Genomic DNA, 56,372 nt, shown 5'->3' with positions numbered 1-56,372 from the left:
CCGCCGGCGGTCCGAGAACATCGTCTTCATCAGCCACCTCGGCGACCTGGTCGAGAACGCGCGCAAGAGCGAGATCGACGACATCAGCGAGCGGTTCGAGGTGCTCGACCGGCGCCGGATCGGGTACAGCGTGCTCGCGGGCAACCACGACGTGCCGGACGCGCGGCTCGACGACCAGCGCGGGCCCACGCCGTACCTCGACAGGTTCGGGCCGCGGCGGTTCCGGACGTCGCCGACGTTCCGCGGTGCGAGCGCCGACGGTTACAACTCGTTCCACGTCTTCCGCGCCGGTGGCAGGGAGTGGCTGGTCCTGGCGCTCGACTGGCGCATGTCCGCCAGGGGTTTCGAGTGGGCGCGCTCGGTGCTGGCGAAGCACGCCACGTTGCCGGTCGTCCTCACCACGCACGAGCTCGTCCACGACGGTGGTGACGGGGTGGCGGCGATGTCCGACTACGGGCGCCGGTTGTGGAACGAGCTGATCAAGGACAACGACCAGATCTTCCTGACGCTGAACGGGCACTTCTGGCCGCCGGCGCGCACGACGTTGCAGAACTCCTTCGGCAACGACGTGCACGTGCACATCACGAACTACCAGGACCGCTACTACGGCGGTGGGGCGATGATCCGGCTCTACCACTTCGACCTGGACCGCGGCGTCGTCGACGTCCGCACCGTCTCGCCGTGGCTGCTCGGGAAGAAGTCGCTCAACCCGTTGGAGCGCAAGGAGACCGAGCTGACCGGACCGGCCGACCGGTTCAGCGTCCCGATCGACTTCGAGCAGCGGTTCGCCCGGTTCGACCCGCCGGTGCTGCCCGCTCCGCAGCCCGTCCGCGACGTGCTGGTGCGCGGCACGGTCGCGTACTGGCGGCTCGGCGAGGGGCTGAAGGACCTGTCGGGCAACGGGAACGACCTGCGGCAGGTCGGGTCGCTGACGGCCTCGGACGACCACAGCCGGCTCGCGCCGTCGCACCGTTCGCTGTACTTCGGCAAAGAGGGCCATCTGTCCACCGTGGACTCGGCGCCGGTGAACAAGGAGACCTTCGAACGCGGGTACACGATCGAGGTGTTCCTGAAGCTGCCCAACGGGTTCGACCACCCTTGGTGCGGTCTGTTCACGAAGCTCGCGCCCGGTTCGGCCGCCGGCAAGACCGGGGACGACCCGAGCGAGCCGATCGCGACCCTGAACGTCGCCGGAGGCGGTCAGCTGCAGTGGGCGGTGTTCCCGCGCAACCTGCCGGGCATCTCCACGAACTGGGGCCACGAGATGGCCTACGAGACGTGGTGGCACATCGCCGTGGTGAACGACGGCGTGCACACGACCCTGTACGTGGACGGGTCTCCGTTGCTGCGCAACCCGTCCACGCCCGCGCGGGGGATCTCGACCGCTGGTGACCCTTGGCTCGTCGGTGCCTACGCGTACAACAAGGTCGTCGAGAAGTCGTTGCACGGCTGGGTCGGGGACATGCGGATCGTGAACCGGGCGCTGGACCGCTCCGAGTTCATGCGGTCGAAGGCAGCCCGAACTTCGGGAACAGACTGAGGTCGAAGAAGGACGAGACGCGCGTGATCCGGTCTGTCACCTCCAGCACCTGGAGGTTGAATGCCCGGAACACGCCGTCCTCGGCCCTCAGGTACAGGCCGAAGGCGGGCTGGCCGTTCGCCTCCGTGGCGATCATCCTCGCTCCGTGCGGGACGGACGGGCACTGGTGGGTGAGATGCCACGCGACCATCTCCGGACCCCGGTAGAACTGCGGGAACGGCGGCATCTCCCAGACGACGTCCTGCGCGAACATGCCGATGATCGCCGGGATGTCCTTGGCCTCGAAGGCCTCGACCCACCGGTCGAGCAGCTGCTTGGCGTCCGCCGGTTCGGAGACCTCGTCCTCGGTGAGGTCCTTGAGCTGGGCGTGCGCCCGTTGCAGCGCGCTGTTGACGGCCGCGACCGTCATCTCCAGCTCGTCGGCGGTCTCCGCGGCGCTCAGCTTCAGCACGTCGCGCAGGATCAGCACCCCGCGTTGCCTCGGCGGGAGGTGTTGCAGGGCCGCGACGAACGCGAGGCGGGTGGACTCCCGTTCGGTGACGATCGCGGCCGGATCGGTCGGGAATGGTTCCAGCCACGGGATCTCGTGGTCCTGGACGAGCGGGTCGTTCTCCGTGCTGCCCTGCGTGCCGAGCCCGAACGGCAGCGGGCGTCTCGTGCGGCCGTCGAGCGCGGTCAGGCACGCGTTCGTGGCGATCCGGTACAGCCAGGTGCGCACCGAGGAGCGGCCCTCGAACCGGTCGTACGACTTCCACGCGCGCAGATACGTCTCCTGCACCAGGTCCTCGGCGTCGTGCAGCGAGCCGAGCATCCGGTAGCAGTGCGCGAGGAGCTCCCGTCTGAACGGGTCCGCGACGGTCGCGAAGTCCACTGTCATGCCTGCGCTCCGATCGACTTCTGGAGCCGGGTGATGAGCGTTTCCACGTGGTCCTTGAGGGCTTGGGGCTCGTGGATCTCGAAGTCGAGACCGAGGTACAGCAAGTAGAACACGATCCGGTCCAGAGCCTCGGCGCCCGTGCGCATCAGGCAGGTGGTGTCGTCGACCGGTTCCAGCGACACCGACGTCGGCGACGTGCGCTCCGCGACCGCCTGCATGGGTGCGTGGATCGTGAGCACGGCCTGGTAGGTGTAGACGTTGGACGCGATCTGCCGCGACACGAACTCGCCCAGGGACTCCGCCGGCGGCCGGCGAGGTGCGAACCTCGCCGCGAGCGCGGGCTCCTCGGTGATGCGGTCCACCCGGAACGTTCGCCAGTCCTCTTTGGACACGTCCCACGCGACCAGGTACCAGCGGCGGCCGGTGTGCACGAGACCCTGCGGCTCCGCGAGCCGCTTCTCGGGCTCGCCCCGCGTCGAGGCGTAGGTGAACCGCAGCTGCTGGTGGTCGCGGCAGGCGGCGGCGATGATCGTCAGCGTCTCCGGGTCGACGGTCGGCCCCGCGGCCGGCAGGGGAGTGGTGTGCATCTGCAGCGCCTGCACCCGCCTGCGCAACCTCGCCGGGAGCACCTGTTCGAGCTTGGTGAGAGCGCGGACCGACGTCTCCTCGATACCCGCGATCGAACCGTTCGCCGCCGTCCTGAGCCCGACCGCGACGGCGACCGCCTCGTCGTCGTCCAGCAGCAGCGGCGGAAGCTCCGCGCCCGCCCCGAGCTGGTAGCCGCCGGCCGCGCCCGGCAACGACGTGACGGGGTAACCGAGGCTGCGCAACTTGTCGACGTCGCGGCGGATCGTGCGCACGTCGACGCTGAGCCGCCCGGCCAGCTCCGGCCCCGTCCAGTCGCGCCGAACCTGCAACAGCGAGAGGAGCTTCAGCAGCCGTGCGGACGTCTCCAGCATATGACGGATTCTAGATTCCATTGCGGACAACGGCCTGCGGTGGTTAGGGTTTACGTCATGACTGCCGGGTCGGCCTCGTGCCGTGAGCGGAACGGTTGCCCGGCCCTGACTTGATCAGGGCCCCTCCAGCCCCCGCGCTTGTTCGCTCGTTGGACACGCGCACAGGGAGAGGAGGTGATGCGCAATGCTTCCCAACGTTGGTGATGTCTTTTCGGGGAAGGTCGTCTCGACCGTTCCCTTCGGTTCGTTCATCGAACACCCCGCCGGTGCACACGGGCTCCTGCACGGCCAGCAGGCCGAGGTCGGTGCCTCCGTGCAGGTGAAGGTGCTCGCGGTGGACGCTGAACAGCAGCGCTTCAGCCTGGAGCTGGCGTGACGTGAGTGCTCGGGCAGAGGCGCCCTGCCCGGGCTTTCGTCACGGCCTCCGGTAGTCCGCGCACTCGCTGGTCAAGCGGTCGTGCAGGGTCTTGCGGTGCCCCTCGTCCCGGGGCGCCGGCCCGAGCGCGTCCGCGGGACTGGTGATCCCGTGCAGCAACCGGTAGAGCACCACATCCGTTGCCGTGTAAAGCCAGTCGTCCGCCCTGCCGGGCGGCGCGGCCGGTCCGAGCATGTTCTCGAACCACGCCGGGAACAGCAGATCCCGTGCCACCGCGTCCTCGATGCGGGCGCGGATCTGCTGACGCGTGTGCTTGATGGCCTCGTTGCCGGCCGACTTGGCGACGGTGTCCTTGGTGTGCTCGTCGTCCGGGGCTTCCGGGCGTTCCCTGTCCGTGATGGCGCGCCACTGCTTGTAGTGCTTGCGCCACAACGCTTCCGCCGCCGGCGGGAGGTGGGTGAGCGCTTCGGCCGCGTCGAGGGACTCCGCGGCCTGCTTGTCGTACTCGGCGATCGCCTTGCGGGTGTCCCTGGCTTCCTGCGGGGTGAAAGTCCTGCGGGCGTACGCTTCCTGGCCCTTGAGGATCTTGGCCAGGTCCGGCTGGTCGATCTCCGGCCAGGTGTCGAAGTCGGCCTTCTGGGTTTCGCTCGCCCTGACCTTCCTGTTGAGCGCCACCAGCAGGCGTTCCAGGCGGTGGACGCTCTCCGCCAGTTCGGTCACGCGGTCGTTGGTCTTGGTGAGCTTCCTGGTGTTGTCCTTGAGCTGGTTGCTCTGGCTCAGCTGGGCCTGGGCCGCTTCCGACTGGGTGTCGTCCAGGCGGGTCTCCAGGGACTTGAGCTCTTTCTTCAGGCGGTCGGTCTTGTCTTCCAGGGCTTTGAGCGGGTCTATGTTCATCCGTGCGTCCTCCAGGCCCACCAGGCGATCCCGGCCGCTGTGACGAGTGTCGCCCAGCCGTTCAGGAGTGGGGTCAGGAGGGTGGCGGACAGGGCCGTGGTGATCGCTGCTGTTCTCGCCCTGGGCTCCCAGATCTTGTGGCCTGTCGGGTCTACCAGGACCGCCGCCGCTGTGGCAGTGGCCGTCAGGAGGGAGAGCAGGGACCAGGCGTCGAACCAGCCGACCGCGATGATCAGGGCTGCCGCCGTGGTGGCTGTGGCGATCGCTCGGTTCGGGGTGGTCAGCCTCGCTGCTTCCACGTCCCTTCTGGCCTGCATCACCGCTTCTACTTCTTCGTTCGTGGTGATCAGGAGGGAGTGGAAGTGCGGGCTGCCCGGGCTGGCCGAGTGGAGGGCTTTCACTGCTGTTCGCAGGGCGTGCTGGCGGTCGGCCAGGCGAGCGAACGGATCGGCTGCCATGCCCTGAAATCGTGATCAAGCGGGGTGGGTGGGGCTAGGGCTGGGAGGGGAGTTGGTCCGGTTGCCGACGAACTTCGCTCGCTCGGCCTAGTGGGTGTCGGTTGGTGGACGGCTGGGTTTGTGTGGGGGTGGCGCTTGCGTAGAGCTGGCGCTGTGTGGGGATGGCGCTTGTGTGGGGCTGGCGCTGTGAGGCTGGCGCTGTGTGGGGCTGAGCCTTGCTTGGGTTGACCTTTGCGTGGGGCGAGCTGTGCGTGGGCGAGCTGGTGCGTGGGGCGAGCTAAGACGGTGGTCACCTTGCGGGCGGCCAGGTTGCGTTGCGTGCTTTCCCTGGGGGCTCTGCCCCCAGACCCCCGGCAATCTGATCAGGGGGCCAGCGCTGTTCGCGGGTTGATGGCACGCCTGTTGCTTTGAGCGGCCGCCTGGCCCTTATGGAAAGACTGCTCGCCTTCGGCATCGCTTGAGGGCTCGCCTTCGGCATCGCTTGAATGCGGCTCGCCATTGGCGTCGCGTGCTCAGTGTGGATTGCCTTTGGCATCGGGCCGCTGTGCGGCTGCCGTCGTGTGCTTGGCTTTCCGCATGAGTGATCGGGTTCTTTATCCGGAGGCCGTTACGGCCGTGCTGGCCTCTGTCGAGGCCCGTGCCTACCTTCGGACTGAGGGGTTGCCTGCCTCGCACGAGTTGGTCGACGTGTTCCAGCCCGGCGACGTCGTCGTCGAGGAGCACCCGTCTGGGCGGACGTTCCTCGTGGTCGGCGGGTACGAGGATCTCGAGCGGTACTGCGTTGACGTGGGGTCTGGGGCCGTGGTCGTCGTCAGTGGTGTCGACGGGAGTGTGTGGCACCTCAACGCGAGCGCGATGGCCTTTGCTCGGTCGTTGGACGCGTTCACCGCTGCCTGTCCGTTCGGCTCGGCCGAGTGGGAGGCGGAGGAGTTCGAGCGGGTCGCTGAGGCGTTCCGGGAGCAGTTGCGGGAGATCGACCCGACCTCGTTGAGCGAGGATCCCGGGTACTGGCACTCGCTCCTCCACGACATCGCCATCGGCGACTACGTGGAGGAGGAGCTCGGGTGAGTCACGACTTCCGGCGGGCCTCCGGGGGCCAGACGACCTCGATCGGCACGCCGGAGGCCCTTGCCTGCTCCACGACGTCCGCTGTGCCGCCCTTGCCCTGGGCCGGGACGCCGTCCCAGACCGCCACGAGGAGTTCTACCGAGGCGAGCATGCGTTCGTTCGCCGCCACGTAGGCCAGGCGTCCGCTCGACATGTGCGGGAGGACGCTGACCACGGTGGCCGCTGCCCTCAGTTCGTCGTAGTCGGCCACCTGGTGTGGCTTCAGGCGGTCTCGGTAGTCCAGCGCCGGGAGGACTACTTCCACCTCTCCTCCGAGGGCGAGGACTGCCCTGGCGAAGACCTGGTCGGCTCCCGGGGCCAGGCAGGTCACGCCCACCAGGGTCGCGTCCAGCTTGGTCAAGGCCTCCGTGATGGCTGCCTGGACCGCGGGGACGCACTCCGGGACCAGGTTGCTGTGGCCGGTGATGCCTACTCGCATCAAGCTGTCCGGATCGCTCTGATCGCGTCCCTGGTGTCCTGCACGGCGGGGATGTGGCGGTGCCGTGCTGCTTCCTTGGCGAAGTCCTCCAGCTTGCGGAGAACGCGCCCCGAGGAGAGCTTCGCCGCTGTCGGCAGGACCTCGTTGATCAACCCGCACGCTGCCTCCGGGTCTCCCGCGACCATTTTGGTGCGCGCCAGTCCGATCACGTCGAAAGCGCGGTTGCGCACCTTCGACGGGTCCCGAAGCGCCAGGGCCCGCCGGATGTGTTGTTCGGCGAAGACGGCCTGGGCCGGGTCGTGCATGGCGAGGTCGCGGCAGCGGGCGCCGATGACGCCCTCCAGCTCGGCCTCGTCGAAGCTGTGCAGGTAGCGCGGTTCGTTGTCCGCGTCCCGTTGCGCGAAGCTGTCCTGGGCCATGCCCACGGCCTGGTGGAACTCGCGGGTCTTGCCCATCTGGGCGTACGCCCAGGCCTCGCGGGTCAGCAGCAGCGCCTTGAGCGTCGGGGTGCCCGTGCGGCGGGTGCCGTACTGGCCCAGCTGGACCAGCTCCAGGCCGTCCTCGGGGCGGCCCAGGTCGAACATCTGCCTCGCCATGGCGGCCAGGCACAGGGCCGCGAAGCCGTCGTTGTGGCCGGCCTTGGCCATGCGGATGGCCAGCACGTAGTAGCGCTGCGCCGCGTTGTGCAGGCCCGCGTCGAACGACATGCTCGCCGCCACCTTCGACAGCTCGGCGCCGATGAAGAACCCTCGTTCCGTCGTCGGGCCGGACGGTGCCCTGCCCAGGCGTTCGGCCAGCTCGTCCAGCTGACCCAGGACGGCCTTGCGGGCCAGGCCGTAGCCGCCCCGGCCGCCCCAGCCGCGCAGCCCGTCGGCCACGCGTTGCAACGCGAAGAGCTCCTCCTCGCTGATCGCCGAGTGCGACGACCACTTCGACAGGTTCTGCAGGGGGTGCAACCACCGCTGCAGCGGCTCGACCAGAGCTGACCCCACCGTCACCGCGGCGGCTCCGGTGAGCGCCGCTCGTCTGCTGATCGCCAAGTCGCTCCTCGCCGTCTCCTCGACCGAACGGGCAATGCTCGTCGCCTCCCAGGGGGCGGCGAGCACGTCTGGCGGGCCGGCCACGGGCAGGCCCACCTGAGCTGGGATGACGACTCGGTCGAACCACAGTCGTTCGCCCGGTACACCGAGCACTTGTGCGAAATGGCGCAGCCGGTCGAGGCGGTCGATCTGGTTCTCACCCGACTCGTAACGCGAGAGCTGCGCCTGGCTGATCCCGAGCCACGCCGCCATGCGGTCCTGCGTGACCCGGCTCAGGTGCTGGGGGTGGTGCCGGTACGCGGAGATCAGCGCACCCATGTCGCGGTCGGTGCACGCCGCCGCGATCGCAGGGTGGTCCCAGAAGTCGTTCGGCACTTCAGGCGGTCCGTGCACGTCCGCACGAGCGTTGCGGCGGCACCGGTGACACAACCGATCGGGGTTGTCTGCGGCGATGAACGCTCCACACGGGCAAGCGCGTCTGGATGTGGGTCTCGCTGCATCCATCGGCCTCGCCCCCGTCACTGAGCGTTCACCCAGTGTACGGAGGTGTGATCGTCAGTCCATCCATCTCATGCATAAGACGTAATGGATTCGCGTGTCGCAGTCCTGGTGCCCCCGCCCGGTGGATGAGCTTCATACGTCCGCTGCATGAGGCGCATGCAGCCGGCGAGTGGTGTTGGCGGGAACCGAGAAGGACCCTGCACAACGTCAGGCTGCGGGTCGATCCCCGTGGCGTGGCCAGTGCCTGACCCACCTACGGGGAGGACAACCGCCGATGAGCCTCACGACCGCGGAGACCGGCACCGCCGGGATCCCACAGAACAGGGGACACGCACGAGCGATCGGGGAGGCCGTCGCCGGCTACCGGTTGCTCGGCTGGCAGGTGACCGTCACCGAGCAGGGTGTGTTCCTGCCCCTGGGTCCCGCCACGACAGCCCTGGCGATGCCCGCGCGGATCGGGTCGCGAGTGCTGGCCGACCTGAAGTCCCGGATGCTCGCCGGGCCCGTCACGGTGATCCCCGGCCCCCGCGAGCACTGGATCTTCCTCGCCGAGCTGGTGGCGTTGCTGCCGACGCACCTCAAGGCGCCGCCGGAGGTCCAGTTCGTGCGATCGCCGCACCGGATCGCGCTGCCGCCGACGATGACCAGGTACGGATCGCTGCGGTGGGCGAACCCGCCGTCGCACTCGCGGCACTGGTTCCCGCCGTTCACCGCCGTGCTGGCCCTGGCCCGGACGGCCGCCGCGGAGGACCAGCGCCGATAATCGGTGCTCGTGGATCGACGAACGGTGTTGTTGTGTGGGCTCGCTGCCGCTGTGAGCGCCTGTGGCGAGCCCGCTCCTCGCAAGACGGGCGGTGTCGGGACCGCCCGGCCGGGGGACCGGGTCGTGGCCGTCGCCGCGGTGCCCTCGGGGTCCGGGGTGCTGGTGGACATGCCCGGCAACGCCCAGCTGCTGGTCGTGCAACCTCGATCGGGTGAATTCCGCGCGTTCAACCCCGCGTGTCCCCATGTCGGTTCCCTGGTGAACCCGCCCGCCGGCGGAGTGATCACGTGCCCGTTGCACGGGAGCTCGTTCGACCCGTCCACGGGTGCCGTCCGCAAAGGACCTGCGACTTCGGGACTGACCGAGGTCGCTCTCGTTCGTTCCGGCGACGATCTGGTGCTCGGCTGAGACCTGTGCATTTGCTGTGCATCGTGGTTCTCGCTGAACTCTGGCCGACCGATTCGCGTAATGCTGTGGTGTAACCCCGAACACCCCCACCACCACGGAGGATCGGTCGTGAACACCGAAAGCCCGGTCAGCAGGCGCGCGGCACTGTGCGGAATCGCTGTCGCACTCGCCGTGCCCAGCGGACTCGTGACAGCGTGCAGTTCCCCGAGTCCTTCCGGCTCTGCTCCGACCCAGGGCGGCTCGACCCCGACAGGATCCACCGGCTCGACCGGTTCCGCCGGTAACAGCGGGTCCGCGCTGGTCGCGCTCGCCGACGTTCCCGAGGGCGGCGGGGCGGTCGTCGACGCCCCCGGCGGCAAGAAGATCGTCGTGGCGCGCATCTCCGCCACCGAGGTCAAGGCGTTCGACGCGACGTGCCCGCACCAGGGCTCGGTGGTCGCGGAGCCGTCCGGCGGCACCATCACCTGTCCTTCGCACGGCAGCCAGTTCGGTGCTTCCGACGGTGCGGTGAAGAAGGGACCGGCGACGACCGGGCTGAAGGCGGTCGGCGTGAAGATCGACGGCGACCAAGTGGTCCTGACCTGACCCTTTCTGTTTTTGTCAGACCGCGTCGATAGTCTGGACGGCGTGGCAGACCCCTCGACGTACCGCCCCGCCGTGGGCACGATTCCCGAGGCTCCCGGCGTCTACAAGTTCCGCGACGCCGGTGGCCGGGTCGTGTACGTCGGCAAGGCGAAGAGCTTGCGCAGCAGGCTGAACTCGTACTTCGCGGATCTGGCCGGGCTGCACCCGCGCACCCGCCAGATGGTGACGACGGCGGCCTCCGTCGAGTGGACGGTCGTCACCACCGAGGTCGAGGCGCTGCAGCTCGAGTACAACTGGATCAAGGAGTTCGACCCGCGCTTCAACGTCCGGTACCGGGACGACAAGTCGTACCCGGTGCTGGCCGTCACGCTGCACGAGGACTACCCGCGCCTGCACGTGTACCGGGGCCCGCGCAAGAAGGGCGTGCGGTACTTCGGGCCGTTCGCCCACGCCTGGGCGATCCGCGAGACGCTGGACCTGCTGCTGCGCGTGTTCCCCGCGCGCACGTGCTCGGCCGGCGTTTTCAAGCGGCACAACCAGATCGGCCGCCCGTGCCTGCTCGGGTACATCGACAAGTGCTCGGCGCCGTGCGTGGGCAAGGTGTCCGCGGACGAGCACCGCGACATCGTGCTCGACTTCTGCGACTTCCTGGCGGGCAAGACGGACAACATGGTCCGCCGCCTGGAACGCGAGATGCTCGCGGCGTCGGAGGAGTTGGAGTTCGAGCGAGCGGCCCGTCTGCGCGACGACCTGGGCGCGTTGCGCCGGGCGATGGAGAAGCAGGCCGTCGTCCTGGGCGACGGCACGGACGCCGACGTGATGGCGTTCGCGCAGGACGAGCTGGAGGTCTCGGTCCAGGTCTTCCACGTGCGCGGCGGCCGCGTGCGCGGCCAGCGGGGCTGGGTGCTCGACAAGGTCGAGGCCGTCGACGACGGCGGGCTCGTCGACCAGTTCATCATGCAGTTCTACGGCGACAACACGGAGAACACCCCGCGCGAGGTGCTGGTCCCGGTGCTGCCGGACGACGCGGAGGCGCTGGAAGCCCTGCTGTCGGAGCAGCGCGGCTCGCGCGTGGTGCTGCGCGTCCCGCAACGAGGCGACAAGCGGGCGTTGATGGAAACGGTGGCGCGCAACGCCTCCGAGGCCTTCGCCCAGCACAAGCTCCGCCGCGCCGGCGACCTCACGGCTCGTTCCGCGGCCCTGCAGGAGATCCAGGACGCGCTGGCTCTCGACACCGCGCCGCTGCGCATCGAGTGCATCGACATCAGCCACGTGCAGGGCACCGACGTGGTGGCGTCCCTGGTGGTGTTCGAGGACGGTCTGGCCCGCAAGTCCGAGTACCGCCGCTTCGCCCTCCGCGAGGCGGCCACCGAGGGCGACGTGGCCTCGATAGCCGAGGTCGTCCGCCGCCGCTTCCAGGCCATGCTCCGCGAAACGGCCTCGGGCGGCCCGAACCCGGGCATCGACCCGGACACGGGCAAACCCCGCAAGTTCGCCTACCCGCCCAACCTCCTGGTGGTCGACGGCGCCGGCCCCCAGGCCGCGGCGGCCTCGGACGTCCTGGCCGAGCTGGGCATCACCGACGTCGCAGTGGTGGGCCTCGCCAAGCGCCTCGAAGAGGTCTGGGTGCCGGGCGAGGTGGACCCGGTGATCCTGCCGCGGTCGAGCGACGGGCTGTACCTGCTGCAACGAGTCCGCGACGAGGCGCACCGCTTCGCCATCGCCTACCACCGCCAGAAGCGCTCGAAGCGCATGACCACCTCCGAGCTGGACGAGGTCCCGGGCCTCGGCGAGACCCGCAAAGCCGCCCTGCTCAAGCACTTCGGCTCGGTCCGCAAACTGCGCCAGGCCACAGTGGACGAGATCAGCGACGTACCGGGCGTGGGCCGCCGCACAGCCGAGGCAGTGGTGGCGACCCTGGCATCAGGCGGAAAAGCCTGATGCCGCAGGACATCTCGGTGCGCCCGCTCCCCGCCGCCGCCGAGTCGGTGCTGTCCGGCCTGCACGCGCCCCCGCGGCTGGTGGCACACCTGCGGCTGGCGCACGACGTGGCGTGCGACCTGGTCGCGTGGCTGGAGCGGCACCACCCGGCGGTCGCCTGCGACCGCGAGGCGTTGCTCTTCGGCGCGGCCACGCACGACATCGGAAAGGTGGTGCACCCCAACGAGTTGTCCGGCCCGGGCTCGGCCCACGAGCCGGCGGGCCACGCGCTGCTGGTGGAGCGCGGCGTCGAAGAGCGCTTGGCCCGCTTCGCGCGGACGCACGCGTCGTGGACGGCCGCCGGCATCAGCCTGGAGGAGCTGCTCGTCAGCCTCGCGGACAAGGTGTGGAAGGCCAAGCGCGTGCCGGACCTGGAGCAGCTCGTGACCGAGCGGCTGGCCGAGGCGGCGGGGCAGGAGCCGTGGGAGGTGTTCATGGCGCTGGACGACGAGCTGGACCGCATCGCGTCGGGCGCCGACGCACGGCTGGCGTACCAGTCGAGCCATCCGGTCGCGGTGTGAGCGCGATGCCGCAGCTGACTTGCTTGCCGCAGCTGACTTGCTTGCCGCAGCTGACTTGCTTGCCGCAGCTGACTTGCTTGCCGCAGCTGACTTGCTTGCCGCAGCCGACTTGTCCGCCGCAGGGGGCGCACACGTCGGTGAACGGGGCTGTGCCGCTGGCCGGTCGTGCAGAGCTGGCTGACGTTGCCCCCGAGGGGAGGCACTTGGCTTGCTCGCCGCGTCACTACACGCCCGCGAACGCCACCGCCGCACTCGTCCGCGACGACCGCCTCTCGCTTTCCCGCCTGCCGCAGCCTTCACAGACAAGCGAAGTCCGCCGCCGCGCTTTGCCGTCTGCCGCGGCCCCCACACGCATGCGAAATCGGCAGCCGCGCTTCTCCCACCTGCCGCAGCCCCACTCGCCCGCGAGCCGCGCTGCGGTGCTCACCGCCCTCGTGCCCACTCGCTGCACGCCCGCGAACCCCACTGCCATGCGTCCCGCCGCCGCGGCCGCCCCGCCACGCGCCCACCGCATCGGCCCCACCCGCCCGCCGCATCCGTCCCATCCGCCGCACTGGTCACTCTCACCCAGCGACCACCCGCTCCCCAGGACGAGGATCGTGACCGCGGCCACGACGCGCCCGTCTCAATCGCCGAACCTGCCGCGCGTGAGGGCCGTTCCAGTGGAGACTCACCCTGGGCGCGCCCGGTCGTGGCGTGGCCCAGCATCGAGCTCGCCCAAACGAGAGCGCGGTAGAAGCGCGCTCATGAACAGGTAACGGAGTCGTAGTCGTGAACGCGGAGAAGTCCGGCATCGAAGTCGCCGTGGTGACCGGGCTGTCCGGTGCGGGCCGCAGCACCGCGGCCAAGTGCCTGGAGGACCTCGGCTGGTTCGTCGTGGACAACCTGCCCCCCGAACTCATCGCCACCATGGTCGAGCTCGGCGCCCAGGCGCGCGGGGCGATCACCAGGGTCGCCGTCGTCATGGACGTGCGCAGCCGTGCGTTCACCGAGGACCTGGCCTCCATCATCAAGGACCTGGACGCGCGTGGGTACAAGCCGCGCGTGCTGTTCCTCGAAGCCACCGACGACGTGCTGATCCGGCGCTTCGAGGCGGTGCGGCGCGGTCACCCCATGCAGGGCGACGGACGGCTCGCGGACGGCATCGAGGCCGAGCGGATCCTGCTGACGCCGCTCAAGCAGGAGGCCGACCTCGTGCTCGACACGTCGGCGCTGAGCATCCACCAGCTGCGGGCCAAGATCGAGGACTCGTTCGGGTCCGAGGCGGCCAGCCGGACGCGGGTCACGGTGCTGAGCTTCGGCTACAAGTACGGGCTGCCGATGGACGCCGACCTCGTCATGGACGTGCGGTTCCTGCCGAACCCGTTCTGGATCCCGGAGCTGCGCGAGCAGACGGGTCTCGATGGTGAGGTGCGCAACTACGTGCTGTCCCAGGAGGGCGCGGACGAGTTCCTTGATCGGTACCACGAGCTCCTGAGGCTCATCGGTGCCGGTTACCGGCGTGAGGGCAAGCGCTACCTGACGCTCGCGATCGGCTGCACCGGCGGCAAGCACCGCAGTGTCGCCCTGAGCGAAGAGCTGGCCGCGCGGCTGGCTAGCGAGGACGGCATGGCCGTGAAGGTCGTGCACAGGGATCTGGGACGTGAGTGACGAAGTTGAAAGCTGTTGCTTTGGGCGGCGGGCACGGGCTGCACGCGACGCTGACGGCGCTGCGGCGGGTCACCGACGACGTGACGGCCGTGGTGACCGTCGCGGACGACGGCGGGTCGTCGGGGCGGTTGCGGCGGGAGCTGTCCGACCTGTTGCCGCCGGGTGACCTGCGCAAGGCCATGGCGGCGCTGGCGGGACAGGACGACGCCAGCCAGCGCTGGACGTCGCTGTTCAAGCACCGGTTCGGCGGCACGGGGGCGCTCGCGGGGCACGCGGTAGGCAACCTGGTCATCGCCGGGCTGCTCGAGCAGCTCGGCGATCCCGTCGCGGTGCTCGACCTGACGAGCAGGCTGCTCGGCGTCAAGGGCCGGGTCCTGCCGATGTCGAACGACCCGCTCGACATCGAGGCGGACGTCGTCGGGCTCGACGAGGACGAGACGGACGTGCGGCGCATCCGGGGTCAGGTCGCCATCGCGACCACGCCGGGGCTCGTGCAGCGCATCCGGCTGACTGCCCCGAACGGGCGACCTGCCGGCTGCCCGGAAGCAGTACAGGCTGTACTTGACGCCGATGTCGTGGTACTCGGGCCGGGATCGTGGTTCACCAGCGTCTTGCCACATCTGCTGGTGCCCGAACTGCTCGACGCGCTGGTGCGCACGCGTGCCAAGAAGGTGCTCGTGCTCAATCTCGTCCCCCAACCGGGTGAAACTGCTGGTTTCTCTCCGGAGCGGCATTTGGACGTAGTCTGCGAACACGCACCCGAGCTGAAGGTGGACGCGGTGATCGCCGACGTCGACTCGGTCCCGACCCCGGACCGGCTGACGCGAGCCGCCTCGGCACTGGGCGCGCGTACGCATCTGGCGAAGATCGCCGCACCGGAGGCCGCGGAACGGCATGATCCGGAGGCGCTCGCCGGTTGCCTGAGGCAAGTGGTCGAGGAGACCGGAGTGGGAGGGACGAGCACGTGGCGATGACGTCGGCGGTCAAGGACGAGCTGAGCAGGCTCGCGGTATCCAAGACCTGTTGCCGCCGCGCGGAGGTGTCCTCCCTGCTCAGGTTCGCCGGCGGCCTGCACATCGTGTCCGGCCGGGTCGTCGTCGAGGCCGAGCTCGACCTGGGTTCCGCGGCCCGCAGGCTGCTCAAGGAGATCCAGGCGCTCTACGGCCACCACGCCGAGGTCTTCACGATCCAGTCGAACGGCCTGCGCAAGGGCACCCGCTACGTCGTCCGCGTGGTCAAGGACGGCGAGGGTCTCGCCCGGCAGACAGGTCTGCTCGACCCGCGCGGCCGCCCGGTCCGAGGCCTGCCCGCGCCGGTCGTGTCCGGTGGCGTGTGCGACGCCGAGGCCGCGTGGCGCGGCGCCTTCCTGGCGCACGGCTCGCTGACCGAACCGGGCCGCAGCTCGTCGCTCGAGATCACCTGCCCCGGTCCCGAGGCGGCGCTGGCACTGGTCGGCGCGGCGCGCAGGATGGGCATCTCGTCCAAGTCGCGCGAGGTCCGAGGGGCCGAGCGCGTGGTGATAAGGGACGGCGACGCCATCGGCGCCATGCTGACCAAGCTGGGCGCGCACGACAGCGTCATGGCGTGGGAAGAACGCCGCATGAGGCGTGAGGTCCGCGCCACCGCGAACAGGCTGGCGAACTTCGACGACGCGAACCTGCGCCGCTCGGCCCGCGCGGCCGTCGCGGCGGCCGCACGGGTGGCACGCGCGTTGGAGATCCTCGGCCCGGAGGCGCCGGACCACCTGGCCGCCGCCGGCGCGCTGCGTCTCGCGCACCGCCAGGCGTCGCTCGAGGAGCTGGGCCAGCTGTCCGATCCGCAGATGACCAAGGACGCGGTGGCAGGCCGTATAAGGCGTCTGCTGGCCATGGCGGACAAGCGGGCCAAGGACCTGGGGCTGCCGGACACCGAGTCCGCGGTCACCGCGGAGATGCTCGAAGCCGAGGTCTAGAACACCCGGGCTCGGCTGGCTCGGATCAGATCATCCCGAGCCGGCCGAGCAACGGCGAGTGGTGTGGCTCATCCTGAGCCGGCCGAGCAACGGCTAGTTCGTGCGCCTCATCCCGAGCCGGCTGGGCAACGGCGAGTTCGTGCGTCATCCCAGCCGGCCGGGCAACGGCGTGGCGAGCCGGCTCAGATCATCCCGAGTTGGCCGACCAACGGTGTGGCGAGCGTGCGCGAGTACAGGTTCGTCACGTGGTTGTTGCGGTACACCACCACGTTGCCCACGACGGCCGGGCAGACGTCGTCGCGGCAGTACCACGGCGTCAGGTCGACGATCTTGGTGCTGGGGTGGACGGCGGCGGCCTCCACGAGCGGGTCGGCCTCCCCGGCGAACGCCTCGGCGAGTGGGGTTCCACAGGCCGCCACGTCGCGGCGGTTGCGTTCGAGGCAGCGCGGGACCTGGCCGTTCGGCCGGGGGAGGTCCTTGATCACCGCGGTCGGGATGTTCGCCGCGGACAGGGCTCCCAGCATCTCCCGGTAGCCGCGCAGCATGTCCTCGCGGGAGTTCCAGGTCCACTTCAGGTCACTGGCGTAGGCCTCGCGGCTCATGCCCGAGAGCACGACGAGGTCGGGCTTGAGCGCCTTCACCCGGTCGAGCACCGCGATGTTCTGGTCGGAGCAGACGGTGAACGGCCAGCCCGCCTCGGAGGGCGGCACCGTGGTGAACGGACAGCCGTTGCGGGTCATGGCCTTGACCTTCCACTGGCCGCGGCCCGGTCCCTGCACGAAGTCGATCAGCGGGGTGCTGTACTGCGCCGCGTGCGAGTCGCCCAGCAGCACGACGGTCTTGCGCGCCGACTCCTCGCCCCAGGTGCAGGCCTCCGCGGGGAGCGTCAGCTGGTAGACGTGGCACTCGCCGTTTCCGCTGCCGCCGTAGGGACCGTCCTCGTTCGCCACGGCCGGGTCCGGGACCAGCGGCACGCCGGCCGGGGCCCGCAGCGGGGTGCGCGGGTCGATCGCCATCGCACCGGGGTGGTCGGCGTCGAGCGTCATGCTGCTCGCCAGCCGGTCCAGCTTGCGCTCGGCGGCGTACCAGGGGACCGAGGCCACGATCACGGAGACGACCACGAGCACGGCGCCGAACGCGTAGGTGCCGCGGCGGCGGCCGAACCTGTTGCGGCGGAACGGGTCCTCGACGAACTTCTTGGACAGCGCGGCCAGCGCGAAGCTCAGCACCGCGGCGAAGAGCATCTCCTTCTTGGACAGCCGCTCGTTGCTGCTCAGTTCGAGCATCACCACGATGACCGGCCAGTGCCACAGGTAGAGGCTGTAGGAGATGTCACCCACGTAGCGGATCGGCCGCAGGCTCAGCAGGCGGCCGAGCAGCGTCTCGGTACCGATCAGCATCGCCGCCGTGCCGAGCACCGGCACCGCCGCGACCCAGCCGGGGAACTGCAGGTCGGTCGTGTAGTAGACGGCGCTGAACGCCACGGCGGCGAAACCCAGCCAGCCGAGCAGTTCCCGTGCCGCGCGGCCGAGCGACACGCGGTGCAGCACCATCGCGGCCAGACCGCCGATGCCGAGCTCCCACATGCGGGTGGGCGTCACGAAGTAGGCGGCGCCGTGGTCGATCCGCGTGTAGACGACGGAGAACACGAACGAGGCGACGGTCACGAGGGCGACGGCGGCCACGGCGTAGGGCACCGTGCGGCCGTTGAACCTGCGGGCGAGCGCTGCGGTTCCGATGAGCAGCAGCGGGATGACGAGGTAGAACTGCTCCTCGACCGCCAGCGACCAGTAGTGCTGGACCGGCGACGCGCCGGCCGTGGCGTGCCCGTAGTCGTTGGAGAGGAACGCGAGCAGCCAGTTCTGCGCGTTCAACGCGGAGCCGACGACCTCGCGCATGATCTTGGGCCACTGCGACTCCGGGAGCAGCAGGACCGTCGCGGCGACGGTGGCGAGCAGGGTCGCGGTCGCGGCGGGCAGCAGGCGGCGGATGCGGCGCGCGTAGAAGTCGCGCAGGCTCACGGTGCCGGAGCGGCGCACCTCGTTGGTGAGCGTGCCGATGATCAGGAAGCCGGAGATGACGAAGAAGACGTCGACGCCGACGAAACCACCGGGCAGCCAGGACGGCCTGAGGTGGTAGAGCAGCACGATGCCGACGGCGAGCGCGCGCAGCCCCTGGATGTCGCCGCGCTGTGCGTGCTGGGGGCGGCCTGCGGGGTCGGGCGTCGTGGTCGGCCGCTCGGCGGACATGGTCGCCACCGCGATGACTCCTCGTAGCGAAGGTGAGCGGAACCTGTCCGCGTTCAAGTCGAGGATGCTAACTCGATCGGGTTGGCCCGACCTCCTCGGTGCACGGATTGTGATGGGTCTGACGTGGCCGTCAGATGCCCTGGCGGCCCGCCCACACGGCGAGCTGGGCACGGGAGCGCAGGCCCAGTTTCGAGCGCGCGTGGGTGACGTGCCGGGCGACCGTGTGCGGGGAGATGCCCAGGCGCTGGCCTATCTGCCGGTTGGTCAGGCCCTGCGCCACCAGGGTCGCCACGTGCAGTTCGCGGGCCGAGACCAGGCCGTCGGGGTCCTCGGCCAGTGGTTGTGCGGTCAGGGCGTAGGAGATGGCCTGTGCCAGCGACATGCGCTCGCCCGTCGACTCGGCGGCGCGGAGACGGGCGGACGGGATGCGGTCGCGGCAGACGGACCTCGCCTCGTCCAGCAGGGCCTGCCAGTACGGCTCGGCGCGGAAGTCGTAGCGGGTGCGGACCACGGAGGCCGCTACCAGCAACGAGAGCGCGCGTTCGTCGTCGGACCCCACGCCCACCAGGCCCAGGGCGAGGCCTTCCAGGTCGTAGAACTGGTCCATCGGGTGTTCGGCGCTGACTTCCAGGCTCTCGCGGAACAGGTCGACGGCCTCGGTGTGGTTGCCGCGCGCCAACGCGATCGCGCCCGCGCTGTGCAGGACCGGGTTCAGCATGTGCGGCAGGCCGATCAGCCTCGTCAGTGTCAGCGACTCACGGACCAATGGTGCCGCACGGTCTGCGAAGCCGTGTTGCAGCAACGTCCAGCCGTAGGAGTTCAGCAGGATGGCGCGTGCGAGTTTGTCGTCCGGGTCGCACAGCAGCGCGGCGGCCTCGTCGAACAGCTGCCAGGCCAGGCCGGGGTCGCCGGTGTGGGCCTCGGCGGAGGCGAGCACCTCCAGCGCGCGGGCCGTCGTGCCGGGGCGGCGGGCCTCGGCGCGTTCGATGGCCAGCGACTCCTCGGCGAACCGGCGGGTCACGTGCCAGCCGCCGCGGACCCGGTGGTGCATCGCCGCCAGCACCGCGAGAACGCTGCGGTACGGCTGGGGCATCGGGCGGGAGAGAGCCTGGTGCAGCAGTTCGGTGGGGGCGCCGCGCGGGCCTCGCGGGGTCGACGTCCAGGCCGTCGCGACGATCGCCAACGCGTGCCGCGACCAGTCGCCCGTCTCCGCTGTGCGCCGGACGGCGAGGTCGAGCAGGCCCACGTTGCGGTCCAGCCGCAGCACCACGGGCGGTGACGGGAAGAACGACGAGATCTCCGGCTCCACGACCGAGCACACCCACTCGACGACACGGTCGGCCACAAGAGAGAGGTCGCCGCACGCGATGGCGCGCTCGTGGCAGTAGAGGCGGATCGATTCGAGCTGACGGAACGTCGTGTGGCCGCCGATCCGGTCGACGACGAGCAACGACTTCTGCTCGAGCCCGGTCAGCAGCTCCAGGGCGTCGGGGACACCGCAGACCGCGCTCGCCACCCCGAGGTCGAACGGCACGCCCAGCACCGCGAGCCGCCGCGACGCCGCCTGCTCCTGTTCGGACAGCAGGTCGTAGCTCCAGCCGATCGCGGTCCGCAGCGTGCGGTGCCTGTCCTCGGCGGCGCGCGGCCCGCCGGTCAGCAACGCGAGACGGTCACCCAGCCGGGCGAGGACGTCGGCGGGGGAGAGCACGGTGATGCGCCGCGCGGCCAGTTCGATGGCCAGCGGCATGCCGTCCAGCGACCGGCACACCGCGACGACGTCGGCGACGTTCGCGGCGTCCACGTCGAACGAGCGGTCCACCGACACGGCACGGTCGCGGAACAGGGCCACCGAGTCGTGCCGCAGCGCCTCGGCCACGTCGGCGTCCGCGGGCGGCAGCTCCAGCTCGCCGACCGCGAAGACCTGTTCTCCCGCAAGGCGAAGAGGCTCCCGCGAGGTGACGAGGACGCGCAGCCTCGGGCAGCGGGCGAGCAGCTCCGACACCACGGCGGCGACGTCGCCCAGCAGGTGCTCGCAGTTGTCCAGCACGAGCAACGGCCGCCGGTGCTGCTCGACCTCGGCGACCACCGCGTCGCGTGCCGAGCCGTTCGGCAACGGGTGCGCGCCGACCGCGGTGTGGATCGCCCGCACGGCGTCCGACGCCGACGCCAGCGCCGCCCACCACGTCTGGTCGGCGCGTCTGTGCACGTGCTGGATCGCGAGCCTGGTCTTGCCGGCGCCGGCGGGGCCCACCAGCGAGACGAGGCGGTCCGTCTCGGTGCGGGTCAGCGCGGCGAGCTCCTCGCGACGGCCCACGAAGCTGTCCAGGGGAGCCGGGAGAGAGGAGACGAGACGGTCCGTCTCGCCACGGGTGGAGCTGCGTTCGCGGTACGCGCGCTGACGGCAGGCGTTGGAGCAGTAGCGTCGGCCCGCGGCCGCCTCGGGAAGAGGATCTCCACACGTCACGCAGGCGGCAGTGGCCGTCATGACCCCTGACCGTACCGGGCGCGTAACGGTCCGTAACACCCGCTGTTTCGGGGTATTGAGGGTGCCTCCGGACGCGGCCACGATCGTCGTCATGACAGCCAGGACCAGAGCCGAGGGGCCGCTCGTGCCGCCCCAGGACCGCCCCGTCGTGGACGAGTGGCTCGCGCGCATCGCGGCCGTCGTCGGACAGGGGGCGGAGGAGACCGGTCCCGAGGCCTGTCGCTCCGCCGCGGAGGCCGCGGAGGAGCTGAGCGCCTACCTCTGGATGCTCCGCGCCCTGCGCCGCCGAACGGCCTAATCAGGACACCTTTTTCTGGTTCGATCCAGAGATACTCACTATCCCTGTGACCAGGGACGCAGTTCGGCAGATAGGGTGGGCTTGTTCCTACCAAGCTGAACGCAAGGAGTCAGTCGTGACGGTTCGTGTAGGTGTCAACGGTTTCGGTCGGATCGGGCGCAACTTCTTCCGCGCCGTGAGGGCCGGCGGCCACGACATCGAGATCGTCGCGTTCAACGACCTCGGTGACGTCGCCACCATGGCCCACCTGCTGAAGTACGACAGCATCCTCGGTCGTCTGGACGCCGACGTGCAGGTCACCGACGAAGGCATCTCCGTCGACGGCAAGGTCATCAAGGCCCTCGCCGAGCGCAACCCGGGCGCTCTGCCCTGGAAGGACCTCGGCGTCGACGTCGTGGTCGAGTCCACCGGTTTCTTCACCGACGCCACCAAGGCCCGCGCGCACGTGGACGAGGGCGGCGCCAAGAAGGTCATCGTCTCCGCGCCGGCCAAGAACGAGGACCTCACGGTCGTCATCGGCGCGAACGAGGAGAAGTACGACGGTTCGCAGACGATCATCTCGAACGCGTCCTGCACCACCAACTGCCTCGCGCCGCTGGCCAAGGTCCTCAACGACAGCTTCGGCGTCGAGCAGGGCCTCATGACCACGATCCACGCGTACACGCAGGACCAGAACCTGCAGGACGCGCCGCACAGCGACCTCCGCCGTGCCCGCGCCGCAGCACTGAACATCGTCCCGACCTCGACGGGCGCCGCCAAGGCCATCGGCCTGGTGCTGCCGGAGCTCAAGGGCAAGCTCGACGGCTACGCGCTGCGCGTGCCGATCCCCACCGGCTCGGCCACCGACCTGACCGTCACGCTCAAGCGCGAGGTCACCGTCGAAGAGGTCAACGCCGCGTACAAGGCCGCCGCCGAGGGCCCCCTGGCCGGCATCCTCAAGTACTCGACGGACCCGATCGTGTCGGCCGACATCGTCACCGACCCGCACTCGTGCATCTACGACGCGCCGCTGACCAAGGTCATCGGCAACCAGGTCAAGGTCGTCGGCTGGTACGACAACGAGTGGGGCTACTCCAACCGCCTCGCGGACCTGGTCAAGCTCGTCGCGTCGAAGATCTGAGCAGGGGCGGACAGTCAGTGAAGACTCTCAGCGACCTGCTCGCCGAGGGTGTCGCAGGTCGGCGCGTGCTCGTGCGCGCCGACCTGAACGTCCCCCTCGACGGAGACAAGATCACCGACGACGGCCGCGTGCGCGCGTCGGTGCCGACGATCAAGGCCCTGGCCGACGCCGGTGCCCGCGTGATCGTCACCGCTCACCTCGGCCGCCCCAAGGGCGAGCCGGCCCCCGAGTTCTCCCTCGCGCCCGCCGCCGCCCGCCTCGGTGAGCTGCTCGGCACCGAGGTCCCGCTCGCCTCGGACCTCGTCGGCCCGTCCGCCACCTCCGTGGTCGGCGCGCTGACCGACGGTGGCGTCGTGATGCTGGAGAACGTCCGCTTCGACGCCCGTGAGACCTCGAAGGACGACGCGGAGCGCGCGGCACTGGCCGACGAGCTCGCCTCGTTCGCGGACGCGTTCGTGTCCGACGGCTTCGGTGTCGTGCACCGCAAGCAGGCCTCCGTCTACGACGTGGCGCAGAAGCTCCCCGCGTACGTCGGCGGTCTCGTCGAGGCCGAGCTGGCCGTGCTCAAGAAGCTGACCGACGACCTGGAGCGCCCGTACGTCGTCGCGCTCGGCGGGTCGAAGGTGTCCGACAAGCTCGGCGTCATCGCGAACCTGCTGTCCAAGGTCGACCGGCTGCTCATCGGCGGCGGCATGGCGTACACGTTCCTCAAGGCCCAGGGCCACGAGGTCGGCACGTCGCTGCTGCAGGAAGACCAGATCGACCAGGTCAAGGGCTTCCTCGCGGAGGCCGAGAAGCGCGGCGTCGAGCTCGTGCTTCCGGTCGACGTGCTGGTCACGGCCGAGTTCGGCAACACCGACCACGAGGTCGTCGCGACCTCCGAGATCCCCGCCGACAAGATGGGCCTGGACATCGGCCCGAAGTCGCGCGAGCTGTTCGCGTCGAAGCTCGCCGACGCCAAGACCGTGTTCTGGAACGGCCCGATGGGCGTCTTCGAGATCGAGACCTACGCCGGCGGCACCCGTGCCGTGGCCGAGGCGCTCGTGAAGTCCGAGGCGTTCACCGTCGTCGGCGGCGGCGACTCGGCGGCCGCGGTGCGTGCGCTCGGCCTGCCCGAAGACGGCTTCTCGCACATCTCCACCGGTGGGGGCGCCTCCCTGGAGTACCTCGAGGGCAAGGTCCTCCCCGGCATCAGCGTTTTGGAGTCCTGATGGCAGCCCGGCTCCCGCTCATCGCGGGCAACTGGAAGATGAACCTCAACCACCTCGAGGCCATCGGCCTCGTGCAGAAGATCGCCTTCTCCCTCCCGGAGAAGTACTTCGCCAAGGTCGAGGTCGCCGTTCTTCCCCCGTTCGTCGACATCCGCAGCATCCAGACGCTGGTCGACGGCGACAAGCTGCTGATCAAGTACGGCGCGCAGGACATCTCGCAGCACGAGTCCGGCGCCTACACCGGCGAGGTCTCCGGCAAGATGATCGCGAAGCTCGGCTGCCACTACGTGGTCGTCGGTCACTCCGAGCGCCGCGAGTACCACGGCGAGACGGACGCGATCGTCAACGCCAAGGTCAAGGCGGCGCTGGCGGTCGAGGTCACCCCGATCTTCTGCTTCGGCGAGAAGCTCGACGTCCGCGAGGCCAAGGGTCACCTCGAGCTGGTGCGCCAGCAGCTGGAGGACGGCCTGAAGGGCTTCACGGCCGAGCAGGTCGCCAAGATCGTGTTCGCGTACGAGCCCGTGTGGGCGATCGGCACCGGCAAGACCGCGTCGTCCGCGGACGCGCAGGAGGTCTGCTCGGCGGTCCGCTCGTTCGTGGCGGAGAAGTACGGCGAGGAGACCGCGGCCGTCGTCCGCGTGCTCTACGGCGGTTCGGTGAAGTCCTCGAACATCGGCGAGCTCATCGGTCAGAAGGACATCGACGGCGCTCTTGTCGGCGGTGCCAGCCTTCAGGCGGACGAATTCACCAAGCTGTGCGCATTGGCTGCCGGCGGGCCTCTACCCTAAGTTGATCTGGCTTAATCCCTAATCCCACCGGATGCACACGTTCGGCAGTCGAACAGGTACTCTATGGCGTCGGCTGCCTGACAGCGAGGAAGAAATGATCCTGTTCCTGCAGATCCTGTTGATCGTCTCCAGCGTGCTGCTGGTGCTGCTGGTGTTGTTGCACCGCGGCCGTGGTGGCGGCCTTTCTTCGCTGTTCGGCGGCGGTATGCAGTCGAGTCTGTCCGGTTCCTCCGTCGTCGAGAAGAACCTCGACCGCCTGACGCTGTTCGTCGGCGCGGTCTGGGTCATCGCGATCGTGGGCATCGGACTGCTGATCAAGCTGCCTCCGTCAGCCTGATCAACCGTTCAGCGGCAGAAGCCCTCCGGGGCTTGGGGTAACCACTTGGTGGGGGTGTAACGGTCGATGTCTGGTGGTAACGCGATTCGCGGTACCCGCGTCGGCGCAGGCCCGATGGGCGAATCGGAGCGCGGCGAGTCCGCGCCTCGTCGTCGGGTGTCGTACTGGTGCGCGAACGGTCACGAGTCCCGGCCTTCTTTCGCCGTCGAGGCGGACGTGCCGGAGAACTGGGACTGCCCGCGCTGCGGCCTGCCGGCAGGTCGTGACGAGCAGACGCCACCCGCGCCTCCGCGCAACGAGCCGTACAAGACGCACCTTGCGTACGTGAAGGAGCGGCGCTCCGACGCGGACGGCGAGGCGATCCTCGAAGAGGCTCTCGCCAAGCTGCGCCGTCAGCGCGAAGAGCCGTAAGCCTGGCTCACAGATCAACGCGAAAGGCCCCCTCTACTGCGGAGAGGGGGCCTTTCGCGTTTCCGGGGGTCCTGCCCTTTACCGCCTCAGGCCGGAGAACTGACGGCGCAGCATCGCGGCCCCGATCAGCAGGAAGAACAGCAGCACCACGAGCGTGCTGGTCGAGCCGCCGGACGAGCTCATCAGCGTCACGTCCACGTTGCCCACGAGCACGATGCCGCATTCCGCGCGCACCTTGTGGCGGCCGGGCTCGATGCTCGCGAACTTCACCGGCGACGAGAAGCCGCCGTTCTCGTCGGCCGTGGTCTGGCCGACGTCCTGGCCCAGCGACTTCAGCGTCACCTTCGCGCCCTGGGGGCAGCCGGTGCCGGTCGCGGTCAGGTCGTCGCCGGGCTGGATGTTCTCCTTGTCCAGCACGAGGACGCCGTCACCGGGGCCGGTGAACGCGTCGGTCGTGGAGGTGGAGGGCGTCGACGAGTCCGTGGTCGTGGTGGTCGTCGTCGTGGTGGTCACCGGGGGAGTCGTGGTCGTCGTGACGCCGGGCGGGCGCGTCACGGGCGGGTTGGTGACCGGCGGGTTCGTCACCGGCGGGTTGGTGACGGGCGGCTGCGTGGTCGGCGGCTGCGTGGTCGTGGTGGTCGGCGGGATGCGCACCGTGTAGGTGTTCGACGCCGAACTGGCCTGGCACGAGGTCGGCTGGACGGTCACGCGGTGGCCACCCGCGGCGGCGCCCGCCGGAACCGTTGCCGAACCGGAACCGGTGCCGTTGCTGCTGCCGGAGCCGCTGCCCACTACTGTCTTGCCGTCCCAGAGCACGCGGACCGTGGGGAACTCACACGTTCGGGGGAAGTAGATCCCCGTCCACGAGACCTTGAAGCCCGATCCCGGTGCGCCGACGTTCGGGCTCACCGTGAGCGCGGGCGGCTGTTGGGCCATGGCCGGTGTGGTGCTCAGCACCGTAACACCGGCCATGATGGCCACGAGTAAGCCTAAAGACCGCATTCCCTCTCCCCGGATCAGAACCTAAGGTGCGCTAGTGAGACGTCGCATGGCCAGTGCAGGTTTACTGCTGTTGTGCGGAATTATGCTGCTCCCTTGGACGGCCTCCGCACAGGACGGGTCCGTGATCCTCGAGGCCGATGTGGACGGTAGGCCGGTTGGAGTAGGGAACCTGGTGCTGGACCCGTCGCAGACCGCCAAGGTCTCGATCACGGTCCGCAACAACACGAACACCGTGCAGCGCGTGAAGACCGTGCGGATCAGCGGCACCGCGCTGGCGTTGACCTTCTTCGCTTACGACACAACGGTTCCGTTCGACGTGCCGGCGAAGTCCTCGGAGACCCGGTCGTTCCCGCTGGAGCCCACGGACCTCGGCTCGCAGGCGATCGGTCTCCTTCCGGTCACGGTCGAGGTCATCGACGTGCAACGCGAGTCGATCGCGTCCGTGGAGACGACCGGTGACGTCCGGGGGTCGCTCTGGTCGGTCTACGGGGCGTTCGGGCTGGGCGTGCTCGTGCTGACGGCGTTGTCGTGGGCGGGGGCGTTGATCGCGCTGGGGCGCAGGAGGCTTCCCGCGAACCGGTGGCAGCGCGCCATGCGGTTCCTGCCGGCCGGAATCGGGACCGGGCTGATCGCGGTGATCTCGCTGTCGGTGCTGCGGCTGGTGGCGCCGTCGCCGACGGCGGAGATCCCGTTCATCGTCGGTGCCGCGGCGGCCGCGTTTGTTCTTGGCTATGTGACACCGCATCCGGGCGAACGTCCACCGTCCTCAATGGATGCGGATACCGTGAGGATCCAGCGGTGACTCTGTCCAGTGTGGTCGCCGCCCTGCCGCAGTACGCCGTCGGCGAGCAGATCGGCGAGGGCGGCATGGGGGTCGTCTACGGCGGTGTGCACCGTCAGCTCGGGCGTCCCGTGGCGATCAAACGGCTGCCGCACGCGGTGGCCGAGGACCCGAGGATGAGCGAGCGCTTCGAGCACGAGGCGCGGCTGCTGGCGCGGCTCGACCACCCGCACATCGTGCCGGTCTACGACTACGTGCGGCAGCAGGGCGAGCACCTGCTGGTGATGGAACGCCTCGACGGCGGCACGGTCTGGTCGCGGTTCTCCGGCGACGGGCTCACGGCGCAGCAGTCGTGCGGGCTCGTGCTGGCGGCGTTGTCCGGGTTGCACGCGGCGCACGAGGCCGGGGTGCTGCACCTCGACGTGAAGCCCAAGAACCTTCTCTTCACCTCGAACGGCGTGGTGAAGGTGGCGGACTTCGGCATCTCGCAGGTCGTGTCGGAGGGCGCGACGCTCGTGACGCACGGCGGCGCGGTGCTCGGCACGCCCGCGTACATCGCGCCGGAGCAGGCGATGGGCAACGCGCTGTCGCCCGCGGCCGACGTCTACGCGACCGGCACGATGCTCTACGAGCTGCTCTGCGGCGACCTGCCGTTCGAACGCGGCGGCGGTCCGATCGCGATGATCCAGAAGCGCGTGTTCCAGGACCCGAGGCCGTTGCCGAAGGTGCCGGAACCCCTGGCGGGCGTGGTGATGCGCAGCATCGCCCGGGACCCGGACGCGCGGTACCGCAACGCCGAGACGTTCGCGATCGACCTGGCCGCCGCGGCGGGCCACCTGTTCGGACCGGACTGGCTCGTGCGCCTGGGCATGCCCGTGCACCTCGCGCCGCAGGTGTCGGCGTCGTCCACGCGTCCGTCGCTGCGGCCCGTGCCCGAACGCGACACGGTGACGCTGACCGGGCAACGGATCCGCGCCACGCTGGTCGACCCCGTTCCGGCCGCGCGGCTGAGCGGCAGCAGCACGCTGGTGCCGGCCGCGCAGGTGATCAAGCCCCCGTCGACGCCGTGGGCGTTGTGGCTGGTGGCGGCCCTCGCGTTGATCGCGATGGCCGTCGTGCCGTTCGTGGCGACCGGCACCCCGCCGTCCACGGTCGTCGAGCTGGACCTGGCGAACCCCGTGAAGGTCGACGGCACGCACCTCGTCGTGACGGCGGCCGGGATCCCGCTCGCGGACGTCCCGGAGCGCACGCCGGAGGGCTTCGTGCTGCCGGGCGTGGCGCGGTGGATCATCGGCGGTGTCGTGACGGCGCAGGTCGACGACCAGCCGCCGTTCCTGCTGAAGTCCAGCCAGACGCCGTGGCTGAGCCTCATGGGCACCGGGTCGGTGTTGTTGCTGCTCTTCACGTTCGCGTACCTGGAGTCGAACCTGCGGGCGTTGCGGCGGCGGCAGACCGGCATGGCGGCGATCATCGCGTCGGTGCCGCTCGGGTTCGGCCTCGGCCTGGCCGTGTGGCTGCTGGTGACGGTGCTGCAGGAGAACGAGCCGACGATGTCGATCGCGCTCACGTGCGGTGTGCTCGGCGCGGCCGCCGCCCTGAGCGCGTCGCTCGCCTCTAAGCGCGCCTGACCGCTCGTTCGAACAGGTCCGCGAGCTCGCTCGCGTACGCGGAGACGTCGGTGTCCGGCCGGGCCATGAGCTCGGCCGGCGCCGCCTCCATCGCGGCGAGCACCGACACCGCCATCACCCTCGGCGTGAACTCGCGCAGCTCACCGCACGCCTGACCCTCGCGGAACATGTCCTCCAGCTCGGTCAACGTTCGTGCGTTCTGCTCCTCAGCCCACGTCCGTGCGGCTTCAGCGTCCCGTGCGGCGGCCGCGATCTGGGAGATCGCGATGAGCTCGGTGGGGTGCTCGGCGCAGTAGTGGACGAACCCCTCGATGAGCTTCCTCAGCGCCGTGACGTGGTCACCGGCGTTCTCGGTGTACGCGGTCAGTGCTTGGTCCATCGAGTCGTGCACGGTCAGCATGACCTGCTTCATCAGCTCCTCGCGCTTGGCGAAGTGGTAGGTGATGAGCCCCGGGCTGATGCCCGCACGCTGCGCGATCTGCACGAACGACGACTTCGCGTACCCGATCTCGGTGATCGCCGCGATGGTCGCGGCCACGATCTGGCCGCGCCGGGCGTCCTCGATGAACCTGCGCTTCTGGCCGCCCGACCGATTTTCTGGTTGCATGACTAGTAGCCTAGTTGAGTAACTAGTCGAGGGGGAACGATGATCAGTCGAAAGGTGTTCCTGAAGTCCGTCGCGGGGGCCGCGGCACTGGCGAGCGTCGGGGGAGGAGTGGCGTCGGCGGCACCGGGGAAACGCGGCGGGGTCTGCTACGACACCGGCGTGCTGCACGCGGTGGGGGACTCGCTGAGCCGGGTGCGCTGGAGCCGCCGGCAGTTGGAGCGCGAGATCGGGGTGATCGCGAACGACCTGCGCTGCCCGTCGATCACGGCGTTCGGCACCGACCTCGGCCGTCTCGCCGAGACGACGGACGTCGCGGTGCGCCGCGGCCTGAAGGTCTTCGTGCAGCCGCGGCTCTACGACCACCCGCAAGAGCAGGTCCTGGAGCACATGGCCGAGGCCGCGCGCACGGCCGAACGCAAGCGGCACGGCGACGAGATCACGTTCGTCACCGGCTGCGAGCACTTCCTCTTCACGCCGGGGATCATCCCCGGCGACACGTTCCTGGACCGGCTCGCGACCATCCCGTCGATCACCGACTGGCCCGGGGTCGTCCGGCGCTTCCGCGAGTTCATGGCGAAGGCCGTCGAGGTGGCACGCCGGGAGTTCGGGGGCCGCATCACCTACGGCGCCGCCGCCGGGGCCGACGCGGAGTGGAACGACTGGTCGTTGTTCGACCTCGTCGGCCTCGACTACTACACGCACTTCGCGACCGACGCCGAGTACGCGACCGACCTGGCCCGGTACCGGCGCTGGGGCAGGCCGCTGATGGTCCTGGAGTACGGGTGCTGCACGTTCACGGGCGCCGCGGTGGCCGGCGGGATGGGCTGGGACATCGTCGACTACGAGGCGGTCCCGCCCGTGATCAAGCCCGGCTACGAGCGGAACGAACGCGAACAGGCCGACCACGTCGCCCGCATGCTGCGCGTGTTCGAGGCACAGGCCGATGTCGAGGGATCACACCTGTACTCGGTCATCTCACCGGACTCGCCGCACAACCCGACGTGCCGAGATCGTGACTACGACATGGCCTCGTACAGCCTGCTCCGCACGATCCGTGAGCGGTTCGACGACGACAACTCGCCGTACCGCTTGGAGCCCAAGAAGTCGTTCCACGCGTTCCAGCGCTTCAATCGCTGATGACGCGTTCCCTCGGGAACGACGCCGACACCAGGAAGCCGCCGTCCTCGGTCGGCCCCGCGGAGAACTCGCCACCGAGCAACGTGGCGCGCTCGCGCAGGCCGACCAGGCCGTGGCCTCCGCTGGGCAGCGACGACGACTCGCTGGACGGGGCGGTGTTGCGCACCTCGACCAGCACGTTGTCGTCGTACTGGGCGTCGATGAACACCGTCGCGCTCGCCCCCACGGCGTGCTTGCGGATGTTCGTCAGGGCCTCCTGCACCGTCCGGTAGACGGCGCCGGACACCGGTGCGGAGAGGTCCTCGACGGGGCCCTTGAGCTGGATGGTGACCTCGAAGCCCGCGTCGGCGGCCAGGTCGGGGAGCTCGTCGAGGCTCGGCTGGGTGTCGTCGGTGGTGCGCAGGACGGACACGAGCTGACGGAGTTCGTCGAGCGTGCGCGTCGACAGCGTGCGGATCGTGCCGGCGACCTGCTTGTGCTCGGCGTCGGCCACGGCCATGCGGAGTGCGCCCGCCTGCATCGCGATGAGACTGACTTGGTGCGACACGACGTCGTGCATCTCGCGGGCGAGCTTTGCCCGTTCGTCGGCACGGATGGCGTGCGCGTGCAGCACACGCTCTCTCTCGCGTGACTCGGCCAGCTCACGAATGCGGTCCGACAGCTCCTGTCGTGCGTGGACCAAGAGACCGATGGCGATGGGCAGGCCCGAGACCAGGAAGCCGTAGATCGCCGAGTGGAAGTGCCCCGACGCCGGGCGTTCGATCAGTTCCTCGAACGGCCAGGCCACGAACCGGCACAGCCACACCAGTGCGGCCGCGAGGCCCGTCTGCCAGCCGCCGATGTAGCGGCGGGCGACCGTGTAGAGGGCGATCATCGCGGCGAGCTGCGACCAGCCGACGAAGAAACCGGGGATGGTCAGCACGAGCGTGAGGAACGGGAACCGGCGGCGCAGCACGAGCGCGCCGACCGCGAGCCAGTTGAGCCACAGCTGGTAGTTCTCGATCGGCGGGAGGTCCGTGATCGGGTCGGCCTCGAGCCACAACCCGTACAGCCAGACGTCGAGCGTCGCGAAGAAGATCAGCGCGAGGTCGGCGAGCACCTGCCGGTAGTCGCCGCTGAGCGGCCAGCGCGCGCTGGCTGAAGCCTCCGCCGACCGTCTGGCCGGGAGCAGCGTCGTGGTCAGGATCCGACCTCCCCTGTGAGCCTTGCGATCCTCACCGTACTGCGCGTATGCAGCGGTTGGCATTGGCTGCCCCTTTACCCCGACCTGCCCCGTCATGGGGGTAAGACGCCCGCACACGCGAATCTGTACGGCTGTCGGCTCACATATGTGCTACCGCACACGCTCGTGCGAGCGCGTGCGGTAGTCACAGCACTACTAGGGGCAGGTCTTCCACGAGAACTGGTAGGTCGTGTCGATGGCACCGTCCGTGGAGTCCATCGAGACGAAGCTGGTCGTCGTCGCCGTGTTGGACGAGCCGGGGTACACGCGGAGCTCGGTGTTGATGTTGAAGTTCCGCTTCTCGCCGCACGGGGAGTAGACGATCGCGGCGACCTCGGTCTGGTCCGTGGCCTGCCAGTCGTCGCTGTGCGGCCCGTTGTACCGGTGTTGCGCCGAGTCGTTCTGCGACATGCCCTGGAAGTAGTAGTTGGCCTTCTGGATGGCGTACGCGCCTCTCTCCAGGTGCGCGAAGCCTCTGTAGTCGGCCTGGGCGATGCCGTAGGTGAAGCCCTGCGGGACGTTGACCCGCAGGTTGAGCTGGCAGTTCTTGCGGAAGTCGGTCGGCCGTGCGCCGACGCCCACCTGCGCCAGGTAGTCGCTGTAGGTGACGGTGAACGCCTTGTTGTCCTCGGACACCGCGACGGCCGCCGTGCCCGCCGGGCACCCGGAACCGTTGACCGTGACGATGTCGATCGTGATGTGGTCGGGCGGCGGCGTCTCGTTGGGCGCGCCGGGCGGGATGATGATGGTCGAGGCCAGCAGGGCAGCGGCAACCGCGTTGAGCATGGGGCACCTTTCCAAACGCGTCTCGCGGGGAGGGGTGGCGGCGGTTGGACTTCGGTGGCGGCGGCCTTTATCGGGAAATCAGCAGCGCTTCCACGAGAAGTGGTGCAGGGTGCGCACTTCTCCGCGCTGGTAGTCCATCGTCATGAAACTGTTTGTATTGGCGTCCGAGGTACCCTTGTCGACCCGCAGGGCGCTGTTGACGTTGAGATTCTTCTTCTCGCCGCACGGTGCCCAGACGATCTCGGAGAACTCGGTCCGGTGAGTGATCGACCAGTTGTCGTCGTACGGCCCGTTGAACGTGTGCTTCCACGTCGTGGTGGCCGATTGACCGGCGAAGTAGTAATTCACCGACTGGTACCCGACCGCGCCGGGACGGAGGTACCCGTACCCGCCGTAGGTCGCTTCCGCGATGCCGTACGAGAAGCCCTGCGGGACGTTGACCTGCAGGGTCAGTTGGCAGTTCTTCCGGAAGTCGGTCGCACCGGCACCCTTGCCCGCCTGGGCGAGGTAGTCGCTGTAGATCACCCAGAACGAGGTGTTGTCCGGTGAGACGATCACTTCGGCGGTGCCCTGCTTGCACCCGGATCCGTTCACCGTCACCACGTCGATCGTCACGCGCTCCGTAGGAATCGTCGCGGCGTGTGCGGGTGCTGACGACAATGTGAACAGCACGGCCAGAGCGGCTGCTGCCGTCGCTTTACGCATGAAGTTGGCCTTTCCTGGTGCCTCTTTCTCAGCGTGGTGCGGCGACGGTGCCGCGAAGGTTAGCGCAGAGGGTCAACCAATGGTGTGATCCAAATGGACCAGGTCACACTGATGGAGCAGTTCGTGAAGGATTCCCAAAAATAGTCGGCGACCTGGTGCTGAAGGGACGAATAGTTTCCGGCATACTTGCCCGCATGTCGCTGGCTGGGCTGGTGCTCGTCGTCGAGGACGAGGACCCCGTGCGTAGGTACACCGTGAGCCTGCTCGAGGAGCTGGGCTTCACCGTTCTGCAGGCCATCGACGGCATCGAGGCGATCGAGATCCTGCGCCGCCGGGCTTCCGAGATCAGCCTGATGCTGCTCGACCACTCCATGCCGGGCCTGTCCGGCGAGGAGGTGCTGGCGGAGCTGGAGCGCGAGGGCCTGGTCGTGCCGGTGGTGCTCACCAGCGGGCACGACCGCACGTCGCTCGAACGGCGGTTCGCCGGGCACGAGATCGCGGACTACCTGCAGAAGCCGTTCCGGCTGGAGACGCTCGACGAGACGGTCCGCGCCGTGCTCGCGAACCGCGCTCAGGCGTCCTGAGCAGGCGCACTGATCACTGACCTTCCCCACGACGTGCCCTGCGGGGCGCCGGGAAACGCGGCGAAGATCGTGGTCAGGGCGCCAGCACCTGGCGGATGCGTTCCAGCAGCACGGACTCCACGTACGGCTTGGTGATCAGCACCTCGTCGTCGAGGACCTCGTCGGTCGTGTAGCCGGACATGTAGATCACGGCCGGCGCGGCGCCCGTCGAGCGCAGCAGCCGGACCAGCTCCGGGCCGCCCATCTTCGGCATCACGACGTCGGTGAGCACGAGGTCGATGGTGCTGCGGTGCGCGGTGGCGAGCTGCAGCGCCTCCTGGCCGTCGCCCGCCTCGATCACCGCGTAGCCCGCGATCTCCAGTGACCGCCTGGTCATGACGCGCACCTGGGCGTCGTCCTCCACGAGCAGCACGGTGCCGGCACCCTGGTGCGTGGTCGGGCGGCGCGCACACGGTGCTTCGGGCCTGCCGTCGCGCTCGTGCGGCACGGGCAGGTAGACCTCCACGGTCGTGCCCTCGCCCGGCGCGCTGATCAGTTCGATCTGCCCGCCGGACTGCTGCACGATGCCGAACACCGTGGACAGGCCGAGGCCCGTGCCCTTGCCGACCGGTTTGGTCGTGAAGTACGGCTCGAACACCTGCGCCTGCACGTCCGGGGCCATGCCGCCGCCGGTGTCCTGGACGCGCATCACGACGTACTCGCCCGGCCGCACGCCGACGATCCGGCCGGAGTCACCGCTGCCGAGCGTCCTGCCCGCGATCTCGATCCGGAGCGTGCCGCCGTCGGGCATGGCGTCGCGGGAGTTGACCGCGAGGTTGAACAGGATCTGCTCGACCTGGCCCGCGTCCGCCCACACCTGCGCGACGCCGTCCGGCAGGTGCATCTCCAGCTCGATGTGGTCGCCGACGAGCGTGCGCAGCATCGAGTGGACCTTGGTGAGGTTGTGCCGGAGGTCCAGCGACTCCGGGTGCAGGACCTGCTGGCGGGTGAACGCGAGCAGCTGCCTCGTCAGGTTCGCGGCCCGTTCGCCGGCGTGCCGGATGTCCTCGATCGCCGTGCGCCGCGGATCGTCCTGGAGGGTGCGTCGCAGCAGCATCTCGCTGTTGCCGTTCACGACCGTGAGGATGTTGTTGAAGTCGTGCGCGATGCCACCGGTCAACCGGCCGATGGCCTCCATCTTCTGCGCGTGCCGCAGCTGCGCCTCTGTCTCGCCGACGCGCTCTTCGAGCCGTGCGCGCGCGTCCTTCAGCTCCTGCATCAGCCTGATGCTGCGCAACGCGCTGCTGAGCTGCTGCTGCACCGCCTCGTAGATCCAGCCGGGCTCCGGGCCCTCCTCGAAGATCACGTACCCGAGGTTGTCCTCGTCGGTGTGCAGCGGCGCGATCAGCGCGTTGAACGGCCTGGCCCGGCGGAACGGGTACGGCGTCAGGTTGATCGTGGGGAACGGGGTCTCCGGCGGGGGCTTGAGCTCGCCGTCCTCGTACCGGACGAGGGTGCGCGCCGTGCCTGGCGTGTCGTACGCCATGACGTGACAGCCCGGGATGGCGAGACGGGGGAGTTCCTCGGCCAGTGCGGTCGTCAGCTCCTCCACGTCCCGTGACGCGATGAGCCTTTGACCTGCTTCACGCACCGTCTGGTCTTGACGCTCGTGCGACAGGTACTTGAACCGTGCGTCCGAGGCGAACGCATCACCCAGGAGCAACTGCACGCGCAACCACAGGTCGTTGATGATCGTCGCGTCACTGATGCGAGCCGTCACGAACCTGTGCAGGTCGAACAGAGGTGGCCACCACCGCGCCGGTTCGCACCCGGCGCGCGCGCTCAAACGGATGTACTCGGCCAGCAGCTTCAGGAACTCCGCGCCCTCGACCTCACCGCGGCCCGCCGCCATCAGCTCGACGACCAGCTGCTCGGCCCAGCCGTCCGGCAGCTGCGCGGAGGGCTGCCCGAGCGAGTCGCGCAGGTGGTCCGCCACCGTGGACGCGCTCGCGGACTCGTTGACACCGATCCGGTCGTGCGCGGGCGCGTGGTCGCCGAGCCCGGACGGCAGGCAGCCGCACGACCTGCGCACGATCAGCTCGGTCGGCATGGTCTGCCGGTGCCGCGTCGGCTCGCCCCGCACCAGCGCCACGGCGAGCTCGGCGGCCCGGAACCCCATCTCGTGGAACGGCGCCCGGACGGTGGTGAAGACGGGGGCCGCCGCGTCGATGTCCACCTCGCGCTGCAACCTGGCCGCCGTGCTGTGGCCGAGCTCGTGCGTCCGGACGTTCGTGTGGTTGCCGTACCCGACGACGGCGACGTCCTCCGGCGTGCGGAAACCCAGCTCCTCCAGCGCGGAGACGACCCCGATGGCGTAGTCGTCGTTCGCGGCGGCGACGGCGTCCGGCGGTTCTTCGATCCGCGCGAGCATCTTGCGCACGGCCTCGGAGGCGCGGTTGGGTTCCCAGATGAACGAACCCGGCATCGTGACGAGCGCGGGATCGAACGGGATTCCGTGGTTGCGCAACGAATCCGCGTACCCCAGGAACCGCTCTCGGGCGCCCGCATGCGTTTGCGGCCCGCGGACGAACGCGATCCGCCGCTTGCCGTGCACCTCGATGAGGTGGTCGACGGCCTGCTTCATGCCGTCGCGGTTGTCCATCAGGATCGTTGGCCACTGGGCAAGGCCCGTCTCCACGCTCACGATGGGCATCGGCGCGTACCGCTTCACGTACTCCTGCATGCCATCGGAGCCGATGCGCTGCCCCACGCGCGTAGTCCACACCACGAGTGCATCGATGCGGTTCGGCGAGATGAGGTCGTAGACCGTGTTCGCACGACGCTTGAGCGGGTCTGGATGGTCCAGTTCGCTGCCGACGAAACACACGAGGTCGCATCCGAGCCGCTGAGCGCCGTCGCTGACACCACGCCACTGCTCGCCCGCGAGCTCGATGAGCGGGCCCGCGGTGATCATCCCGATGGTGGGACGTCGCTTCGCACTGCCGTTTGCCACAAAACCCCCGCTACTCAACGCGATTGGGGATGATACGCGTTGTCGGGGGGAATGCCTGCCGTGTTACCAGGGAGATTGGTGAACGCTGTACTCGAGGGCCTGGCGTCGAACCCCGCGCTGCCAGGTTTCCTGCTCGACCGCCTGGTCACCCGTGCCGAGCTCGCCCCGGTCCTCGCGGATCGAGGCGATCTGACTCCGCCGCACGTGCGCGCGTTGCTCGCCCACGGCGACTCGTCGGCCGTGCACACCCTGCTGGAGAAGGAGTTGGTCCGTCCGGCGGACGTGCCGATCGCGAACGAATCAGTGGCCCTGGTGCTGACCGGACGAGCAGACTCCGATCCCGCACTGGCCCGCGCACTCGCGTTCCACCCGGACCCCGCCGTGCGCGTGCGCCTCCCCGAACAGGCTTGGTCCCTGCCCACGGACGTGATCGCGCTGCTGGCCCGTGACCCGGCGGCGGAAGTGGTCGCCGAACTGGTCCTGTTCCACGAGCTGCCCCTGCCGCTGGCGACGACGGTGAGCCGCCACCCGGACCCCGGCGTGCGGCGCGCGCTGGCGTCCAGCCCGCACACGCCGGCCTCGGTGCTGACGTCGCTGGACCCGGCGGAACACGCCCGCGAACTGGCCGCCAACCCCGCGACACCGGCGGCCCTGGCGGCGAACCTGCTGCGCCACCACGCGTCCCGCTACTTCCTGGCCGGACGCACCGACCTGCCGTCCGGCGTCTACGAACAGCTCGCGTCGGAGCTCGAACCCGGCATCCTGTCGCAGCTGGCCGCGAACCCGGCCGTCCCCGCTCCGGTCCTGCGCCAGCTCTCCGGCACCCGCGCGTTGCGTCCCGTGGTCCTGCGCAACCCCGCGATCCCGCTGGACCTGCTGGCCGAACTGGCCCCGGCGGCGCGGATCGGCCCCGATCCGGTGCCCCGCATCGCTTCCGCGTCCGCCACCGAGCTCCGGGACCTGGCCGCGTCGCCGGTGGCGCAGGTGCGGATGATGGTGGCCCTGCGCGCCGGCCTGCCCGCGGACCTGTTCGCTCGCCTGGTGGCCGACGCAGATCAGGGAGTGGCCGCCGCGGCCGCCCCGCGGGCGAGCGTCGCGGAGCTGTGGGAGCTGGTGTCGCGGCACGGGGTTCCGGTGTCCGGCGCGGTGGCGCGGAATCCCTTGTGCCCGCCGGAGTTGTTGCACCACATGGCTTTGCGGGCCGGTCCGGTGGCCGGGGTTCACCGGGCGGTCGCCGGGCACGCCGCCGCCCGGGGCGAGACCTTGCTGCTGTGCCTGGGAGACGCCCGTGCCCGGCACCTCGCGGCGGCCCACCCGAACTTGCCGGTGGCGACGATCCTGGAGCTGCTGGGCAGCGAGTTCACGGCGGGGACCGCGGCGGCGAACCCGTCGTTGCCGGTGCACGTGATGGAGGAGCTGGTGGACGGGAGACGCCCGCTCGGTCCCACCACTTGATGAGGTTCGTCTGCTCCTTGCGGACCACGTACCCGTTGGCCGCGTGGAACTCCCGCGCGTCCACCCGGTCTTGCCCCGTCACCAGCCGCACACCGGCAGCGCCCTCGGCCCGCGCCCACTCCTCGCCGGCGGCCGACGCCCCGCCGCCGGTGCCGGGCCGACATGGCCAGGGTGATCAGGTTCTTCAACGGGCGGTGGTAGGTGTTCTAGTAGTCGCTGAGCTGGACGTAGCCGAGCACGTCGGTGCCGTCGACCGCCACGAGCTGCAGCACGTTCCGGATGTGCGACTCGACCCCCTCGGTTGACCCTTCCAGCCAACCACACTGGGCGGTCCGGGCGACTCGGCTGGACACAAACGGCAGTGCGCTGCAAGGCTCGGGCGGCGAGGTGATGACGGTGCGCCCGACCCGACGACGCTTCGACCTGTCCGCCGTGTTCGAGTTGCTGCTCGGCGTCCCGACGGTGCTGAGCAGCCTGCTGGTGGCCGCCCTCGCCGGCAAGGCCGTGACGCCCGGGACCGCGTGGCTGGTGCCGGTCCTGTGGCTGCCCTCCGGGGCCGTCGTGTTCGTGCCCGCGACCGACAAGCTGCTGGCGGCGCTGGTACATCGGCTGCGCCCGCCGACCGGCACGGAGCGCGCCGCGCTGGAGCCGTTGCTGGAGGAGGTGTGCGGGGCGGCGGGAGTGGATCCGCGGAGGTTCTGGCTGCGGATCCAGAACTCCAGGGAGATCAACGCGATGGCGGTCGGCGGGCACGTCGTCGGGGTGTCCACGGCGGCGTTGCAGCTGCCCTCCCGGCAGCTCGAAGCCGTGCTGGCGCACGAGATCGGGCACCACCTGGCCGGGCACACGAAGATCTCGTTGCTGCGCTGGTGGTACGAGCTGCCGGCGCGGGCCGTGGTCTGGCTGGTCGTCGTCACCGGGTTCGCCGTGTACGTGGCGGGCAGGAAGATCGGCACGACGGAGGCCAAGGTCGTCAGCGTCGTGCTGGTCGTGGCGCTGGCCGTCGCGGCCGTGGCGATCAGCCCGTGGTTGTTGCTGGTTCCGGTGATCGCGCCGCTGCTGGCCCTGTCGAGCAGACGCGCCGAGCTGCACGCGGACCGGGTCGCGGCCGAGCTCGGGTACGGGCCGCTGCTGCTGGAAGTGTTGCAGCGCTGGGTGAAGGAGGGGCACGACGAGCAACGGGCCCTGGCCGGCTTCCGGGCCCGGATGCTGGCCTCGCACCCGTCGTGCGCGCAACGGATCAGCAGACTGCGTGGCCAGAAGCAAAAAGGCCCCCAGACCGAAGCCTGGGGGCCGAAGAGCTAAGCCAGCGGTGGCTTGAACAAAGCGGGTACCGCCGAAGCGGCCGCCGAGTCCAGCAACCACAACGTCCGGCGGCGCCCGGTGGCACCGGCGGCGGGCAGCTGCACCTCACCGGCACCGCTCAGCGCCATCGCCACGGCGGCGGCCTTGGCCTCGCCGGTCGTCATCAGCCAGACCTCCTGCGCGGACCGCACCGACGCGAGCGTCAGCGACACGCGCGTCGGCGGCGGCTTCGGGCAGTTGCGCACGGCCACGACCGAACGCTCCTTCTCGTGCACCGCAGGGGAATCGGGGAACACCGAGGCCACGTGCCCCTCCTCGCCGACGCCCAGCATGCAGACGTCGAACGAGGGCACGTCGCCGTGGTCCTCCGGACGCGCGAGCGAGGCCAGCAGCGACGCGTACTCCGCCGCCGCCGCCTCCGGGTCGTCGCCGAACTTGCCGTCCGAGGGCTCCATCACGTGCACCCGAGACGGGTCCACCGGCACGTGGTCCAGCAGCGCGGCCCGTGCCTGGGTCTCGTTGCGGTCCGCGTGCCCGGAGGGCAGGAACCGCTCGTCGCCCCAGAACAGGTCCACCTTCGACCAGTCCACCGCGTCCCGCGCGGCGTTGCGGTTCAGGTGCTCCAGGACCGCGGTACCGGTGCGGCCGCCCGTCAGCACGACCGACGCATGGCCGCGTGCGGCCTGGGCGTCGACCACGCGGGTCACCAGGCGGGCCGCCGCGGCGGCGGCCAGCAGGTCGCCGTCGCGGTGGACCACCACTTGCGGATTGCTCACGAACCGGCCTTCGCCTTCGACTTCTTGGGAGCGGCCGCGCCGTTGGTGGCCTCCGGCGCGGGGGCGGGGGCCTCGTCCTTCGCGGACGGCGTGCGGCCCTTCACGACCTTCGCCAGCGACTTGAGCGCCGCCGCGTAGACCTCGTCCGGGTCGAGCCGGCGGAGCTCCTCGGCGAGGCAGTCGCGCACCGAACGACGCTGCAGCGCCACCCGCCGCGACGGCTGGCCGGGCTGGGTCAGCGTGCCGACCTTGCCGTCCGGGCGGATCAGGTCGACGTCGCCGGAGGGACGGCCGAGCCGCACCTCCACGATGCCTTCACCCGACGTCGCCTTGAAGCGCTTGGCCGGGACCTTCAGCCGGTCCGTCAGCCACGCGGCGAGCAGGTCCGTGGACGGCGAGTCGGCCTCACCGGTCACGTCCGCCTCCACGACCTTCTCGTACGGCGGAAGGTCCAAAGAGGACGCGAGCATGGCGCGCCACAACGTCAGCCGCGTCCACGCCAGGTCCGTGTCACCCGGCGCGTAGTGCGCACGCCGGGACTCCAGGGCCTTGATCGGGTTCTTCTCGGCCGCGGCGTCGGTGATGCGACGCTGCGCGAGCTGACCGATCGGGTCCTTGGACGGCGACACGGGAGCGTCGAACGGCCACCACGCCACGACCGGGGTGTCCGGCAGCAGCAGCGGCATGACGCACGAGGCGCCTTCCTTGGCCAGCTCCCCGTACAGACGGAGAACGACGACCTCGGAGGCACCCGCGTCGCCACCGACGCGGATCTGCGCGTCCAGGCGGGGAGCCGCCTGACGAGCGCCGCGGGCCACGACGATCACGCGACACGGGTGCTCGCGCGAAGCGTCGTTCGCCGCGTCGATCGCGGCGTCGGTGCGCTGGCCGTCCTCGGTCACGATGACGAGGGTCAGCACGCGACCCAGGGTCGTCGCACCGCCTTCGTCCCGCAGCCGGACCAGCCGCGAGTTGATCTGGGAGGTGGTGGTCGAGGGCAGGTCGATGATCACGGACGCCTCCAGTGCCTTCCGGTCCGAGCCGTCATCGCGTCCGCCGACGGCGGCCCCCACGTACCGGCCTTGTACTTCTCCAGAGCGGGCTCGTCCTTGCGCGCCCAGAACTCCAGCACCGGGTCGAGGATCTCCCAGGAGAGCTCGACCTCGTCGTTCTTCGGGAACAGCGACGGCTCGCCGAGCAGCACGTCGAGCAGCAACCGCTCGTAGGCCTCCGGCGACGACTCGGTGAACGAGTGGCCGTAACCGAAGTCCATCGTGACGTCGCGGACCTCCATCGTGTTGCCCGGCACCTTCGACCCGAAGCGGATCGTCACGCCCTCGTCCGGCTGGACCCGGACCACCAGGGCGTTCTGGCCGAGCTCCTCGGTCGCGGTGTCGTCGAACGGCAGGTGCGGCGCCCGCTTGAACACGACGGCCACCTCGGTGACACGACGGCCCAGGCGCTTGCCGGTGCGCAGGTAGAACGGCACCCCGGCCCAGCGACGGGTGTTGACCTCGCAGGTGATCGCGCCGAACGTCTCGGTCTTCGACTCGGGCGAGAAACCGCCCTCCTCGAGCAGGCCCGGGACCTTCTGGCCGCCCTGCCAGCCACCGGTGTACTGACCGCGCGCGGTGGTCTCCTCGAACGGCTCCGCCGGACGCGTCGCCGAGAGGATCTTCACCTTCTCCGCCCGCAGGTCCGACGGCTTGAAGGAGACGGGCTCCTCCATCGCGATCAGCGCGAGCAGCTGCAGCAGGTGGTTCTGGATGACGTCGCGCGTCGCGCCGATGCCGTCGTAGTACCCGGCGCGGCCACCGAGACCGATGTCCTCGGCCATGGTGATCTGCACGTGGTCGACGTAGTTCGAGTTCCAGATGGGTTCGTACAGCTGGTTCGCGAACCGCAGCGCCAGGATGTTCTGCACGGTCTCCTTGCCGAGGTAGTGGTCGATGCGGAACACCGACTCCTCGGGGAAGACCTCGTTGACCGTCTTGTTCAGCTCCTTGGCCGACTTCAGGTCGTGGCCGAACGGCTTCTCGATGACGACGCGGCGCCACTGGTCCGGCGACGTCTGGGCGAGACCCGCGCGCTTGAGCTGGTTGACCACCGTCGGGAACGCGCCCGGCGGGATCGACAGGTAGAACGCGTGGTTGCCGCCCGTGCCGCGCTCGGTGTCGAGCTGGGCCAGGCACGACGCCAGGTTGTCGAACGACTCGTCGTCGTCGAACGTGCCCTGCACGAACCGGATGCCCTCGGCGAGCTGCGCCCACACGGCCTCGTTGAACGGCGTGCGCGCGTGCTCCTTGACGGCGTCGTGGACGACCTTCATGAAGTCCTGGTCGGCCCAGTCACGGCGGGCGAACCCGACGAGACCGAAGCCCGGCGGCAGCAGACCCCGGTTCGCGAGGTCGTAGATCGCCGGCATGAGCTTCTTGCGCGACAGGTCACCGGTGACACCGAAGATGACCAGCGCGCTCGGGCCCGCGATGCGGGGCATGCGCTTGTCGCGCGCGTCCCGCAGCGGGTTGTTCCACTTGGCGGAAGTGGTCACGAGCCGTCCTCCTGGACTGCCTCGACGAGCTGGGCCAGTCCGGCGATGCGGTCCTCGAGGTGAAGACGCAGCACCGGGCGACCGTGTTCGGCCAGGACCTGACCGTCGCCGAGCGCCTGCGCGAGCTGCAGCTGCGCCAGCGTGTAGGGACGGCCGGGTACCTCCAGGTCGTCACCGGACTCGCCGGTGATCTGGATGAACACGCCGTTCTGGTGACCGCCCTTGTGGTACTGGCCGGTCGAGTGCAGGAAGCGCGGACCCCAGCCGAACGTGGTCTGCAGGTGCGTCCTCTTCGCGATCTCCGCACGGAGCAGCTCGAACGACGCGTCGTCGATCCTGTCCAAGTACGCCTGAACGGAGATGTAGCCGTGGTCGGGCGCCACTTCAACGATCGCGGTGAGCGCCTCGGCGACGGTGTGCACCTTGCGCTGTGCCCAGTTCGTGCCGTGGCCCTGCACCGGACCGTCCACGAAGGACGGAACCGTCGCGGCGACGGCCGGCGCGTCGAGCAGCGCGCGGGAGGCCTTCTTCGCGGCCTCGACGTCGGGCTGGTCGAACGGGTTGATGCCGAGCACCCGGCCGACGAGCGCGGTCGCGTACTCCCAGAGCAGGAACTGCGCGCCGAGCCTGCCCTCGACCGCGACGTTCGCCGACCCGGTGGCCGGTCCGATGGCGACGGTCGTGGCGTCCGATCGTGCGTCCACGAAGCCGGGAGCACCCGGACCCTCGACGACGACCGGCAGCAGGCCGGTGCCGTTCTTGCCGGTCGACTCGGCGATGAGCTGCTCGGCCCAGTCGCCGAAGCCCTTGATGCCCGAGCCGGTGTCGGCGAAGACGATCTTCTCGGCACCGTGCGCGTGCGCGGCGCCGAAGATCCCGGCGAGCACGACGGCGGGGTTGTCGACGGAGTCCTCGGACACGAGCTTCGCGACCTCGGCCGCGTCGTCGAGCAGTTCCTCGACGTTCGCGCCGGCGAGGTAGGACGGCACCAGGCCGAACGCCGTCAGCGCCGAGTACCGGCCGCCGACGTTCGGGTCGGCCAGGAACACCTTGCGGTAGCCCGCCTCCTCGGACGCCTTCTGCAGCGGCGAGCCGGGGTCGGTGACGACCACGATGCGCGACGCGGCGTCGATGCCCGCGTCGGTGAAGGCCTTCTCGAAGATGCGCCGGTGGCTGTCGGTCTCGACAGTGCCACCGGACTTGGACGACACCACGATCACCGTGCGTTCGAGGTCACCGGCGAGAGCGTCGGCGACCTGGGCGGGATCGGTGGTGTCCAGCACGACCAGCGGCACTCCCGCGGTCCGCGTGATCACCTCGGGGGCCAGCGACGAGCCACCCATTCCGGCGAGCACGACGCGGTCGACGCCCTCGGCGTGCAGTTCCTCGCGCAGTGCCACGAGATCGGGGAGCAGCGCTCGCGACGTCTCGTGCAACGTCGTCCACGAGAGGCGGATGCTCGCCTCGGACTCGGCTTCCGGCCCCCACAGGGTCGGGTCCTGCGCGGTCAGCTTGCTCGGCACCGAATCCGCGACCAGGTCAGCAGCGATAGTGCTGACCTGGTCGGCGTTCGGTGACCTCACGATTTCGACGGAGGTCACTTCGTGATCAGCCCTTCAGTTGAGCCAGTTGGTTCTTCACCGTCTCGAGCAACTCTTCCCAGGACTTCTCGAACTTCTCGACGCCCTCGGTCTCCAGCGCGACGAACACGTCCTGGAGGTCGATTCCCACGGCGGCGAGCCGGTCGAACACTTCCTGGCCCTCGGCAGCGCGACCGGTGACCGTGTCACCGGAGATCTTGCCCCCGTCGGCGACGGCCTGCAGCGTCTTCTCCGGCATCGTGTTGACGACGCCGGCGACGACGAGCTGGTCGACGTAGAGGGTGGGGGAGTAGCTCGGGTCCTTCACGCCGGTCGACGCCCACAGTGGACGCTGCGCGTTCGCGCCGTCCGCCTTGAGAGCCTCCCAGCGCTCGCCCTGGAACGTCTTCTCGAACGCTCCGTAGGCGATCCACGCGTTGGCGAGAGCGGCCTTGCCCTTGAGGGCGGTCGCCTCGTCCGTGCCGATCTTGTCCAGGCGCTTGTCGATCTCGGTGTCCACACGGGACACGAAGAAGGACGCGACCGAGTGGATCGACCGCAGGTCGTGGCCGTTCGCCTTGGCCTGCTCGAGGCCCGCGACGTAGGCGTCCATGACCTTCTCGTACCGCTCGACGGAGAAGATCAGCGTGACGTTGACGGAGATGCCCTCGGCGATCACCTTGGTGATGGCCGGGATGCCCGCCTCGGTCGCCGGGATCTTCACCAGCAGGTTCGGCCGGTCCACGGTCTTCCACAGGTCCTGCGCCTCGGCCACGGTCTTGTCCGTGTCGAACGCCAGGCGCGGGTCGACCTCGATGGAGACGCGGCCGTCCACACCGTTCGTCGAGTTGTAGATGTCGCGGAACTTGTCGCACGCGTTGCGCACGTCCGTCGTCGTGACCTCGCGGATGGTCGCCTCGACGTCGGCACCGCGCGACGACAGCTCGCGCACCTGCTCGTCGTAGGACTCGCCCTTCGACAGGGCGCCCGCGAAGATCGTCGGGTTCGTCGTCACGCCGACGACGTTCCAGTCGCGGATCAGCTCGTCCAGGTTTCCGCTGGTGAGCCGCTCACGCGACAGGTCGTCGAGCCAGATGGAGACGCCGGCGCCCGAAAGGGCGTCGAGGTTGGGCTTGCTCACTTGTTACCCCTCACGTTGTCAAGGGAACGGCGGGCGGCGGCGACGACGTTCTCCGTCGTGAAGCCGAACTCCTTGAACAGGACCTGGTAGTCGGCCGAGGCACCGAAGTGCTCGATCGACACGATCTCGCCGGCGTCGCCGACGTGGCGGTACCACGGCTGCGCGATCCCGGCCTCGACCGCGACGCGCGCCTTGACCGAGGACGGGATGACCGACTCGCGGTACTCCGCGTCCTGCTTCTCGAACCAGTCGAGCGACGGCATGGACACCACACGCACTGCAACGCCCTCGCCCTGCAGAACCTTTCCGGCCTCGGACGCCATCTGCAGCTCCGAGCCCGTGCCGATGATCACAACCTCGGGGTCGTCGTCACCGAAGAGCACGTAACCGCCGCGCTTGACGCCCTCGGCGGAGGTGCCCTCGAGGATCGGGAGGTTCTGGCGGGAGAGCGCGAGGCCCACCGGGCCGGTCTGCTCGATGACGGCCTTCCACGCGAACGCCGTCTCGTTGGCGTCGCCGGGGCGGACCACCGAGAAGTCCGGGATCGCGCGCAGGGCGGCGAGGTGCTCGATCGGCTGGTGCGTCGGGCCGTCCTCGCCCAGGCCGATGGAGTCGTGCGTCCACACGTACGTGACGGCGGCCTGCATGATCGCGGCCAGGCGCACGGCGGGACGCATGTAGTCGGAGAACACGAGGAACGTGCCGCCGAACGGACGGGTCGGGCCGTGCAGCGCGATGCCGTTGAGGATCATGCCCATGGCGTTCTCGCGGACACCGAAGTGCAGCACGCGGCCGTACGGGTCGGCGCTCCACATGCCCGTGGAGATCTCCGCGGGACCGAAGGACTTCGCGCCCTTGATGGTCGTCAGGTTCGACTCGGCCAGGTCGGCGGAACCGCCCCACAGCTCCGGCAGGTGCTTCGCCAGCGCGTTGATGACCTCACCGGAGGCCTTGCGGGTCGGGACCTCCTTGCCGCCTGCCTCGTAGACGGGGAGGTCGGCGTCCCAGCCCTCGGGCAGCTCGCGGGCGACGAGACGGTCCAGCAGCTTCTTGTTCTCGGCGTTGGCCGAGGCCCACGCGTCGAAGCTCTTCTGCCACTCGGCCTTGGCGTGCTCGCCGCGCTTGACGACCTCGCGGGCGTGGGCCAGCACCTCGTCGGCGACCTCGAACGTCTGCTCGGGGTCGAAGCCGAGGATCTCCTTGGTGGCCTTGACCTCGTCGACGCCGAGCGCGGCACCGTGCGCGGCGCCGGTGTTCTGCTTGTTCGGCGCCGGGAAGCCGATGATCGTGCGCAGCAGGATGAACGACGGCTTGTCGGTGACGGCCTTGGCCTTCTCGACGGCCTCGAGGATGCCCTTGACGTTCTCGCCGGACTCGACGACCTGGACGTGCCAGCCGTAGGCCTCGTAGCGCGCCGCGGTGTCCTCGGACAGCGCGATCGTCGTGTCGTCCTCGATGGAGATCTTGTTGTCGTCGTAGAAGACGACCAGGTTGCCCAGCTGCTGCGTGCCCGCGAGCGACGAGGCCTCGGAGGTGACGCCCTCCTCGATGTCACCGTCGGAGGCGATCACGTAGACGTGGTGGTCGAACGGGCTCTGGCCCGGCGCGGCGGACGGGTCGAAGAGACCGCGCTCGCGGCGGGCGGCCATGGCCATGCCGACGGCGGAGGCGAGACCGGAGCCCAGCGGGCCGGTGGTGATCTCGACGCCCCTGGTGTGGCCGTGCTCCGGGTGACCCGGAGTCTTCGAGCCCCACTTGCGCAGCGTCTGGAGGTCCTCGATCTCCAGCCCGTACCCCGACAGGAACAGCTGGATGTAGAGCGTCAGGCTGGAGTGACCCGCGGAGAGCACGAACCGGTCGCGGCCGATCCAGTCCGCGTCGGCGGGGTCGTGCCGCATGACGCGCTGGAACAGCGTGTACGCGAGCGGGGCGAGGCTCATCGCCGTACCGGGATGGCCGTTGCCGACGTTCTGCACGGCGTCCGCCGCGAGCACGCGCGCGGTGTCCACGGCGCGCTTGTCGAGCTCGGTCCAGTCGTCAGGCAGATCGGCCTTGGTGAGCCGGGTGATGTCGTCGGTGACGGTCACGGACTTACAGCTCCAAACTTTGTCGCTAGGGCGGGCACGACGACTCTTCGGAATCGATCCCGAAGAGCCTGACCCGCATCTCTCCCACGTCCTGCGGCCAGCCTAGTCCCGGAGGAATCAGATGTTGCTCTGAAAGGTCCCAGGCACGTGTGTGGCGGGGCACACCAGCACCCGAACGGGCTGTGAATTCTTCCCGCAGTTACCATCAGTCGCTGGTTTTCCCACCACTTGCAACACGAGGAGCGTTCACGCGATGAGTGCCGTCCTCGAGGCTCCCAACCGGACGCCTCGCCAGGTAGTTGGCGCCTATGTGGCACTCACCAAGCCACGGGTCATCGAGCTCCTGCTGATCACGACGATCCCCGCGATGCTCCTCGCCCAGCACGGCCTGCCGCCCTTGTGGCTGATCGCGTGCACCCTCACCGGCGGTACCCTCGCCGCGGGGTCGGCAAACGCCCTCAACTGCTTCGTGGACGCCGACATCGACTCGGTCATGAAGCGGACGGCGGCCCGCCCGCTCGCTCACAACGCCATTCCGCCGCGCAACGCCCTGATCTTCGGCATCGTGCTCGGAATCGTCTCGTTCGCATTCCTGTGGATCTTCGTCAACCTGATGTCGGCCGCGTTCGCGGTGGCGACGATCCTCTTCTACATCTTCGTCTACACGCTGGTGCTCAAGCGCCGCACCTCCCAGAACATCATCTGGGGCGGCATGGCGGGCTGCATGCCGGTGATCATCGGCTGGAGCGCGGTGACGGGCACCGTCGAGTGGCCCGCCCTGGTCATGTTCGGCGTCATCTTCTTCTGGACGCCGCCGCACACCTGGGCCCTCGCGATGAAGTTCAAGGAGGACTACGCCCGAGCAGGCGTGCCGATGCTGCCCGTGGTGGCCACAGCTGCGCAGGTGACGCGGCAGATCGTGATCTACAGCTGGATCACCGTGGTCTGCACCCTCGCGCTCGCCCCCGTCACCTCCTGGATCTACGTGGCGGTGGCGGCCGCTTCGGGCCTGTGGTTCGCGGTCTTCGCGCACAAGCTGCACAACGTCGTCCGGCGCGGCGGATCCACGAACACGATGAAGTTCTTCCACATGTCGAACCTCTACCTGATGCTCGTGTTCTGCGGTCTCGCCGTGGACGCCGTGGTCGGGTTGCCGGTGCTTGGCTGGCCGTTCTAGCTGCACCTCCAGTCGTACGGCTGTGGCGCCCGTTGAGTTCACCGTCACCGGTGGTGAAGGTTCACCACTGGACTTCGTCGCGACCCTGACACCCGCCACCTCACTCGTCGTGGTGACCGATCCGGGCGGGTGGGCGCAGGTCAGCTCCGGTCTGGCCGTCGGGTGTGCGGGGTCCACCGCCGTCACGACGGCCGTCCGGGTGCTGCGGTTCGCGGTTCTCGACCTCCGGCACTTCTCCTCCGCCTCCGCGCTGCCGTCGCTCTCGGACGTGCCGGGCGACGTGGTGGCGCTGCACGACACGCGTTCGTGGGACTCGGCACCGGTGGTCGCGTGGTTGCGCGGCCTCGGACGGCCGGTCGTGCTCTTCACCGCCGTGCACACCTGGGTGTCCGGTGTGGACACCGCGTCGGTGGTGATGGGCTGGAGCGCGCCGCACGTGGTGCTCGCCGTGCCGGCCGGTCCCGGCGAGACGCGGGTGGAGGACGTCCTCTGGCAGTTCCGGGAGCTCGAACGGCGCGGGCAGATGACCTACACGGCACTGCCGGTGCCCCCTGTCGCCGCCGACCGCCCCGTCTCGGTCGTGGTCGCGCTCCCCGGCGCGACGCAGGGCATCGCCGGAGCGCTGCGGCCGGGCGCCGACTACGAGGTGTGGGTCCGGGTCGGGGACGGCCCGGGGCTGACCGAGGACCTGAGGCTGAGGGCCGTGCTCACCATGTCGGGCCGGCAGGTGGTCGCGGAGAACTTCGTGCTGCCCGCCGAAGGGCCCAGCCCGTGGGTGAACTTCGAGGTCACCACGCCGTACGCCGCCGTGCCGTGGAGCGGTGAGCTGGTGATCTACGCCGGGGTGGTGCCGGTGCACGTCCAGCACGTCGTGCTGCCCGTCGGCGCGGGGGAGTCCCGCTCGGTGCCGCGGCTGAAGCTGTCGCGCACGTTCGCGGACCTGCCGTCCGGGCGGGCGGTGTCGGTGCTGGAGTTCGGCGACCGCGCGCTGGTGGCGTCCGGGGACGTGCCGTCGTGGACGAGCCTCGCCGGGGTGTCGTCCTCGCTGCCGTCCGTGGCGGGGCTGGATCCCTGGTACGGCAAGGACTTCCCGGCCTACTGCGGCGATCTCGCGTACCTCGCCCGGCAGGGAGCGCGCGCGTACGAGCAGGTGTTCGGTGAGGCGGGCGGACGGCACGCCGTGAAGGACCCCGGTGCTTCCGGTCCGGCCGCCGCCATCAGGCACGCGGCGCGGGTCACCGGACGGCCCGCCGGGGTCGTGGTGGCGTCCGCGGTCGACCTGTCGAGTTCCGTGCGCTGGCCGATGATCTACGACCTGCCGTTCACCGACGGTCCTCACCGGCTGTGCGCGTCGGTCGGCCAGTTCGGTCCGTTCGGTGGCGGTGGTCCCGTCCCGCCGCACTGCCCGGTGTCGGACCACAGCGGGAACGTGTTGTGCCCCTTCGGTTTCTGGGGCCTGTCGAGCGTGCTGGAGCACCCCGTCGGCCCGTTGGTGCAGCGGATCCTGCCCCGTCAGTGGCCGTTCGAGGTGTCGATGGCGGTCGACGTCGGGATGGACCGTTCGCTGACCGAGCGGCACGTCACGGAGCTGATGTCGCAGATCCCGCCGGCGTCCGTCACGTCCGCGTACGTCGGACCGGCCGATCTGGGACGGGCTCTGGCGGGCGAGACCATGGACGCCGTGCACCTGCACTACCGCGAGGGGTTCCTCGACCCTTCGGAGATCGCACGGTGGAACAGCGAGGGTGTGTGGCCACAGCCGCATTGGCCCGTGCGCAAGCCGCTGGTCGTGGGCACGTCACCGATGGCCGACCTGGTGCGGTCGTTCGTCGAGCACGGCGCGTCGGCCGTCGTCTGTCCCGAGGAGGCCGTGCCGCAGGACATGGCCGGCTGGGTCACGGGCATGCTGCTCGCACGGCTCGCGGCAGGCGTCGGCGCCGGGGAGGCGTTGCGGCAGGTGCGGTGGGAGATGCTCAGCCGCGGCAACGTGTTCGGGCTCGCGTACGTGGTGCACGGAAGTGCGGATCTGCGCGCACGCTGAACCGTGAGCACTCACTGATCGTTTACCTGGGCATGCTGAACTCGGAGGCCCAGCTGCGGCAGGCGATCGAAGAACTGGTTCGCCGCTTCGGTGATCGCGTGGAGGACGCGCAGATCGCCGACGCCGCTGTCGAGGCCTACCTCGACCTGCGCCACTCTTCGACCGTGCACTCCCATCTCGTCGTGCTCACCGTGCGCCGTGCTTCTCGCGAACTCGCGTTCACCGCCGTCGGCGTGACGATGCCCCTGCAGCAGACCGTGGGCCTCACGCCCGCTCGCTGACCTCCAGGTAGACGGTCTCTGCGCGGCTCACGGCCGTGCGCGCCAGAGCCGACAGCTCCACGAGGTGCGCGAACGCCTCGTGGAACCCCATGTCCACGAGAGGCGCCCACGAGAGCGCGACATCGTGCATGCGCGCAGGATCGGCTTTGACGAGCTGCGCCACGAGGGCTTCGGGGAGCTCGACAACGTTGTCTTCGGGCAGAGGTGCCCACACCTCGTTGAACACCTCATGCCACACGACGACGGCTTCGCGCGGGTCGTAGTCGCGGGCCGCGACCGACTCCCCGCCGCTTTTGATGAAGAACGTGCTCAGGACGCCACCTTGGTGAGCAGGTCCTCGACGCACGGGTCGTCGAGGGACTCAACGATGCACTGCCACAGCCGGAGGTTCGTCTCGGCCCACTTGGTGTAGGTCGCTGCGGCCTCCGAGTCGTAAAAGTAGTAGCCCTCGTCGGCTTTGCCCACCTGCTCGCCCACGATCTTGTACGCGAGCTCGCGCAGGGTGATGCCGTTCTCCTGCAGGTACTTGTGCGCCAGCACGACCGGCGTGACCGGCAGCGCCTTGAACAGCGTGTCCGCGTCGGACAGCGCCTGCGCCTCCAGCGAGATGTCCCGCGAGCGGGTGCGCATCTCGGCCTCGATGACGATCCGTTCGATCCACTCGATGTCGCCCAGCGAGACGCCGGCGACGAAGAGGATCTTGCGCCGCAGCGCCGCGCCGTCCGTGGGCAGCGAGTTGCGGCGGACCATGTAGTTCAGGTCGTGCACCAGTGCCGCGACCTCGACCACGTCGCGTGCGGCGCCGTTGCGTTCGGCGAAGTGCACGGACTTGTCGCGGACGAAGCTCACGTGGTGCCACCCGTGGAACTGCAGCTTGGCGGCCAGGTCCTCGCACAGCCGCCTGACCCGCTGTTCCACGTCCGCGATGACAGATCTCGGAATCCTTGTGCGCGTGCGCATCATCAGCCCTCCCGACCAGGTGGGCTGATGGTAGGCGCGCGGCGACCGCTCAGGGGCGGTTCACGACAGGTGGTTCGTCAGATCCTCCAGCCGGTCCTCGACGGGCACGTGACGATGGCTGATCCCGGTGTCCGGGTCGTAGCTGAGGCTCCACGGGTTCACGGCACGCGACTTGACCAGGAACGTCATGGTTCCGTCTGCTGCTCGTGGGATGCGGTGGAACTCGTGCGCGAGCATCGTGCCCGTGGCGCCCTCGGTGCACTGAGTGCGGTTCGTGAGCTCCGTGCCGACGATGGTGCGGCCGCCGACGCCGAGCCGGGCGTCGAAACGTTCGTGCAGGTAGGCGCCGCTCAGGATGGTCGTGCAGAAGTGGTAGCGGTGGTTGTGCACCGAGTCGGCGTAGCCCGCGCGCCAGTCGGCCAGCGGTTTGTACTCGTGCAGCCAGAACGTGAACGGCTCGTCCACGACGTCGCGCAGGCACCAGGCGAAGTGCGTCGTCGTCTCGCGGGAGTGCGCGATCACCCAGGTCGCCTCCTGGGGTGTCAGGCCGTCGATGTGCGCGCGCAGCTCCTTGCGCAGTTCGGGCCGGGCCGCCCACTCGGTGAACCACGTGCCGACGTCGGTCCAGTGGTCGACGACAGGGAAATCGGCGCGCTTCATCCGGGCGGCGAGCTCCTCGAGCACGGACAACCCGGTGAACTCGGCTAGCAAGATCGATCAGCTCCTCAACTGAGCAGACGTGGAGAATTCGCGACGGAATGCGTGGAACTTGCCTTCGAGCTCCGTGAAACCGTCTTTGGTGAGTGCGTCGCCGGTGATCTTCTCGAACAACGCCAGGAAGTCGTTCCGAGTCGTCGCCGGTGTGATGGCGAAGTGGTAACCGGCCTTGGAATTGCTGATGCGCAGGAACTCCGCGCGTTCCATCGCGTAAAGGAACGAGCTCTCGGTGAACCTGAGGGTGCGCGGATAGGGTCTGAGCACTCCCGCGGTGTTGCTGTAGAGCGTGAGCCACGCGGAGTCGTCGAACAGCTCGAGCCGGTCGAGCGGCGGATCCGACACGATCGTCACGTCGATTCTCGTGCACCGGCTGCGAGCCGCGTAGAGCCCGACGAGCCCGATGCCGATCTGCTCCTTGAGCCGTTCCCGGATCTCGTCGTAGTCGCCGTCCGCGCCCTCGTTGCGCAACAGGTACCGCGCCCGGCCGCTGATCGCGTTGTCGTCGTGCGGGTCGGCCAGCACGGCCCTGAGTTCGCACTCCGACTGGCTGAGCAGCACCCTTCCCGCCGCGTACCGGCCGGCGAACCCGCGGAAGCAGTACAGCCGCGTCCGTTCCAGGTCCTGCATCATGAGCTGGTTGAACACCGGGTCGGGCTTGGCGGTCGGCTCGAACACGTGACTGGGGAAGAACTCCCGGTCGAGCGCCCGGTACTCCTGGGTGAGCTCCCTGAGAGCTTTGCGGCTCTCCTCGATGACCGGAGCGAGCAGTGCCTTCTGTGCCGCTTTCGACGTGATCAACGTTTGCGTGAAGCTGACCACCGCCGAAATGAGCGTGCCCGTACCCACTGCCGTCAGCAGGTTTCTCGCTGTACCGGAATCCATTTGACTGGAAATGGCCAGCGACGCACCCGACGTCACGACGAGTATGAGGAGGAGCAACCCGGTCCGAGTCCAGAACAACTCCTGGATCAGGTTGCTGCGGATGCCTCCGGCCTCCGCGGACACGTGTCCCACCTCCTGGATCACCGGATTGGCCGCTACCCGAACGGACGAATGCGCTCGGTGTCCGATCAAGTGCGAGGAGTTACTGTACGCGTCGGTCAAAAGATAAGGAAGCTGCTATTCGTGCGACATTCATGACCGGAATAACCGCGCTCAAGGCCCGTTGTCGGCCCGTACTCGTGCACTTCGGTGACGCCCCGTCGCCGCCGCCCCCGAACGTGTCGGGTGAGGGTGACCACCCCACCCACATGCACCCACGCCGGGTGTCCTAGGCCGAGCGGCGGCGTGGCCTGCTACACGACGCTCACACCCGTCCGAATACGCTCACCCACCATGCGTAACGTCCTGCTCATCGCTTCTGTGGCGCTCGCGGCGGCCACCGGCCTCGCCGGCTGTGCCGGTTCGGCCCAGCCCTCGGCCGGCGGCACGACCCCCGCCGCCGCGCCCACGAACCCCTGCAAGGCCGACGACTTCAAGGTCACCGGCGACTTCGGCGCGGCGCCCAAGGTCGAGATCCCGAGCTGCAAGCCCACCGACGAGCTCATCATCAAGGACCTGGTGCCCGGCACCGGCGCCGAGGTGAAGACGGGCACGACGGCCACGGTCAACTACCAGCTCACGACGTTCTCCGACAAGAAGGTGCTCGACAGCTCCTTCGAGCGCGGAGCCCCGTTCGACGTCGAGAACGTCGGCCAGGCGCCGGTCATCGACGGCTGGAACGAGGGCATCGTCGGCCTCAAGGAGAAGGGCCGCCGTCTGCTGATCGTGCCGCCGACCAAGGGCTACGGCCAGGGCGGTCAGGGCATCAAGCCCAACGAGACGCTGGTCTTCGTCATCGACGGCGTGAAGGTCACCCCCGCCGCCTGACCCGAAGCACGACGACGGCCCCCGACCGGTGCTGGTCGGGGGCCGTCGCGTTCAGTCCGTCAGGGCAGGAGCAGCAGCTTGCCGGTCGTGCGGCGCGACTGCAGGTCCGTGTGCGCCTGCGCGGCCTCCTCCAGCTTGTACCGTCCGCCGATGCGCACGTTCAGCTCCCCGGACGCGATCGCCGAGAACAGCTCGCCGGCCCGCCACTCGAGCTCCGCGCGGTCGAGCAGGTAGTGCCCGGTCGACGGCCGCGTCAGGTACAGCGACCCGCCCGCGTTGAGCCGCTGCGGGTCCACCGGCGGCACCGGGCCGGACGAGGCGCCGAACAGCACCAGCATCCCGCGCGGCTTCAGCGAGGCCAGCGACTGGTCGAACGTGTCGGCGCCCACGCCGTCGTACACGACGTCGACCTTCTCGATCTGCGACGCGAAGTCCCCGTACCGCAGCACCTGGTCGGCCCCGGCCTCGCGGGCCAGCGCCTCCTTCTCGTCGGTCGACACCGTCGCGACGACGGTGGCCCCCTTCGACTTCGCCCACTGCGTCAGCAGGAGCCCGACACCACCGGCGGCCGCGTGCACCAGCACCCGGTCGCCCTCCTTCACGACGTACGTCGAGTGGACCAGGTAGTGCGCGGTGATGCCCTGCAGCATCGCGGCGGCGGCCAGTTCGACGTCGAGCCCCTCGGGGACCCGCACCGCCGACGCCGCGGGCACCACGACCTCGGAGGCGTAGCTGCCCAGCACGCCCATCCACGCGACCTTGTCGCCCACGGCGAAGTCCGCGGAGTTGCTCACGACGACCTCACCCGCGGCCTCGAGCCCCAGGGTGGTCGGCAGCGGGATCGGGTACTGGCCGCTGCGCTGGTAGGTGTCGATGTAGTTGACGCCCGCGGCGCCCACCTTCACCAGCAGCTCGCCGTCACCGGGCACGGGCGACGGCACGTCCGAGTGCTCCAGCACCTCGGGGCCACCGGCCGAACGCACCACCACTGCCTTGGCCATCTGTCCTCCTTGATCGACTCAACCGCTCAACCCAGGTCGCGCCCCCGATGTTCCCGGTTCCAGGACTTGGGAGCCATTCGGTGTCGCTACCGTCGGTGTTCCCACGGTGACAGGCGGCACCCGACACTGGTATGACCGACCCATGCGAAAGACATCCCTGCTGCTGATCGCATTGCTGCTACTGGTGGGAGCGCTTCCATCCGACGCCGCCTCGGCCAAGAAGGGCGTGAACGCGGCCGACGACCCCGGTCCGGCCGGCGCCGCCATGACCGCCCTCGACGCCCGCTGGTACTACACCTGGGCCTCGGACCGCCGGGGCATCCAGAGCAACGCCGAGTTCGTGCCCATGATCTGGGGCGCGGCGAGCGTCACCGACGCCGAGCTGAACAACGCCAAGGCCAACGGCAGGCAGCTGCTGGGGTTCAACGAACCCGACATGGCGGGTCAGGCCAACATGACCGTCGAACGCGCGCTGGACCTGTGGCCACGCCTGCAGAGCACCGGACTGAGGCTCGGCGCTCCCGGCGTCGCGTTCGGCGGGGACGTCGCGGGCGGCTGGCTCGACCGCTTCATGGCCGGCGCGAAGGCGCGCAACCTCCGCGTCGACTTCATCCCGATCCACTGGTACGGCCAGGACTTCTCCGCGGCGGCCACCGGACACCTGGAGTCGTACCTGCGCAACGTCCACAACCGTTACAAGAAGCCGATCTGGCTCACCGAGTACGCGCTGATCGACTGGCGCTCCGGCCGCGCGGTCTACCCGAGCCAGCAGCAGCAGACCGCGTTCATCACGGCGTCGACGAGGATGCTCGACGGACTGTCCTTTGTGGAGCGGTACTCGTGGTTCACCCTGTCCACGAAGACCAGCCCCACCGGACTCTCCACGGGCACGGCGCTGACGGCGGCGGGCAACGCCTACAAAGTCGCCTAGGTGTAGTGATCATGGACGTTGTTGACGGTGTGTCCGGCATGTCGCCTTGATCATGAGGAAGACCTCCGTGTGTGGTGGAGGTGTCTAGGTCTTCACCGCACACGGAGG

Annotated in this window: 54 protein-coding genes (1 of these 54 running past the window's edge); 28 read left to right on the top strand and 26 right to left on the bottom strand. The window is 69.4% G+C overall.

Annotated elements, in window-relative coordinates; all coding sequences use genetic code 11:
• Window positions 1-1,540, top strand: partial view of a LamG-like jellyroll fold domain-containing protein gene (locus tag ACWF7A_RS18135; protein ID WP_452251594.1) — the 3' portion only. 224 nt of this gene lie to the left of the window's left edge; 1,540 of the gene's 1,764 nt are visible here — the last part of the coding sequence; its start codon lies beyond the left edge, outside the window; the stop codon is at window positions 1,538-1,540.
• Here the strand turns inward: ACWF7A_RS18135 and ACWF7A_RS18130 are convergent.
• Both ACWF7A_RS18130 and ACWF7A_RS18125 read right to left on the bottom strand, forming a co-directional pair.
• Window positions 1,500-2,417 (bottom strand): sigma-70 family RNA polymerase sigma factor, encoded by a 918-nt coding sequence (locus ACWF7A_RS18130; protein ID WP_452251593.1) that lies wholly within the window; start codon window positions 2,415-2,417, stop codon window positions 1,500-1,502. The genes ACWF7A_RS18135 and ACWF7A_RS18130 overlap by 41 nt on opposite strands.
• Window positions 2,414-3,376: a helix-turn-helix transcriptional regulator gene (locus tag ACWF7A_RS18125; RefSeq protein ID WP_452251592.1), complete on the bottom strand. Its 963-nt coding sequence runs from the start codon at window positions 3,374-3,376 to the stop codon at window positions 2,414-2,416. The genes ACWF7A_RS18130 and ACWF7A_RS18125 overlap by 4 nt, the downstream gene beginning before the upstream one ends.
• Before the next feature lie 184 nt (window positions 3,377-3,560).
• Here ACWF7A_RS18125 and ACWF7A_RS18120 point away from each other — a divergent pair, with 184 nt between their 5' ends.
• A complete protein-coding gene (locus tag ACWF7A_RS18120) occupies window positions 3,561-3,752 on the top strand; it encodes a S1 RNA-binding domain-containing protein (protein ID WP_189155947.1) in 192 nt (63 codons plus the stop codon).
• A gap of 39 nt (window positions 3,753-3,791) precedes the next feature.
• Here ACWF7A_RS18120 and ACWF7A_RS18115 read toward each other — a convergent pair whose 3' ends face one another.
• Window positions 3,792-4,646, bottom strand: a complete 855-nt coding sequence (locus ACWF7A_RS18115) for a hypothetical protein (RefSeq protein ID WP_452251591.1) — start codon at window positions 4,644-4,646, stop codon at window positions 3,792-3,794.
• A complete protein-coding gene (locus ACWF7A_RS18110; protein ID WP_452251590.1) occupies window positions 4,643-5,104 on the bottom strand; it encodes a hypothetical protein in 462 nt (153 codons plus the stop codon). The genes ACWF7A_RS18115 and ACWF7A_RS18110 overlap by 4 nt, the downstream gene beginning before the upstream one ends.
• Window positions 5,105-5,680: 576 nt before the next feature.
• Here ACWF7A_RS18110 and ACWF7A_RS18105 point away from each other — a divergent pair.
• Window positions 5,681-6,172 (top strand): SUKH-4 family immunity protein, encoded by a 492-nt coding sequence (locus ACWF7A_RS18105; RefSeq protein WP_452251589.1) that lies wholly within the window; start codon window positions 5,681-5,683, stop codon window positions 6,170-6,172.
• A 1-nt stretch (window position 6,173) separates the two neighbouring features.
• Here the strand turns inward: ACWF7A_RS18105 and ACWF7A_RS18100 are convergent, their stop codons facing one another.
• Window positions 6,174-6,650 carry a hypothetical protein gene (locus ACWF7A_RS18100; RefSeq protein WP_452251588.1) on the bottom strand — a complete coding sequence of 159 codons (477 nt, stop codon included), beginning with the start codon at window positions 6,648-6,650 and terminating at the stop codon, window positions 6,174-6,176.
• Window positions 6,650-8,065 (bottom strand): helix-turn-helix domain-containing protein, encoded by a 1,416-nt coding sequence (locus ACWF7A_RS18095; RefSeq protein ID WP_452251587.1) that lies wholly within the window; start codon window positions 8,063-8,065, stop codon window positions 6,650-6,652. The genes ACWF7A_RS18100 and ACWF7A_RS18095 overlap by 1 nt, the downstream gene beginning before the upstream one ends.
• A 400-nt stretch (window positions 8,066-8,465) precedes the next feature.
• Here ACWF7A_RS18095 and ACWF7A_RS18090 point away from each other — a divergent pair, with 400 nt between their 5' ends.
• The 8 genes from ACWF7A_RS18090 (at window position 8,466) to whiA (ending at window position 16,049) form a co-directional block, all read left to right on the top strand.
• Window positions 8,466-8,954, top strand: coding sequence for a hypothetical protein (locus ACWF7A_RS18090; RefSeq protein WP_189155952.1), 489 nt, complete (start codon window positions 8,466-8,468; stop codon window positions 8,952-8,954).
• Between the two features lie 51 nt (window positions 8,955-9,005).
• Window positions 9,006-9,362: a Rieske (2Fe-2S) protein gene (locus ACWF7A_RS18085; RefSeq protein WP_452251586.1), complete on the top strand. Its 357-nt coding sequence runs from the start codon at window positions 9,006-9,008 to the stop codon at window positions 9,360-9,362.
• Between the two features lie 108 nt (window positions 9,363-9,470).
• Complete coding sequence (locus ACWF7A_RS18080; protein WP_452251585.1) at window positions 9,471-9,947, top strand: Rieske (2Fe-2S) protein; 477 nt, start codon at window positions 9,471-9,473, stop codon at window positions 9,945-9,947.
• 42 nt (window positions 9,948-9,989) lie between these two features.
• On the top strand, window positions 9,990-11,888 hold the full coding sequence (uvrC, locus tag ACWF7A_RS18075) for an excinuclease ABC subunit UvrC (RefSeq protein WP_452251584.1): 1,899 nt from the start codon (window positions 9,990-9,992) through the stop codon (window positions 11,886-11,888).
• Window positions 11,888-12,448, top strand: a complete 561-nt coding sequence (locus ACWF7A_RS18070; RefSeq protein ID WP_452251583.1) for an HD domain-containing protein — start codon at window positions 11,888-11,890, stop codon at window positions 12,446-12,448. The genes uvrC and ACWF7A_RS18070 overlap by 1 nt, the downstream gene beginning before the upstream one ends.
• A gap of 792 nt (window positions 12,449-13,240) precedes the next feature.
• A complete protein-coding gene (gene rapZ / locus ACWF7A_RS18065; RefSeq protein ID WP_452251867.1) occupies window positions 13,241-14,098 on the top strand; it encodes an RNase adapter RapZ in 858 nt (285 codons plus the stop codon).
• 5 nt (window positions 14,099-14,103) lie between these two features.
• Window positions 14,104-15,072, top strand: a complete 969-nt coding sequence (locus tag ACWF7A_RS18060) for a gluconeogenesis factor YvcK family protein (RefSeq protein ID WP_452251866.1) — start codon at window positions 14,104-14,106, stop codon at window positions 15,070-15,072.
• Window positions 15,063-16,049: a DNA-binding protein WhiA gene (whiA, locus tag ACWF7A_RS18055; protein WP_452251582.1), complete on the top strand. Its 987-nt coding sequence runs from the start codon at window positions 15,063-15,065 to the stop codon at window positions 16,047-16,049. The genes ACWF7A_RS18060 and whiA overlap by 10 nt, the downstream gene beginning before the upstream one ends.
• 182 nt (window positions 16,050-16,231) lie before the next feature.
• Here whiA and ACWF7A_RS18050 read toward each other — a convergent pair whose 3' ends face one another.
• Together ACWF7A_RS18050 and ACWF7A_RS18045 are read right to left on the bottom strand one after the other, a co-directional pair.
• Entirely contained in the window at window positions 16,232-18,298 is a 2,067-nt protein-coding gene (locus ACWF7A_RS18050; protein ID WP_452251865.1) for an acyltransferase family protein, read from the bottom strand.
• Window positions 18,299-18,428: 130 nt separating this feature from the next.
• A complete protein-coding gene (locus ACWF7A_RS18045) occupies window positions 18,429-20,783 on the bottom strand; it encodes an ATP-binding protein (RefSeq protein ID WP_452251581.1) in 2,355 nt (784 codons plus the stop codon).
• 91 nt (window positions 20,784-20,874) lie between these two features.
• Between ACWF7A_RS18045 and ACWF7A_RS18040 the strand changes: the two genes are divergently transcribed.
• The 6 genes from ACWF7A_RS18040 to ACWF7A_RS18015 all read left to right on the top strand — a co-directional run bounded on the left by ACWF7A_RS18040 (window position 20,875) and on the right by ACWF7A_RS18015 (window position 24,948).
• Window positions 20,875-21,081, top strand: a complete 207-nt coding sequence (locus ACWF7A_RS18040) for a hypothetical protein (protein WP_452251580.1) — start codon at window positions 20,875-20,877, stop codon at window positions 21,079-21,081.
• Between the two features lie 115 nt (window positions 21,082-21,196).
• A complete protein-coding gene (gene gap / locus ACWF7A_RS18035; protein ID WP_452251579.1) occupies window positions 21,197-22,201 on the top strand; it encodes a type I glyceraldehyde-3-phosphate dehydrogenase in 1,005 nt (334 codons plus the stop codon).
• Between the two features lie 17 nt (window positions 22,202-22,218).
• A complete protein-coding gene (locus ACWF7A_RS18030) occupies window positions 22,219-23,412 on the top strand; it encodes a phosphoglycerate kinase (protein ID WP_452251578.1) in 1,194 nt (397 codons plus the stop codon).
• Window positions 23,412-24,200, top strand: a complete 789-nt coding sequence (tpiA, locus tag ACWF7A_RS18025) for a triose-phosphate isomerase (RefSeq protein WP_452251577.1) — start codon at window positions 23,412-23,414, stop codon at window positions 24,198-24,200. Before ACWF7A_RS18030 ends, tpiA begins: the two co-directional genes overlap by 1 nt.
• A gap of 94 nt (window positions 24,201-24,294) precedes the next feature.
• Complete coding sequence (gene secG / locus ACWF7A_RS18020) at window positions 24,295-24,537, top strand: preprotein translocase subunit SecG (protein WP_086667353.1); 243 nt, start codon at window positions 24,295-24,297, stop codon at window positions 24,535-24,537.
• A gap of 66 nt (window positions 24,538-24,603) precedes the next feature.
• Window positions 24,604-24,948 (top strand): RNA polymerase-binding protein RbpA, encoded by a 345-nt coding sequence (locus ACWF7A_RS18015; RefSeq protein ID WP_319971106.1) that lies wholly within the window; start codon window positions 24,604-24,606, stop codon window positions 24,946-24,948.
• Between the two features lie 78 nt (window positions 24,949-25,026).
• Here the strand turns inward: ACWF7A_RS18015 and ACWF7A_RS18010 are convergent, their stop codons facing one another.
• Window positions 25,027-25,884, bottom strand: a complete 858-nt coding sequence (locus ACWF7A_RS18010; protein ID WP_452251576.1) for a hypothetical protein — start codon at window positions 25,882-25,884, stop codon at window positions 25,027-25,029.
• Window positions 25,885-26,122: 238 nt separating this feature from the next.
• Between ACWF7A_RS18010 and ACWF7A_RS18005 the strand changes: the two genes are divergently transcribed.
• Complete coding sequence (locus tag ACWF7A_RS18005) at window positions 26,123-26,752, top strand: hypothetical protein (protein WP_452251575.1); 630 nt, start codon at window positions 26,123-26,125, stop codon at window positions 26,750-26,752.
• The gene (locus tag ACWF7A_RS18000; RefSeq protein WP_452251574.1) at window positions 26,749-28,359 is read left to right on the top strand and encodes a serine/threonine-protein kinase; all 1,611 of its coding nucleotides are present in this window, start codon (window positions 26,749-26,751) and stop codon (window positions 28,357-28,359) included. Before ACWF7A_RS18005 ends, ACWF7A_RS18000 begins: the two co-directional genes overlap by 4 nt.
• Here the strand turns inward: ACWF7A_RS18000 and ACWF7A_RS17995 are convergent.
• Window positions 28,346-28,966: a TetR/AcrR family transcriptional regulator gene (locus ACWF7A_RS17995; RefSeq protein WP_452251573.1), complete on the bottom strand. Its 621-nt coding sequence runs from the start codon at window positions 28,964-28,966 to the stop codon at window positions 28,346-28,348. The genes ACWF7A_RS18000 and ACWF7A_RS17995 overlap by 14 nt on opposite strands.
• A 39-nt stretch (window positions 28,967-29,005) precedes the next feature.
• Here ACWF7A_RS17995 and ACWF7A_RS17990 point away from each other — a divergent pair, with 39 nt between their 5' ends.
• The gene (locus tag ACWF7A_RS17990; RefSeq protein WP_452251572.1) at window positions 29,006-30,103 is read left to right on the top strand and encodes a hypothetical protein; all 1,098 of its coding nucleotides are present in this window, start codon (window positions 29,006-29,008) and stop codon (window positions 30,101-30,103) included.
• Here ACWF7A_RS17990 and ACWF7A_RS17985 read toward each other — a convergent pair.
• The 3 genes from ACWF7A_RS17985 to ACWF7A_RS17975 form a co-directional block, all read right to left on the bottom strand.
• On the bottom strand, window positions 30,093-31,349 hold the full coding sequence (locus ACWF7A_RS17985; protein ID WP_452251571.1) for a sensor histidine kinase: 1,257 nt from the start codon (window positions 31,347-31,349) through the stop codon (window positions 30,093-30,095). The genes ACWF7A_RS17990 and ACWF7A_RS17985 overlap by 11 nt on opposite strands.
• A gap of 132 nt (window positions 31,350-31,481) precedes the next feature.
• Window positions 31,482-32,111 (bottom strand): DUF4360 domain-containing protein, encoded by a 630-nt coding sequence (locus ACWF7A_RS17980; protein WP_452251570.1) that lies wholly within the window; start codon window positions 32,109-32,111, stop codon window positions 31,482-31,484.
• A 78-nt stretch (window positions 32,112-32,189) separates the two neighbouring features.
• Window positions 32,190-32,726: a DUF4360 domain-containing protein gene (locus ACWF7A_RS17975; protein ID WP_452251569.1), complete on the bottom strand. Its 537-nt coding sequence runs from the start codon at window positions 32,724-32,726 to the stop codon at window positions 32,190-32,192.
• Window positions 32,727-33,010: 284 nt separating this feature from the next.
• Between ACWF7A_RS17975 and ACWF7A_RS17970 the strand changes: the two genes are divergently transcribed.
• The gene (locus ACWF7A_RS17970; protein ID WP_452251568.1) at window positions 33,011-33,400 is read left to right on the top strand and encodes a response regulator; all 390 of its coding nucleotides are present in this window, start codon (window positions 33,011-33,013) and stop codon (window positions 33,398-33,400) included.
• A gap of 73 nt (window positions 33,401-33,473) precedes the next feature.
• On the opposite strand, the gene ACWF7A_RS17965 is transcribed toward ACWF7A_RS17970, so the two are convergent.
• Entirely contained in the window at window positions 33,474-36,353 is a 2,880-nt protein-coding gene (locus tag ACWF7A_RS17965) for a substrate-binding domain-containing protein (protein WP_452251567.1), read from the bottom strand.
• Between the two features lie 117 nt (window positions 36,354-36,470).
• Here ACWF7A_RS17965 and ACWF7A_RS17960 point away from each other — a divergent pair, with 117 nt between their 5' ends.
• Window positions 36,471-37,847 (top strand): hypothetical protein, encoded by a 1,377-nt coding sequence (locus tag ACWF7A_RS17960; RefSeq protein ID WP_452251566.1) that lies wholly within the window; start codon window positions 36,471-36,473, stop codon window positions 37,845-37,847.
• A gap of 206 nt (window positions 37,848-38,053) precedes the next feature.
• Here the strand turns inward: ACWF7A_RS17960 and ACWF7A_RS17955 are convergent, their stop codons facing one another.
• Complete coding sequence (locus tag ACWF7A_RS17955) at window positions 38,054-38,200, bottom strand: hypothetical protein (RefSeq protein WP_452251565.1); 147 nt, start codon at window positions 38,198-38,200, stop codon at window positions 38,054-38,056.
• Between the two features lie 43 nt (window positions 38,201-38,243).
• Between ACWF7A_RS17955 and ACWF7A_RS17950 the strand changes: the two genes are divergently transcribed.
• Window positions 38,244-39,152 carry a M48 family metalloprotease gene (locus tag ACWF7A_RS17950; protein ID WP_452251564.1) on the top strand — a complete coding sequence of 303 codons (909 nt, stop codon included), beginning with the start codon at window positions 38,244-38,246 and terminating at the stop codon, window positions 39,150-39,152.
• Here the strand turns inward: ACWF7A_RS17950 and pgl are convergent.
• Genes pgl through tkt form a run of 6 tightly spaced genes read right to left on the bottom strand, consistent with a single transcriptional unit; the run spans window position 39,149 to window position 47,287 of the window.
• Window positions 39,149-39,928 (bottom strand): 6-phosphogluconolactonase, encoded by a 780-nt coding sequence (pgl, locus tag ACWF7A_RS17945; RefSeq protein WP_452251563.1) that lies wholly within the window; start codon window positions 39,926-39,928, stop codon window positions 39,149-39,151. The two genes, ACWF7A_RS17950 and pgl, sit on opposite strands and share 4 nt — an antisense overlap.
• Entirely contained in the window at window positions 39,925-40,941 is a 1,017-nt protein-coding gene (opcA, locus tag ACWF7A_RS17940) for a glucose-6-phosphate dehydrogenase assembly protein OpcA (RefSeq protein ID WP_452251562.1), read from the bottom strand. Before opcA ends, pgl begins: the two co-directional genes overlap by 4 nt.
• A complete protein-coding gene (gene zwf, locus ACWF7A_RS17935) occupies window positions 40,938-42,425 on the bottom strand; it encodes a glucose-6-phosphate dehydrogenase (RefSeq protein ID WP_452251864.1) in 1,488 nt (495 codons plus the stop codon). The genes opcA and zwf overlap by 4 nt, the downstream gene beginning before the upstream one ends.
• A 50-nt stretch (window positions 42,426-42,475) precedes the next feature.
• Window positions 42,476-44,062, bottom strand: a complete 1,587-nt coding sequence (locus ACWF7A_RS17930; protein ID WP_452251561.1) for a glucose-6-phosphate isomerase — start codon at window positions 44,060-44,062, stop codon at window positions 42,476-42,478.
• Between the two features lie 25 nt (window positions 44,063-44,087).
• Complete coding sequence (tal, locus tag ACWF7A_RS17925) at window positions 44,088-45,200, bottom strand: transaldolase (RefSeq protein WP_452251560.1); 1,113 nt, start codon at window positions 45,198-45,200, stop codon at window positions 44,088-44,090.
• Complete coding sequence (gene tkt / locus ACWF7A_RS17920) at window positions 45,197-47,287, bottom strand: transketolase (protein WP_452251559.1); 2,091 nt, start codon at window positions 47,285-47,287, stop codon at window positions 45,197-45,199. Before tkt ends, tal begins: the two co-directional genes overlap by 4 nt.
• Before the next feature lie 253 nt (window positions 47,288-47,540).
• Here tkt and ACWF7A_RS17915 point away from each other — a divergent pair, with 253 nt between their 5' ends.
• Genes ACWF7A_RS17915 through ACWF7A_RS17905 form a run of 3 tightly spaced genes read left to right on the top strand, consistent with a single transcriptional unit; the run spans window position 47,541 to window position 50,786 of the window.
• Complete coding sequence (locus ACWF7A_RS17915) at window positions 47,541-48,464, top strand: heme o synthase (protein WP_452251558.1); 924 nt, start codon at window positions 47,541-47,543, stop codon at window positions 48,462-48,464.
• Between the two features lie 22 nt (window positions 48,465-48,486).
• Window positions 48,487-50,505 carry a hypothetical protein gene (locus ACWF7A_RS17910; protein ID WP_452251557.1) on the top strand — a complete coding sequence of 673 codons (2,019 nt, stop codon included), beginning with the start codon at window positions 48,487-48,489 and terminating at the stop codon, window positions 50,503-50,505.
• A 32-nt stretch (window positions 50,506-50,537) separates the two neighbouring features.
• Window positions 50,538-50,786 (top strand): three-helix bundle dimerization domain-containing protein, encoded by a 249-nt coding sequence (locus tag ACWF7A_RS17905; protein ID WP_452251556.1) that lies wholly within the window; start codon window positions 50,538-50,540, stop codon window positions 50,784-50,786.
• Here the strand turns inward: ACWF7A_RS17905 and ACWF7A_RS17900 are convergent.
• From ACWF7A_RS17900 to ACWF7A_RS17885, 4 genes are read right to left on the bottom strand one after another with little or no spacing between them, the layout of a single operon-like run.
• The gene (locus ACWF7A_RS17900; RefSeq protein WP_452251555.1) at window positions 50,770-51,132 is read right to left on the bottom strand and encodes a hypothetical protein; all 363 of its coding nucleotides are present in this window, start codon (window positions 51,130-51,132) and stop codon (window positions 50,770-50,772) included. The two genes, ACWF7A_RS17905 and ACWF7A_RS17900, sit on opposite strands and share 17 nt — an antisense overlap.
• Window positions 51,096-51,746 (bottom strand): HD family phosphohydrolase, encoded by a 651-nt coding sequence (locus ACWF7A_RS17895; protein ID WP_452251554.1) that lies wholly within the window; start codon window positions 51,744-51,746, stop codon window positions 51,096-51,098. The genes ACWF7A_RS17900 and ACWF7A_RS17895 overlap by 37 nt, the downstream gene beginning before the upstream one ends.
• A gap of 60 nt (window positions 51,747-51,806) precedes the next feature.
• Window positions 51,807-52,406, bottom strand: coding sequence for a hypothetical protein (locus ACWF7A_RS17890; RefSeq protein WP_452251863.1), 600 nt, complete (start codon window positions 52,404-52,406; stop codon window positions 51,807-51,809).
• Window positions 52,407-52,463: 57 nt separating this feature from the next.
• On the bottom strand, window positions 52,464-53,402 hold the full coding sequence (locus ACWF7A_RS17885) for a hypothetical protein (RefSeq protein WP_452251862.1): 939 nt from the start codon (window positions 53,400-53,402) through the stop codon (window positions 52,464-52,466).
• 396 nt (window positions 53,403-53,798) lie between these two features.
• Between ACWF7A_RS17885 and ACWF7A_RS17880 the strand changes: the two genes are divergently transcribed.
• A complete protein-coding gene (locus ACWF7A_RS17880; RefSeq protein ID WP_452251553.1) occupies window positions 53,799-54,332 on the top strand; it encodes an FKBP-type peptidyl-prolyl cis-trans isomerase in 534 nt (177 codons plus the stop codon).
• Window positions 54,333-54,391: 59 nt separating this feature from the next.
• On the opposite strand, the gene ACWF7A_RS17875 is transcribed toward ACWF7A_RS17880, so the two are convergent.
• Complete coding sequence (locus ACWF7A_RS17875; protein WP_452251552.1) at window positions 54,392-55,333, bottom strand: quinone oxidoreductase family protein; 942 nt, start codon at window positions 55,331-55,333, stop codon at window positions 54,392-54,394.
• Between the two features lie 142 nt (window positions 55,334-55,475).
• On the opposite strand from ACWF7A_RS17875, the gene ACWF7A_RS17870 reads away from it, so the two are divergent.
• The gene (locus tag ACWF7A_RS17870) at window positions 55,476-56,264 is read left to right on the top strand and encodes a glycoside hydrolase family protein (protein WP_452251551.1); all 789 of its coding nucleotides are present in this window, start codon (window positions 55,476-55,478) and stop codon (window positions 56,262-56,264) included.
• The last annotated feature ends 108 nt before the right edge of the window (window positions 56,265-56,372 follow it).

It is taken from the genome of Lentzea sp. NPDC055074 (genome assembly GCF_053608005.1).
The sequence above is the reverse complement of the archived record's forward strand: the minus strand, read 5'-3'. Positions and strand labels throughout refer to the sequence as shown.

Coding starts and splice junctions, on each gene's coding strand:
- ACWF7A_RS18130 (WP_452251593.1), bottom strand. CDS start 2,417: ATGACAGTGGACTTCGCGACCGTCGCGGACCCGTTCAGACGGGAGCTC.
- ACWF7A_RS18125 (WP_452251592.1), bottom strand. CDS start 3,376: ATGCTGGAGACGTCCGCACGGCTGCTGAAGCTCCTCTCGCTGTTGCAG.
- ACWF7A_RS18120 (WP_189155947.1), top strand. CDS start 3,561: ATGCTTCCCAACGTTGGTGATGTCTTTTCGGGGAAGGTCGTCTCGACC.
- ACWF7A_RS18115 (WP_452251591.1), bottom strand. CDS start 4,646: ATGAACATAGACCCGCTCAAAGCCCTGGAAGACAAGACCGACCGCCTG.
- ACWF7A_RS18110 (WP_452251590.1), bottom strand. CDS start 5,104: ATGGCAGCCGATCCGTTCGCTCGCCTGGCCGACCGCCAGCACGCCCTG.
- ACWF7A_RS18105 (WP_452251589.1), top strand. CDS start 5,681: ATGAGTGATCGGGTTCTTTATCCGGAGGCCGTTACGGCCGTGCTGGCC.
- ACWF7A_RS18100 (WP_452251588.1), bottom strand. CDS start 6,650: ATGCGAGTAGGCATCACCGGCCACAGCAACCTGGTCCCGGAGTGCGTC.
- ACWF7A_RS18090 (WP_189155952.1), top strand. CDS start 8,466: ATGAGCCTCACGACCGCGGAGACCGGCACCGCCGGGATCCCACAGAAC.
- ACWF7A_RS18070 (WP_452251583.1), top strand. CDS start 11,888: ATGCCGCAGGACATCTCGGTGCGCCCGCTCCCCGCCGCCGCCGAGTCG.
- ACWF7A_RS18050 (WP_452251865.1), bottom strand. CDS start 18,298: ATGTCCGCCGAGCGGCCGACCACGACGCCCGACCCCGCAGGCCGCCCC.
- ACWF7A_RS18045 (WP_452251581.1), bottom strand. CDS start 20,783: ATGACGGCCACTGCCGCCTGCGTGACGTGTGGAGATCCTCTTCCCGAG.
- ACWF7A_RS18040 (WP_452251580.1), top strand. CDS start 20,875: ATGACAGCCAGGACCAGAGCCGAGGGGCCGCTCGTGCCGCCCCAGGAC.
- tpiA (WP_452251577.1), top strand. CDS start 23,412: ATGGCAGCCCGGCTCCCGCTCATCGCGGGCAACTGGAAGATGAACCTC.
- secG (WP_086667353.1), top strand. CDS start 24,295: ATGATCCTGTTCCTGCAGATCCTGTTGATCGTCTCCAGCGTGCTGCTG.
- ACWF7A_RS18015 (WP_319971106.1), top strand. CDS start 24,604: ATGTCTGGTGGTAACGCGATTCGCGGTACCCGCGTCGGCGCAGGCCCG.
- ACWF7A_RS18010 (WP_452251576.1), bottom strand. CDS start 25,884: ATGGCCCAACAGCCGCCCGCGCTCACGGTGAGCCCGAACGTCGGCGCA.
- ACWF7A_RS17995 (WP_452251573.1), bottom strand. CDS start 28,966: ATGCAACCAGAAAATCGGTCGGGCGGCCAGAAGCGCAGGTTCATCGAG.
- ACWF7A_RS17990 (WP_452251572.1), top strand. CDS start 29,006: ATGATCAGTCGAAAGGTGTTCCTGAAGTCCGTCGCGGGGGCCGCGGCA.
- ACWF7A_RS17985 (WP_452251571.1), bottom strand. CDS start 31,349: ATGCCAACCGCTGCATACGCGCAGTACGGTGAGGATCGCAAGGCTCAC.
- ACWF7A_RS17980 (WP_452251570.1), bottom strand. CDS start 32,111: ATGCTCAACGCGGTTGCCGCTGCCCTGCTGGCCTCGACCATCATCATC.
- ACWF7A_RS17970 (WP_452251568.1), top strand. CDS start 33,011: ATGTCGCTGGCTGGGCTGGTGCTCGTCGTCGAGGACGAGGACCCCGTG.
- ACWF7A_RS17965 (WP_452251567.1), bottom strand. CDS start 36,353: ATGATCACCGCGGGCCCGCTCATCGAGCTCGCGGGCGAGCAGTGGCGT.
- zwf (WP_452251864.1), bottom strand. CDS start 42,425: ATGCCCCGCATCGCGGGCCCGAGCGCGCTGGTCATCTTCGGTGTCACC.
- ACWF7A_RS17915 (WP_452251558.1), top strand. CDS start 47,541: ATGAGTGCCGTCCTCGAGGCTCCCAACCGGACGCCTCGCCAGGTAGTT.
- ACWF7A_RS17905 (WP_452251556.1), top strand. CDS start 50,538: ATGCTGAACTCGGAGGCCCAGCTGCGGCAGGCGATCGAAGAACTGGTT.
- ACWF7A_RS17895 (WP_452251554.1), bottom strand. CDS start 51,746: ATGCGCACGCGCACAAGGATTCCGAGATCTGTCATCGCGGACGTGGAA.
- ACWF7A_RS17890 (WP_452251863.1), bottom strand. CDS start 52,406: ATGAAGCGCGCCGATTTCCCTGTCGTCGACCACTGGACCGACGTCGGC.
- ACWF7A_RS17880 (WP_452251553.1), top strand. CDS start 53,799: ATGCGTAACGTCCTGCTCATCGCTTCTGTGGCGCTCGCGGCGGCCACC.
- ACWF7A_RS17875 (WP_452251552.1), bottom strand. CDS start 55,333: ATGGCCAAGGCAGTGGTGGTGCGTTCGGCCGGTGGCCCCGAGGTGCTG.
- ACWF7A_RS17870 (WP_452251551.1), top strand. CDS start 55,476: ATGCGAAAGACATCCCTGCTGCTGATCGCATTGCTGCTACTGGTGGGA.